Here is a 56,240-nt window from a genome sequence, read left to right on the forward strand (position 1 = left end):
ATTTACGCTCCACGCTTCCTCCCCACACTCGGTCGCCCTCATGCAGTTGCGCTTCACTTCATTCGCTGTGACCAGCTTATGGCGGGACTTGCACCCGCAGGAGTGCGCCCATGCTGGGCGCACAAATGCAAAAGGCCGAAGCATCCGCTTCGGCCTTTCTTGTTGCTGCGCCAGCACCGCTATGAAGGGGCCGGCGTCGCGAACGGGGCTGCTTAGTTCGGCGTGCCCTTGTCGTTCGTGCCAGCAGCCGAAGCAGCCGACGACACGCCAGCATGCTTGCCGTGCGTCTTCAGTTGCTTGTGGGCATGCTTCGGCTTCGCGGCGCTAGCTGCTGCCGGCGCTGCGTCGGATGCCTGTGCGAAAGCTTGAACGGACACCAGCGCGAGCGAGGCGGTGACGAGCGAGGCGATGATCTTCTTCATGTGTGTTATCCCCAAACCTGACGACTTTAAGTCAAATGTTGAATTGGAACCGCATGATGGCGAAGCCGGCAGGACCGTTGAACCTGGCGGCTCCCCGCGGCGAGTATCACGCAGCGTAGGCGGTTTGTCATCTCATAAAGTTCGATATGTATTTTCCGGGAGACAGCTTTCTTACCCGTAGCTTTCGACATGTCGACGCTTCGCCGACAGCGCGCACGGGTATCATGTCGGCTGCCATTCATGTGGGTTGTTTCGTCTGACAGTTGCGCATCCGGCGCCGGCAAGCGTTCTCCGTTTGTCCACGAAACGACCCATCTCGCCAGGAATTTCCGCTTGAAAACCGCCACTCGCCAACACTTGCGCGCGAATCTTCTGATGCTCGTCGCCGCGATGATCTGGGGCAGCGCATTCGTCGCGCAACGTCTGAGCCTCGACTCGATCGGACCGTTTCTCTTCACTGGACTGCGCTTTCTGCTGGGCGCATTCGTTGTCCTGGTCGTGTGGTCGATCGTGCGACGGCGTCAGCCGACCGCCGCGCCGCTTTCGCCTGCTGCTTCGCCGACGCTCTGGCGCGACGGCGCGCTGCTCGGCCTGCTGGTCGCCGTGTCGATTTCCTGTCAGCAGATCGGCCTGCAGTACACGAAGGTCGCGAATGCCGGCTTCATCAGTTCGCTGTATGTCGTGATCGTGCCGTTGATGGGCGTGGTGCTGCGACATCAGACGGGCATCGGTGTATGGCTCGGCGCTCTGCTGGCCGCGCTCGGCATGTACTTTCTGAGCGTCGACGAGCATTTTTCGATTCTGTACGGCGACTGGCTGCAGCTCGCGGGATCGCTCGTCATTTCCGCGCAGGTCGTGCTCGTGAGCCGCTTCGCGCGCCGTCATGATCCGCTGGCGCTTGCGCTCGTGCAGTTCGTCGTGTGCGGCGTCGTGAGTCTTGCGATCGGATTGGCTGTCGATCCGTTGCGCATCGGCGACATCGTCCGTGCCGCGCCGACCATCCTCTACGGCGGCGCGCTATCGGTCGGCGTTGCGTACACGATCCAGGTCGTCGCGCAAAAGGACGCTGCGCCTGCACATGCCGCCGTGATTTTCAGCATGGAAGGTGTGTTCGCAGCACTAGCAGGCTGGCTCGTGCTCGGCGAAACGCTCGCGCCGCGCGCGCTGCTTGGATGCGCGCTGATGCTGGCGGGATTGATCGTGTGTCAGGTGATGCCGATGTGGACGGCACGGCGCGATGTCTCGTCGGATTCGGCGGAACCTGCCTGAGGGCAAGCCCCGCGTCGCTCGAATCCAACCTCGCGGACGATTTAAGCCGCCACCAGGCTGCGCCAGCTTTCAACAGGCCGGCGCCTGGACGATGTCGGCGGGAAAACGCACCAGCGGCCGTCGTCGTGTCGAAAGAAGAACAGCGAACGCATACCATCCGGCGATGACGTTTCGACGCGCACGTAGCGCGTGTTGTCCCACTTCGTGCGGCCGAACTGCGTCACATGCACAGGCGAGTCGACGGGCGCGAGCCACTTCTCGACCAGAAAACGCAGCGACTGTTCCGTGGCGTTTCTCATGATGTTCTCCACGTCGTCTTGCCGCGAGGGTTGTCGCGCGACGTGTCCGGCTTCTCCTGCTCCGCTTCTGCTGCCTCTTCCGCAGCGAGCTCGATCGCCCGTTGCGTTGCAGCCGCCCGCAGCACCCTGCAATCTGCCGCGTGCCGCATGTCCGACAGCAGCCGGACCAGTTGTCGCGCGTTTCTGCGTTTCATAAGCACCCCCGCACCGCACAAAAGACTTGAGAAAGCACTTTAACTTTATGCCTTGATGTCTCGTCTCTCTAGTTGTTTTGACGAAATAGCAACAGTCAAATTCGAATTGGATGACTGAGTATTTCATCGGTTTTCATCGTGCTCCCTGCAACGCGCGTGTTCTGTGCGCTGGCGACCTCAACACAGCAAGTGCGCAGGCCGCGCGGCGCTTCAAATGGCATTGAAAATGCTATCGTCCGTTGTGCGGCGCTTTGGCTGGAAATTCAGTTCACCGAAGGGGCGCGTTGCGTCAACGTTTTCTGTATTACAGCAAGCACCGCGCCTGCCGCCAGCACGCATGCGGAATAGATCAGCCCGCGCTCAAGGCCAACGCCATCGGACACCCAGCCGATCACCGTCGGCCCGACGATCTGTCCGAACGCAAACACGATCGTGAACGCGCTGATGCCGCGGCCCCAGTGCGCGGCGGGCAGATTGTGGCGCACGAAAGCCGTCGTCGATGCAACGGCCGACAGGAACGTTGCACCGAACAACACGCCCGACGCAAACGCAACGACGGGATGCGTGACGATGGCAGGCATCAGCGTCGCGAGCGCGAGCAACGCATTGAGCAGCGCGAGCGCCTGGCCGCCGCGCATGCGGTCGAGCAGCCGCGACCAGATGCGCGCCGACACGATCGTCGCAACGCCCAACAGCAGATAAAAACCGGTGACGGTCCCTTCGCTCATGCCGTCATTACGAAGCAACGCGACGATGAACGTCATGTAGCCGATATAGCCGACACCGAACAGTCCGTAACCGGCGAGCGCAAACGCATAACGCGTCATCGGCGGCGCATGCCCGGCCACCGATGCGGCGCTCGCCGCGTCGGTGCGCAGCACATGCTGGCTGTCGATACGCCGCGCCGCGCGTCCCGCGATCAACGACAACACGACGCACGCCGCCGCAAGCGCGAACCACGCAAGCTGCCATCCGTGCGCGCGATGCACCGACGAGAATGAAGCGAGCGCCAGCGGCACCAGAAGCGCCGACGCGACGATGCCCCATCCCGTGCCGCCGTAGTAGAGGCCGAGGACCAGCCCCGCGTCGCGCGGATGCGCTGTCGCGAGGCGCGCCGCCAGCACGCCGCCGCTCACAAAGATGAACGCACTCGCGATGCCCGTGGCGACGCGCTGCGCGAACAGCGCGTTCGTATCGGACAGCATGCCCGTGGTCGCCATCAGCAGCGCCGTCGCCATGCATCCGGCCACAAACAGCGCGCCCGCCGACCAACGGCGCGACATGCGCGGAAACGCGAGTGCACCGAGCAAATAACCGAGCGCGTTCGCTGTGTTCATCGCCCCCGACTGCGCGAAGCTCCAGCCGAGATCGGCTTTCATCGGCGGCAACAGCAGTGCGTAGGAAAAGCGCGCGAGCCCCAGCGCAATCGCGCTGCCCATCGACAGGCACACGGCCAGCCACAGCGCCCGGCCGCGCCGCGGCGAACCGGCAGTGGCGGCGTCGTGAACGGCGCGCGGCGGCGCCGCATCGTGTGTGTATCGCGGGTCTCGATCCGCGAGATTGTTCAGGCTGCTGGACCAGGAAATCACGCTTCGGTCGAAACCAGTCGTCATGTCGTTGTTTGTATCGATCGATTGGGCTATCACTGTACATCGCGGACACGCGTTTAGCGTGCCGGAACCGCGCGCGGTCTGCGCGAGACGCTTGCCGCTCGCTTCGCATGCCTGCTAGCTTAATGACACAAGCACGGCACCATCGCCGCATCATCAAGACGGAGACCTCGCTCGTGTCGAACCCGCTTCTCGTGCTGCGTCAACAGTTTCGCCAGATCGCGCGCAAGCGGGGCGCGGCCGTGTCTCGAGCGGTCGGCAATCGCCCGTTCCTGACGGGCATCGCGGGCACGCTGATCGCCACGGCGATGGCGGGCCTGACGCTCGCCACGCTGTACTCGGGGCGCACCGATGCGCTGAACCACGCGCGCGAAACCTCCGCGAATCTGGTTGCGCTGATTTCGAGCGATCTCGCACGCAATGTCGAGATTTACGATCTGTCGCTGCAGGAAATCGTCCACCGCTCGCAGGAGCCGACCGTCTGGCACTTGCCCGACGAGCTACGTCGCACCGTGCTGTTCGACCGCGCGACGTTGGCGGCCTATCTGGGCGGCGCTTATGTGATCGACGAGCACGGCATGCTGAAGGCCACGCAGGAAGGGCCCGTCAACCTGGCAACGAAGCTCGACGACCGCGATTACTTCGTCGCCCATCAACGCAACGCCAATGCGGGCCTGTTCGTCTCTCATCCGTTCCGTTCGCGGCTGCGCGACAACGAGCTGTCATTCGCACTGTCACGCCGCATCGACGCGCGCGACGGCTCGTTCGCGGGCGTTGCGATGCTCGCCGTGCGCATCGCGTATCTGCAAAGGCTGCTCGACAAGGTCAACACGGGCCGCAGCGGCACGGCGTTCATTCTGCTCGCCGACGGCACGATTCTCGCGCGCAAGCCTTACGCGGGCGACATCGCCGGTATCGATGCGGATCAGTACCCGGAGTACAGGATGGTGCGTACGGGATCGGCGGGTTCGTATATCGGCGAATCGCCAATCGATCACGTGCGGCGCATCTTTTCATACGCACATGTGCCCGATACGCCGCTCGTCGTGATCGTCGCACCCGCCGTCGACGACGTGCTCGCGCCGTGGCGCAAGCGCAGCGCAGTGGCGGGCGGACTGACGTTCATGCTCGGCGCTGTGCTCGTGCTGGTCTGCTGGACGCTTGCGTTCACGCTGCGCGACAAGGTGCACGCGCAGTCGCGCCTCGCGGAGCTTGCGGCCACCGATCCCCTCACGAAACTCAACAACCGCCGTACGCTCGACCGGCATCTCGACGAAGAATGGCGCCGCGCGCGGCGCAACGGCGCGCCGCTGTCGGTGCTCTTCATCGACATCGACCACTTCAAGCGCTTCAACGACACCTACGGCCACGCCGCCGGCGACGACGTGCTGGCGGCCGTGGCCGACTGCATCGCGTCCGTGGCGCGGCGTTCGATCGACGTGGTCGCGCGCTACGGCGGCGAGGAATTCGCCGTCGTGATGTCCGACACGGCGTCGGGTGCCGCGGCGAATGCCGCCGAGAAAATCCGCCGCGTGATCGAGACGATGCGCATCCAGCCGTTGCCGCCCGTGACCGTGAGCGTTGGCTGCGCGACGGGAAGGCCCGCCGACGGGCGCAACGCGCCGGAACTCATCGCCGCCGCCGACGCGCAGCTTTACGCGGCGAAAGCGGCCGGCCGCAATCAGGTGAAATGGGTCGACTGGACGCAAACCCGGCCGGACGGGCTGCACGGCCATGCGGATCCCGCGAAGCGCGAGGCGTGAGCGCACCGCCGCTCCCAGGCAACCCGATCGACGCCCGGAATTGCGGGCAAATCTGCTCACTATTCATTCGATGGCCATGCGTTTTGCGGACGTAGACTTCATCATGTCTCCACGTTCTCCGTGATTCTTCACGCAGTCGGAATCATCGAGACGTTTCGCGCCACGGCTTCGACCGTGGCGCTTTTCTTGCGCAGCACGGCGAACGGACGGGACACGCGGCCGCGCACGAGAAAGCGGCCGGTCCGGAGACTCATCTGCACCGATAAGCCATGAAATCGATTCAGGATCTGCGCACTGACGACATCGCCTGCGAAGCGTTGCTCGGCGCGCTCGACGGCAGAACCCAGCTGGTTGCGATCTACGACGCAAGCGACCGGCTGATGTTCGCGAACAGCGCGTTCAAGCATGCGTTCCGGCTCAACCGCGAACGCGGCGAAATCACGTTCGCCGATCTCGTGCTGCGCGGCATTCTGGGGCAATGCGGGCCGCGCATCGAAGGCGACAATGCGTCAGCCGTGATCGCCGATGCGATCGCCGCGCGCCGAGAGCGCGCCGGACAGCGCAGTTTCGCGACGGAACTCGTCGACGGCCGCTGGTTCTGGATGACGGAGTCGCTGCTGGAAAACGACTGGATCGTGCTGACGGGCACCGAGATCTCGGCGTTGCGCTCCAGCGAGCAGGCGTGGATCGGCGCGCACGAACGCGCGGTGCAGGAAGCGCGCACTGACGTGCTGACGGGCCTCGCTAACCGGCGTCATTCGATGTCGTCGCTCGAACTGGCGATCACGGCTTCCGCGGGCACCGAGACGCCGCTCACGGTCGCGCTCGTCGACCTCGATCATTTCAAGCAGATCAACGATTCGCACGGACACGCCGCGGGCGACGCCGTGCTGCGCGATTTCGGCGAAGTGTGCCGTCATGCGACGCGTCAGACGGACATCGCGGGCCGCATCGGCGGCGAGGAATTTCTGGTCGTGTTTCCGTCGACTTCGGTCGAACATGGCGTGTCGGCGGTCGAGCGGATGCGCCGCCAGGTGCTGAGCCGGCGCGTGCAGGTCGCCGACGACCGCGCGATCCGCTATTCGTTTTCGGCGGGCGTCTGCAAGGTGGAAATGAGCGACGACCTGAACACGACGCTCGCGCGCGCCGACAGCGCGCTGTATTCGGCGAAGCGCGAAGGACGCAACCGTACGGTCACGTGGTCGGCACCGTTGCAGTGAGTCCTGCCTGAGTCTGCGTCTGCACGGCGCAACCCGCTAGCAACGCCCCAAACGCGCGATCACCTCGCGCGGAAATTCTCCGGTGTGACAACCATCACCGACGACGACGCGCTCACAGCCGCCGCTCGCGCACGTACGCGCGCCCCTTCAGTACACCATCGGCTCGCCGTACCGAGACCCGCCTGCAACGCGATTTCCCCGATCAGAAAAACCCGCACCGTCGAGAGCGTCGCACGTCCTTGATGTGTTTTTGATGTTTCGACGGCAACGCAGCGCCCGAGTTTGCGGATAAGCTGGTTCGCAAATAGGGAGGCAGACGAGATGAACCCGAGAACTCAGCAACCGGTTCAAGGCGCGTATGCGTGGTATCGCGAAGCGGACTGTTCCGTCGACGACTTCGCGACGCTGATCGAAACGTCGCGCGATATGTGTGCTCGTCCGCACTTCGCCGCGAGCGTCGTGCACGCCATTCCCGTGTACGACTGCGACGCGCTGCGGCCCATCGTGTCCGATACGGCGCGCCGTCCCGAGCTGCTCGCCGAATGGGCCAGTGTGCTGCTCGATGGCGCGGGCGTGTTCGTGCTGCAACGCGCGTACGAAGACACGTCCGCCATCGACGACGCGACCGCGATCTTCGAGTCGATCATCCGCAACGAACGCAAGGCGGGCGGCGGCGCCGATCACTTCGCGAAAGCGGGCGCGAACGACCGCATCTGGAACGCGCAGGAAAAACTGTGTCTCGCCGCGCCCGATGTCTTTGTCCGATACTTTGCGAATCCCGTCCTGATGGCCGCAGCCGAGGCATGGCTCGGACCCGGCTATCAAATGACGTCGCAGGTGAATGTCGTGCGGCCGGGCGGCGAGGCGCAGCAGGCGCACCGCGATTTCCATCTCGGCTTTCTTACCGTCGACGAAGCGCAGCGCTTCCCAGCCCATACACACACGATGTCGGCCATGCTGACGCTGCAAGGCGCCGTCGCGCACACCGATATGTCCGTCGAGAGCGGCCCGACCAAGCTGCTGCCGTTCTCGCAGCGCTATCCGCAGGGTTATGTCGCGTGGCGTCGTGACGACTTCCGCGCATATTTCGAGGCGCACTATGCGCAGTTGCCGCTGCAAAAAGGCGACGCGCTGTTCTTTAACCCCGCGCTCTTTCACGCGGCCGGCTCGAATCGTACGCAAGACGTGCAGCGACTGGCGAACCTGCTGCAGGTGTCGTCCGCGTATGGCCGCGCGATGGAATCGCTAGACCGCACGAGGATGTGCAACGCCGTTTACCCCGTGCTGCGCACGTTGCATGCTCAGCACAAGCTCGATGCCGAGCAACTGGCGGCCGTTCTTGCATCGTGCGCTGAAGGCTATGCATTCCCGACGAATCTAGACCGCAATCCGCCCGTCGGTGGACTCGCCCCCGCAAGCCAGCAACAGATCTTCGCGACAGCGCTCAGCGAAGACTGGCCGGATGAGCAGTTCGCCGCCGCGCTGCGCGACCTCGAATTCCGCAACGCGACGCACTGAATCCCCAAACAAGGAGATGTCATGGTGACAGGCACAATCGGCCGGCGTATCCGGCTGGGTTTGATCGGCGGCGGACCGGGCTCGATCATCGGCGAAACACATCGCATCGCGGCACGCCTCGACGGTCAGTACGACATCGTCGCGGCGGCGCTGTCGTCCAATCCTGAACGCGCGCGGCAAGCGGCGCTCGAACTCGGTATCGACGGCGAGCGGGCGTATGCGTCATGGCAACAGATGCTCGACACGGAAGCGGCCCGCCCCGATCGCATCGATGCCGTTGCAGTGATGACGCCCAACGACTCGCATCACCCGATCTGCATGCTGGCGCTAGAGCGCGGCTTTCACGTGATCTGCGACAAGCCGCTTGCGAACGATCTCGCGCAGGCACGCGAGATCGCCGCGCGGGCGAAGGCGACCAACGCCGAGTTCTGCGTGACCTATTGCTACAGCGGTTTTCCGATGGTGCGTCAGGCGCGAGACATGATTCGTGCGGGCGAACTCGGCGAAATTCGCCAGGTGCATCTGCAGTACGTGCAGAGCTATCTGGCGGACCACGAGCTGCCCGCCGGCTGGCGCACGGAAGCGGGCCGCGCCGGCGGTTCGCTCGTGCTGATGGATATCGGCACGCATGCGTTCCACCTGGGCGCCTACGTTACCGGGCTCGACGTCACGCGTCTGTGCGCGGACGTCGGCTCGGCGATTCCCGAACGCGCCATCGACGACTACGTGTCCGCGCTGCTGCACTATGAGAACGGCGCGCGCGGCTCGCTATGGGTGACGAATGCCGCGGCGGGTTCGGAGCACGGACTGAGTTTTCGCGTTCACGGCGACAAGGGTGGGCTCGAATGGCATCAGGAGGAACCGAACCGGCTGATTCATCGCCGGCAGGATGCGTTCGAGGAAATCATCACGCGCCGCCTCGGTCCGTCGACGAGCGAAGGCGCACAGCGATCGACGCGCATCGCGATCGGTCATCCCGAAGGTTATCTGGAAGCGTTCGCGAATCTTTATACGGAGTTCGCGCAGCGCGTCGCTACTCGAATCGGTGGAAGACCCGGTGATGACCGGCCGACGCTCTTTCCCGGCGTCAGCGATGGTGTGAAGGGCCTGGCGTTCGTCGCGGCATCGGTGCAAAGCATGGCGACGGGCGGCTGGCAGGATGTCGAGCGTGCTTAGGAAGAAAAAAGAGCCCTGTTCCGCGGGGGAACAGGGCTCGGTGGATGAGACATATCGAACAGGCGCGTGGATGCTTGCCGACTGCTACTCATCACGTGAAGCTGTTATTGGTGAACCTCTTTTTTGCTTCGATTGGCCCCGCGCCTACTCCTTGCTGCTAACCCCAACTGCATACTGAAACGGTGAACCGGCTGATACTGCCAGGTGCTGCTATTGCAACTGCGAATGCGGCTGCTACTGCGAGAGCGACTACCGCTACTTCGGAAACCGACTGCTACCGCGAAAAGCGACTGCACCTGCTGCAACCGACTGCTACCTCAAAAGCTGACTACGACTTCAAAAACCGACTGCTACTGCAATTGCGACTGAAAACTTCGAACGGCCACTTCGAACTGCTGGTCCCGCTACTGCGCATACTGCGACTTCGATCGCTACGACTGCTCATGCTTCCGGTACGGCTACTTCGACTGCTGGCAACCTGCGGTCATGCACGACGCAGAGGGGAACCGCGTCGATGGGCTCGTTGTTCCGTCGCTCCATGAAAAGAAGTATAGGAGCGAGGCCGCAGATTCAATCGACGGAAGCGAGGGCGATTCGCTGCCCATTTCGCGCGTTTGTTTGCGCGGGTGTGAACAGCATGCGCCGCTTCATGCTCAACTCGGGTAGCGCCCGCTCGGCGCATGCGAACGATAGTGGGTGCCGAATAGCACGTCGGGATCGGCACGATCCTCGACGGGCGTCTCGCTCAGTTCGCGAAACGTCGCGACGAGGCTTTGCCACGACGCGGACCAGCGCGTCTCTCTAAGACGGCTTCCTGTGCTGTCGGTAATGCGCAGAACGCCGGTGTCGGGGAAAAAGGTCAGCGTGACCGCGATTCCATCGATGACACATGTCGCGGTACACGGTTTTGTAGCCAGCACGATCGCCTCCGGTATGTATGTCGGGTGGTCCGCTCCTTTGAGCGGGCGCGCCAGTAAAGAGCAATGTGTATGCCCATGTGCGGCACGCCGGCCGCGCGCCCTGCGGCGCGCGGCCCTGCGAGCAAGCGGGTCCGCGAGATCGCATCCCGCGAACGAATCCGTACGCAGCGAATGTTGGCTCACGGCAGACACATCGCGTCCGCGTCCGACGCAACATCCGACAGCGCGTCTTGCCGCCCGGTCCTGTTCATCTGGCAGGCAGATTCATCGCCTGCCCTGCCCATGCGCGGCACATCCGTTTTGCCCACTGCTTTTCAATTGATGAATATGTATACGTAGTAGCAGTTAACAAGCACCTTCGCCAACTGTGGACAAGCGTCAAATCCGCTTTGCGCTCAACGGATTGTCAAATGGATACCCTTGCGCATAAACATGGGAGAGTTCGCCGCAAGCCTGAATAACTTTGTCCACATTCGGCACCACTGCGGGTTTACCCAGAATCTGCCCACAGCAATCGCCTCCGTGATATCCCCATGTTGTCCATAGCATCGTGTGGACATCTGGATGACGGGTGGACCGCCGCTCGCGCCGCGCGGCGTTTGATTTGACCTCTGACGCACGGGGCCTATAACGGAAAGGGCGTGCAACACGGGAGGGAACCTGGACATGAAGGAAGACGAATTCAGCGCCTTCGAACATCGGGGCTGGGAACGCGTCGCGCAGCCTTATCACGCATATTTCGGCGCACTGACCATCCAGTCGCATGCTGCGCTGCTCGATGCGCTGGGCGTGCGGCGCGGCGTGCGTTTCCTCGATGTCGCGTCGGGTCCGGGCTACCTTGCAGCAGCGGCGGCCCAGCGCAGCGCGGATGTCGTCGGGGTGGACTTCGCCGATTCAATGGTCGATCAGGCACGACGCATCTATCCGTCGCTGACCTTTCGCATCGGCAGTGCGGAAGACCTCCCCTTCGCCGACGACGGTTTCGATGCCGTCGGCATCAGCTTCGGCATGCTGCACTTCTCGCACCCGGAGAAGGCGCTCGAGGAAGCCTTTCGCGTGCTTCAGCCTGGCGGCAAAGTCGGCTTCACGGTCTGGGCAGCACCCGAGAAGGCCGTCGGCTTCTCGATCGTTCTGAAGGCCATCGAGGCACACGGCCGCATGGACGTGCAACTGCCGCCCGGACCGCCGTTCTTCCGGTTCAGCGACTGGGCGGAATGCGAGCGCGTATTGCTGGCGGCCGGCTTTCGCGAGCCGCGCGTTCAGGAAGTCGAGCAGACGCTGCATGCGCCATCGCCCGATGCACTGTTCGAAATGCTGATGCGCGGCGGCGTGCGGGTTTCGGCGATTCTGAACGCGCAAACACCGCAGGCGCTGGCCGCGATCGCCAAAGCGGTACACGACGGCGCCGCGCGTTATCGGAGTGGTGACGGCAGCGGCGAAGTCAGCATACCGATGCCATGCGTGCTGGCCAGCGCGACGAAGCCCTGAGCGAGCGCGAGAGAGGGTTCGGGGAACGAGAGATTGGGAACCGGCGCGTTCCGGATAAGCCCGCGAGCGCGGCGCCGTATCCAGAACGCGTGTGAAGCGACTACGACATCATCGAACGAATGACGATGATGATGAAACGCGAAGCGAACAGCCTCACTCCACCGTCACCGACTTCGCGAGATTGCGCGGCTTGTCGACGTCCGTGCCACGAGCGCAAGCCGTGTGATACGCGAGCATCTGCAGCGGCACGACGTGCAGGATCGGCGACAGCATGCCGTAGTGTTCCGGCATGCGGATCACGTGCAGCCCTTCGTCGTTGACGATCTTCGTGTCGGCATCGGCGAACACGTACAGCTGGCCGCCGCGCGCGCGCACTTCCTGGATGTTCGACTTGAGCTTTTCGAGCAGCGCGTCGTTCGGTGCAACGGTCACGACGGGCATCGCTTCCGTCACCAGTGCGAGCGGCCCGTGCTTCAGTTCACCCGCCGGATAAGCCTCGGCGTGGATGTACGAAATCTCCTTCAGCTTCAGCGCGCCTTCCAGTGCGATCGGATAGTGCAGGCCACGGCCGAGGAACAGCGCGTTCTCCTTGCGCGAGAACTCTTCCGACCACGCGATGATCTGCGGCTCCAGCGCCAGCACGCTATTGAGCGCGGCAGGCAGGTGGCGCAACTGGCGAATGTAGTCCGCTTCATGCGCCGCGCTGACGTGACCGCGCATCTTGCCGAGCGTCGCGGCGAGCACGAACAGCGCGACCAACTGCGTCGTGAACGCCTTGGTCGACGCAACGCCGATTTCGCGGCCCGCGTGCGTGAGGAACGACAACTCGGTGAGGCGCACCATCGCGCTCGTGCCGACGTTGCAGACCGACAGCGTGTGCTTGTGGCCCAGCGACTGCGCGTGCTTGAGCGCCGCGAGCGTATCGGCCGTTTCGCCCGATTGCGAGATCACGACGACGAGCGACTTCGGATTCGGCACCGAATCGCGATAACGGTATTCGCTCGCGATTTCGACCTGCGTCGGAATCTTCGCGACCGATTCGAGCCAGTACTTCGCCGTCAGGCCCGAGTAGTAGCTCGTGCCGCACGCGAGAATCAGCAGGTTGTCGATTTCGGAAAACGCTTTGGCGGCGTTTTCGCCGAACAGCGAAGCATCGAACGCATCGGCTTGCGGGATCGTGTCGCTGATCGCGCGCGGCTGCTCGAAGATTTCCTTCTGCATGAAGTGGCGATACGGCCCGAGTTCGACCGCGCCGCCGTAGGCCGCGACCTGACGAACCTCGCGATCGGCCGGCTTGCCGTCGCGATCGAACACGCGGACCTTCTCGAGCGTCAGTTCGCAGACGTCGCCTTCTTCAAGGAAGATGAAACGGTCGGTGCTGCCCGCCAGCGCGAGCGCATCCGACGCGAGGAAGTTCTCGCCCTCGCCGAGACCGACGACCAGCGGCGAGCCCTGACGCGCGCCGACCACCGTATTCGGCTGGTTCTTGTGCAGCACGGCGATCGCATATGCGCCATGCAGTTGCGCCGTTGCTTCGCGCACAGCCGCGAACAGATCGCCGCGATACAGGCTGTGAACCAGATGCGCGATCACTTCCGTATCGGTCTGCGAGACAAACTCGTAGCCCTTGCCGCGCAGCATCTCGCGCAGCGACTCGTAGTTCTCGATGATGCCGTTATGCACGAGCGCCAGCTCGTTGCGCGAGAAGATCGGGTGCGCGTTGTCCGTGACGGGTGCGCCATGCGTGGCCCAGCGCGTGTGCGCGATGCCCGTTGCGCCTTCGAGACGCGTGTCGCGCACCTGGTCGTCGAGATCGGCGACGCGCGCAACGCTGCGCGCCCGCTTCGGCTCGCCATTCGCCAGCACGGCGACGCCGCATGAGTCATAGCCGCGATATTCGAGGCGACGCAGTCCTTCGATCAAAACGGAAACGATGTTTCGCTGCGCAACAGCGCCGACAATGCCGCACATATTCAATGGTCCTTTGCAGAGTGAGGGATCAAGGCGCGCGCCTCGCGCGCGCGTTTCCCTTAGCTTTTCTTTTTCGTCGGGCGCACGTAGCCCGTCTTGCCTATCTGGGTCTTTTCGTTGAGCACCAACAGGCCTTCTTCGACATCCTTCCAGACCGTCGTGCCCGCCGCGATCGTCACGCCGCGTCCAACGCGCACGGGCGCCACCAGTTGCGTATCCGAGCCGACGAACACATCGTCTTCGATGATCGTGCGGAATTTGTTCGCGCCGTCGTAGTTGCAGGTGATCGTGCCTGCGCCGATGTTCACGCGCGCGCCGACATCCGAATCGCCGATGTACGACAGGTGATTCGCCTTCGAACCATGACCGAGCACCGCGTTCTTCACTTCGACGAAGTTGCCGATATGCGTTTCGTCCGACAGCGTCGCGCCCGGACGCAGGCGCGCATACGGACCGAGCACGGCTTGCGCGCCGACTTGCGCGCCTTCGATATGCGTGTAGGCGTCGATGCGCGTGCCCGCGCCGATCGTCGCATTGCGGATCACGCAGTTCGGTCCGATCGACACGTTATCGGCCAGCGTCACCTTGCCTTCGAACACGCAGTTCACGTCGATCGACACATCGCGGCCGCATTCGAGCGTACCGCGCACGTCGATGCGCGCCGGGTCGGCAATCGTCACACCCGCGACGAGCAGATCGTCCGCGACGTTGCGCTGATGGATGCGTTCGAGTTCGGCCAGTTGCTGCTTGCTGTTGACGCCGAGCGTTTCCCATTCTTCATCGGGTTGCGCGGTGACGGCTTCGATGCCCGCTTCGATCGCCAGTTCGACGACGTCGGTCAGATAAAACTCACCCTGCGCGTTGTCGTTCTTCAGCGACGACAGCCAGCCGTCAAGACGCTTCGTCGGCATCACGACGATGCCCGTGTTGATCTCGGCGATCTTCTGCTGCTCGGCCGTCGCGTCCTTCTGTTCGACGATGCGCTCGACCTTGCCTTGCGCGTCGCGCACGATGCGGCCGTAGCCGGTCGGGTCGTCCAGCGTCACGGTCAGCACGCCGTAGCCGTCATGGCCCGCGGCGTCCGTCAGACGCTTGAGCGTGCTCGCCTTCGTGAGCGGCACGTCGCCATACAGCACGAGCGTCGGTGCAGAGGCGTCGAGCAGCGGCAGCGCCTGCTGCACCGCGTGACCCGTGCCGAGCTGCTGTTCCTGCAACGCGAACTGCACATCGGGCGCGGCAACAGCCGTGCGCACCTGGTCCGCGCCATGACCGACCACGACGACGAGTCGCGTCGGGTTCAGCGTGCGGGCAGTGTCGATGACGTGAGCGAGAAGCGGCCGACCGGCCAGGGGATGAAGCACCTTTGGCAATGCCGAGCGCATGCGCTTGCCGGTGCCTGCCGCCAGAATCACGATGTTCATGACGTGGGCGTATTTGACGAGTTTGGAGTGGGCGATTCTAGCACGCTGAATGTGACTGCAACGTGGCCCACTTTCTCGACACCGCCCCGCAAATGCCTGTTTTCAAAGGCTTTGCGGGGAGTGCGATGTGTCAAATATCGTCAAACTGAACGAAGGAAATCGTTTGCGATGCCCGCTGCGTCTGGTCCGATGCGGAATCGGTGGAACACGGTTCTTCGTCGAAAGCAATGTCGCCTTGCGGGTCCGCTTCGCCCGTTGCGCGCAGGCTCGCGAACGGAAAAAGTTTGTGATCCATCAGATGTGACGGGACGACATTCGACAATGCGTTGAACATGTTCTCGACGCGGCCCGGGAAGCGCTTGTCCCACTCGCGAATGAGCGCTTTCATTTCCGCGCGTTTCAGGTTCGGCTGGCTGCCGCACAGGTTGCACGGGATGATCGGAAATTGACGCAGCTCCGCGTATTTCTCGAGATCCGTCTCCTTCACATACGCAAGAGGACGGATCACGACGTTCTTGCCGTCGTCGGATTGCAGCTTGGGCGGCATACCCTTCAGCTTGCCGCCGTAGAACAGGTTCAGCAGCAGCGTCTGCAGGATGTCGTCGCGATGATGGCCGAGCGCGATCTTGGTCGCACCGAGTTCGCCCGCCACGCGGTAGAGAATGCCGCGGCGCAGGCGCGAGCACAGCGAGCACGTCGTCTTGCCCTCGGGCACGAGGCGCTTGACGATGCTGTACGTGTCCTGATTCTCGATATGAAACGGAATGTCGAGCTTGCTCAGGTACTCGGGCAGCACGTGTTCCGGAAAGCCAGGCTGCTTCTGGTCGAGATTCACGGCGACGATGTCGAAGTGGATCGGCGCGCGCTCGCGCAGGCGCATCAGGACATCCAGCATCGCGTAGCTGTCCTTGCCGCCCGACAGGCACACCATCACCTTGTCGCCTTCCTCGATCATGTTGAAGTCGCCGATCGCCTGGCCGACCTGGCGCGCGAGGCGCTTGAACAGCTTGTTGTTCTCGTACTGCTCTTTCTGCTCGCGGCGCGTGTGGGCGCGCTTGCGCTCGGCCTCGGCGGCGGGTGTTTCGTCGGTAACGGGCGCGTTCGCTTCGAGGCCCGTCAGGGTTTCGGGAGCGTTCATCGCTCAGTCCTCTTTGATCTGAAAGACTTCGACGCCCACGGCGTCGCAGTCGGGATAGACATCGGGCTTTTCCGTCGACAGACGCACGCCGCGCACTTGCGGATGCGCGAGCAGCGCTTTCGCGAGGTCGTCGCAGAGCGTTTCCTGCAGATGAATATGCCCCTGGCTGACGCGCGCGGCGATCGTCGAGCGCATGAAGTCGTAGTCGACGACTTCGCGCAGCTTGTCTTCGACGGGCGTCGACTGCACGAGCGGCACGAACAGTTCGACATTGATCACCACGCGCTGCTCGCCGCGCTTTTCGAAATCGTGCACGCCGATGTTGATGTGCACCTCGTAGTTGCGCAGGAAGAGCCGGCGGCAATCAGCAAGCCGGGGATGAAGCAAGGCGGACATGTTCGTTCCAGTACAAAAGTTGCTGCACAAGTTTCAATTGGGCGCGTTTCGGACGCGCCGATGGGGCGCGCCGTCTAGCGGTCGGCGCCCGTCAAAAACATCACATCGCGCGGTAGCGGCACGAGATGCTGGCCGCCGTCGACGACCAGTGTCGTGCCCGTCACGCCCCGCGCATCCGCGAGATACAGCGCCGCCGCGACGAGATCCTCGACGCGCGACGCACGGCCGAGCGGCGTCACCTTGTGCGCGTCCGCGAAGCTGGCCGGCGTCTGATCGCCGGATTGCAGCGTGAGGCCGGGCGCAAGACCGACGACCCGCACCTTCGGCGCCAGCGCCTGCGCGAGCGCGACGGTCGCCGTGCCGAGCGCGGCCTTCGACAGCGTGTACGACAGGTAATCCGGATTCATGTTGTACAGCTTCTGGTCGAGCACGTTGATCACGCACGTGCGCAGCGATTCGTCGTGCCGCGCGTGGTCCGGCGTGACTTCGTGCAACATCCGCGCGAGCACCAGCGGCGCGCCGAGGTTGATCGACGTCAGGTGCAGCAGCTTCGCGTAGCCGACGTCGAGCGCGGTGTCCTCGTCGAACAGCGACGCGTTGTTCACGATGCAGGAAGGACGCCCGAGCGCCGCCGTGCAATCGGGCACAAGCCGCTCGACTTCCGCCTCGACGGACAGATCCGCCTTCAGCGCGACCGCCCGCCGTCCCAGCGCGGCGATTTCCGCGACTACGCCGTCGGCCTGTTCCTTCGACGAACCGTAATGCACCGCCACGTCCCAGCCCGCCGCAGCGAACCCGACGGCCAGCCCCCTGCCGATCCGGTGCGCGGCGCCCGTGACGAGCACGGTGCGGACGGGCCGGTCAGGCTGGGCGCGGGCGGCGGAAGTATCGTTCGAGACGGTCATTTACAATGCGGGGATGAATCCGAAAGCTCACCAACCCGATAGTTTACCTGCTCCCGGCCCGACCGCGCTCGCGCAGTCGGAAGCGCTGGTTTCGCGGATTCGCGAGGAGATCGATGCAATCGGCGGATGGATGCCGTTCGATCGCTACATGGAGCGTGCGTTGTACGCGCCGGGACTGGGCTACTACAGCGGCGGCGCCGTCAAGTTCGGACGTCGCGCCGAGGACGGCAGCGACTTCGTGACGGCGCCCGAACTGTCGCCGCTGTTCGCCGAAACGCTCGCGCGTCCCATCGCGCAGGCACTCGAAGCAAGCGGCACGCGTCACGTGATGGAATTCGGCGCGGGCACGGGCAAACTGGCGTCCGGCTTGCTCAATGCGCTGCTCGAACTCGGCGCGCCGTTCGACACCTACTCGATCGTCGATCTGTCCGGCGAATTGCGCGAGCGTCAGAGCGACACCATCGAGGCGCTCGCTCCGGCGCTTGCCGCCCGCGTGCGCTGGCTCGACGCGTTGCCGGAGCAGTTCGAAGGCGTCGTGGTCGGCAACGAAGTGCTCGATGCGATGCCCGTGCGGCTGTTCGCGCGCAACGGCGGAACGTGGCACGAGCGCGGCGTCGCGGTGGCAGACGGCGTGCTGCGGTTCGAGGACCGCCCTTTGCAGTCCACACACGATGCCGCTTTCCTGCGCGATCTGGACATCGAAGGCGACGAGGACTACGTGACGGAAACGCACGAAGCCGCGCTCGCCTTCACGCGCACCGTCTGCACGATGCTGACCAGCGGCGCGGTGTTCCTCATCGACTACGGATTTCCGCGTCACGAGTACTATCACGCGCAACGTGCGCAAGGCACGCTGATGTGCCATTACCGGCACCGCGCGCACGGCGATCCGTTTCTCTATCCGGGCTTGCAGGACATCACCGCGCACGTCGAATTCACGGGCATCGCCGAAGCGGGCGTCGATGCGGGCGCCGACCTGCTCGGCTATACGTCGCAGGCGCGCTTTCTGATGAACGCGGGCATCACGGAAGCACTGAGCGCCATCGACCCGTCCGACATTCCCAACTTCCTGCCCGCCGCCAACGCGGTCCAGAAGCTGCTGTCGGAGGCAGAGATGGGCGAGCTGTTCAAGGTGATCGCGTTTTCGCGCGGCATCGACGGCACGCTCGACGCATTCGCGCGCGGCGACCGCTCGCATACGCTCTGACGCGCTGAACCGAGGCTCACACGATGATCCGCTGGCTGCTGACTACTTTCATCGCGGTGGCCGTGCTGTCGTCGTGCTGGCCGTGGCTGCGCAAGCTGGGCATCGGCAGGTTGCCGGGCGATGTCACATTGCGGCTGTTCGGGAAGGAATATCCGTTTCCCTTCATGTCGACGCTGGTGCTGTCGATGCTGCTGTCGCTGATCGCCCGGCTGCTTTAACTACGCTTCCTCGGAAGGCGCTTCGTTCAGCGCCTTCGCCACCGCCCGCACGCGCTCGCGGTGCACGGCGTCCTTGATCTTCGCCGGATTGTTTTCGTACGACTTCGCGACCGCGCCGGCATCGACCGCACGCGCCGCGACGAGCGCCTGACGCAGGCGCTCGGCCTGCGGATACGCCTTCGCCTCGAAGCCCAGCCGCCCGCGCGCGTCGGCCTCGCAGGCCTGCAACGCCTCGGCGAAACGCGCCGGCTTGCGCAGCGCGTCGCTGCGCTCGAACAGCCGCACAAGACCCGCCGCTTTCGTCTCCATCACGCGATGAATATTGCCGTGCTCGCGCGCCACCAGCAGCGCGAGATCGCGGGATTCGTTCGGCACGCGCAGACGCTCGCACAACGGCTTGAGCAGATCCACGCTGCGCCCTTCGTGGCCGATATGACGCGGCAACACATCTCCGGGCGTGGTCGCCTTGCCGAGATCGTGCGTGAGCGCCGCGAAGCGAACGGCCAGCGCATAGTTCTGCGCGGCCGCGTGATCGACCACCATCATCACGTGCACGCCCGTATCCACTTCCGGGTGATAGTCGGCGCGTTGCGGCACGCCGTACAGCGCATCGATCTCGGGCAGAATGCGCGCAAGCGCGCCGCAGTCGCGCAGCACTTCGAACATCCGCGACGGCTTCTTCTCCATCAAGCCGCGCGACAGCTCCTGCCACACGCGCTCGGGCACGAGTGCATCCACTTCGCCCGCATCGACCATCTTGCGCATTAGCGCCAGCGTGTCGGGCGCGACGCTGAAATCCGTGAAGCGCGCCGAGAAGCGCGCGACGCGAAGGATGCGCACCGGGTCTTCGAGAAACGCGTCGCTGACATGCCGGAACACGCGGTGCTTCAGATCTTCCTGACCGTTGAACGGATCGATCACCGGGCCGATCAGATTGCCGTCCGGCGTGACTTCGCGAGCCATGGCGTTGATGGTGAGATCGCGCCGAGCGAGGTCTTCTTCCAGCGTCACATCGGGTGCGTAGAAAAACTGGAAGCCGTGATAACCCGCCGACGTCTTGCGCTCGGTGCGCGCGAGCGCGTATTCCTCATGCGTGTCGGGATGCAGGAAAACCGGGAAGTCCTTGCCGACGGGACGAAAGCCCTGCGCGATCATCTGCTCGGGCGTCGCGCCGACCACGACATAATCGCGATCCTGCACGGCCATGCCGAGCAGTTCGTCGCGGATCGCACCGCCTACTGCGTAGATATTCATGCGCAAACGTCGTACTTGGCGATGTCATGGCCTTCGCGCAAGGCATCGCTGATCCATGCGGCAACGGCCGGCTGTTCGGTCACGCGACGCGCGTAAGCGGCCGCCGCTTCCGACAGCTTCGGCTGCCACGTATTGAAGCGCATCACGACGGGCGCGTACATCGCATCGGCAATCGTGAAGTCGCCGAACAGGAACGGACCGCCGTAGGTGTCGAGGCACTCGCTCCAGATCGCGTCGATGCGCGCGATGTCGGCGAGTGCGCCGGGCGTCGCGCCCTTCCCCGGGAACGACGCGCGAATGTTCATCCACATGTTCGAGCGCAGATCGCCGAAACCCGAATGCATTTCGGCGCTGACGCTCCGTGCACGGCCACGCGCGACGGGGTCGCGCGGCCACAACGCGTGCTGCGGATAGCGTTCGGCCAGCGTCTCGCAGATCGCGAGGGAATCCCACACGGTGACGCCGTCGTCCGTCGACAGCGACGGCACCTTGCCCGAAGGCGAATGCGCGAGGATCGACGCTTTGCTCTCTGCTTCGAACAGCGGAATCATGACTTCTTCGAACGCAATGCCGAAGTGCTTGAGCACGAGCCACGGCCGCATCGACCACGACGAATAGTTCTTGTCACCGATAACGAGTTTCATGCTTCGCGATAGAGTGGGTTGAACGGAACAGTTTAACGGCCCGCGCTCGCGCGGAATGCGTTGAAGCGCGAACGGAACGACGAGCCCGTCAGATACACGGGCGCGATGGTTTCGATGCTGGCGGGCTCGATATCGAGTTCGGGCGCGAGCGGCGCGCTCAGCACGGCATCGATTTTCATCGAGTCGAGATTGTCGCGCGACAGCACCGGTTCGCCGGGCGCGAGTTCGAACGACAGCGCCTGGAGACGCGCGAGCGAGTCGGGCAAGCGCATGATGCGCGCATGCTTGCCGATCACCTCGCCGCAATATTCGACGAGCGATTCGAGCGTATAGACGGAAGGACCGCCCAGTTCGTACGTGCGCCCCGTCGATGCGTCGAGATCCAGCACGTTCACGATCGCCTTCGCGACATCGCCGACAAAGATCGGCTGAAAGCGCGCGTCGGCTTTCGCGAGCGGAATGACGGGAAACATGCGCTGCAGAAACGCGAACTTGTTGAGGAACTGGTCCTCGGGACCGAACACGACGGAAGGTCGAAAGATCGTCGACGCCAGCATCGACGATGCGTGAACCGCCCGCTCGCCGTCGCCCTTCGAACGCAGATACATGCTCGGCCCGCGCGGATCGGCGCCGATCGCGCTGACGTGGATCAGCCGGTGCACGCCCTTGCCTTCGCAGGCGGAGACGATTTTCGTCGGCAATTCGACGTGCGCTTTCGCGAATTCTGGTCCATACGGATCGCCGCGACGCCCGTGCAGCACGCCGACCAGATTGACGACGGCATCCGCGCCCTCGACGAAACGCGCGAGCTGGATAGGATCGAACACATCGGTTTCGACGACGTCGATGGGAAGCAGCGTGAGGTGCCGCGCGTTATAGCGGCGGCGGGTGGCGATGCGCACCGTCTTGCCGATTTCGACGAGCGCATTGACGAGATGACTGCCGATAAAACCGGAACCGCCGATGACCGCGATGGTTTGATGTCGCATTTTTCGACTCCCTGATGGAAGCCGCGGCAACGGCTGAGGTTCGAATGCCGCCGCTTGCGTGAGGTGTCACGCGGCGGCGGCATGGCGCATCGTTACTGCAACGGCTGGATATAACCCAGACGCGCCTTCAGCGATTGCGGACGGCCTTCGAACAACGCCGCATAGTAGACCGTGTTGGACAGCACGTTCTTCACGTAGTCGCGCGTTTCCTGGAACGGAATCGCTTCCGCGAAAATCGCGCCTTCGACACCGCGCGGCAACGACGCGCGCCAGTTGCGCGGACGGCCCGGACCTGCGTTGTAACCCGCCGTGGCGAGCACGGCGGACCCGTCGAACTCATTGTAGATCATCGACAGATAGTTCGTGCCGAGCAGGATATTGGTGTTGATGTCGTTCATCTGCGCGCGCGAGATCGTGCCGAGACCGATCTTCTTCGCGACCAGTTGCGCCGTGCCCGGCATCAGCTGCATCAGGCCGCTCGCGCCGACTTCGGAGCGCGCATTCATGATGAAGCGGGACTCCTGACGGATCAGACCATAGGCCCATTCGACATCGAGCCCGTTCGACTGCGCGTCGCGCTCGACGATATCGCGGAACGGCGACAGGAAGCGCAGCGAGAAGTCGTGCTCGGTCTTCGTGCGATCGGCCGTGTTCACCGCGCGGTCATACAGTTCGATACGGCGCGCGTATTCGGCGACGGCGATCAGCTGACGGTCGGTCATGTTGCGCAGCGGCCAGTTCCATTCGCGGTTGCCTTCCAGCCGCAGATTCAGCTGATAGAACTTCTGTGCAAGCGCGAAGCCTGGCGTATTGCCCGCCTGTTGGACTTCGGCGTCCGTTACCGTGGTCTTCGGCGGCACGACCGTCTTCTGGCCGAGTTCTTCGCCGGCCAGCTGGCCGTAGAAGTTGTACTGCTGTGCGATCGACTCGAATTCCTGATTGGCCGTCGTGACGTCGCCCGCGGCCTTGATCGCGCGCGCGTGCCAGTAGGTCCACGCAGGCTGGCTGCGCAGCGACGGCGGCATCTGCTCGGTCGACCAGCGCACCATCGTCCAGTCGCCGGCGAGCAGCGCGACGCGCGTGCGCCATTCGTAAGCGGGCGTGGACAGCGGCGCATTCGCCGACAGGCGATACCAGTCGACGGCGCCCGGCATCTGCTTCGCAGCGGCCTGATAGGCAATCGTGCCCCAGCCGATCGCGCGTTCGGGCGACGTCAGCGAAGGCGCGACCGAGCCGAAGGTGGCGGCTGCCATGGCGGGATCGTTGCGGGCCATGCGCGTGATCGCGAGCAGCGCGAGCTGATGCGATTGCGGATCGGCACCGACGCCGCGCGCGAGCAGCAGCGGCGGCGTGTTCGCGGCCTGGTCGAACAGCGTCGGATCGGGACGGTTGTTGCCGAGCGCGTCGACGAGCTTCGTGCCCGTGCTGGTCTGATTCTGTTCATACGCGAGACGGATCTGCTGCCACACGTCGTCGGTGGTGAACTGCTGGTTGATCGCCAGCGAGGTGATCAGGTCGACGCAGCCGTCGCCGTAATAACGCGGCTCGACGAGCAGCGCGCGCGCTGCCTCGGTGACGTTCTCGCCCTTGGCCGCGCGAGATTCGAGCGCGTAGCACTTCACCTGGGTGTCGTCGTTCAGCACGAAGCGCGCGTATTGCTGGTCGAAGTTGCGCCAGTCGTGCCGCGCGCCGAGCACGACGAGGTAGTCGTTGCGCATGCGGTCGGCGATGGCCTGGCCGTCGTAGCGTTGCAGGAACGACAGCACGGGTGCGTCGGCTGCGTCGATGCGCGGGTGGCCCGAACCGTCGAACAGCTGCGGCTTCAACTGGAAATATTCCAGATACGCGGGCGCCGGGTAATCCGGGATCATGGCCGCGAGTTGCGCGGCGCGGCCTGCGTCGTTGTTGCGCGCTGCCTCGCGCAACTGCACGAAAATCTGGTCGTCGTTGGTGAGTTGGGAAAGCTGGATCGGCTTGACGGCGGAGGCCGTGCTGCACGCGACGAGTGCCGCCGCGGCGAGCGCCAGACTGGCCGCGCGATATACTCGGAAGAGGCGTTTGGACATCGTTATTTCTAGAGCGTTTCTGGAGCGCGAATTGAACTCAAGCATAGCATGCAACCCCGCGGCGAAATCGAAAAAGGAGCTGCGCGCAACACTGCTGGAAGCGCGGCTGCATGCGGCTCGCGAGGCAGCGAACAACGACGCGCTGAGCCGTCGAGTGCTTGATGTGTTAACGGTCCATGCGCCCGCAAGTGTAGGGTTGTATTGGCCGTTGTCGGGTGAATTCGACATCCGCGATGCGATTGCCGTCTGGCTTTCGGGCGATGGTTCGCGGCGCGCTGCCTTGCCCGTCATCACGGGGCGCGACAAGCCGCTCGAATTTCATGTGTGGACGCCGGATATGCCGATGCAGGTCGGGGCTCATCGGATTCATGAGCCGACATCCGGCGAGGTCATCGTGCCTGATTTGCTTTTTGTGCCGTGTGTCGGGTTTGATGCCGATCGGTATCGGCTTGGATACGGTGGCGGGTACTACGACCGTACGCTCGCTGCGTTTCGTAATGCCGGTGGCACGGTGCCCGTGACCGTGGGTGTTGCGTATGAAGCGTGTCGTACAGATTCTCTTGCGCGTGAGGCGCATGATATTCCGCTCGATGTTGTCATTACTGATACTCGGGCGTATCGCGCGCCGGCTGGTTCGGAGTAGGCGGGTTGGGTTTCTTCGCTGGCATCCGCGATTTGGTGTTGGTCGTTCATGCGTTGCCCCTGTGCGGGGCGGCACTTACTTTCTTTGCCGCCGCAAAGAAAGTAAGCAAAGAAAGCGGGCTCACACCGCCAATCCTTGTTTTTGCCTGCGGGCCCCCACCAGTTCTTACGCTCCACGCGGCAACGTGCTTGTTCGCGCCCGTTGCCAGCGTGCTAACTCACGCATCACCCGCTTCACACTCCCGCGTCATTGATCGCGTTACCAGAAGTCGACCGCCACCCAGGTGGCAAACTGTGTGCAGGCCGTCGCGATGGAAGTGCACCACTCCGGACTGAAAACCGGGATCGGTGTCGTAGGATCGCCAACGCATGCGATGCGACAACCTACACACAGTTTGCCACCTGGGCGGCGCGGACGATTCGCTGACGCTGGCTGCCTGCGGGTGATTGGAGTGGGTGATGCGCCGGTTCAGTGCGTTGGCAACGGGCACGAAACAACGTGTTGCTGCAAGAAGGACGGGGACGATGGGGCTCCTGGGCAATTACACGGGCTGGCGGTGTTAGCGGCTTTCTTTTGCCTACTTTTCTTTGCCGCGGCAAAGAAAAGTAGGTGCCGCCCCGCACAGGGGCAACGCATGAAGTACGAAGGCATCGCGCGGATGCCAGCGAGCGAAAAAACGGCGACGCCGCGCCGCAGGCAAGAACCCACTACAAAGAAGCAGCCGCCCGCGCAGCGGTGTCATACATCCCAGAAGCATTCCGCATCAACTGCGCCGCCTCCCCGATCTGCTCATTGGTGAGCCCGCTCTCCTTCAACGTCGCGATCAGACAATTCTCCCTCACCTCGCGATACTTCATGCACAGGTCGCGCCCCGCCTGCGTCGCGGAAAAGAACACCTCCTTGCCGGTCTTTTCGCTTTTTACATACCCTCTAGCTACGAGCTTCTTGAGCGCGTACGTCGCAACGTGCGTGTCCTCGATGTTCAGCACGAAACAAATGTCGGCAATCTTCTTGCGCCGCTCACGATGACTCACATGGTGCAGCAGCGACACCTCGATCGCCGTCATGTCCTTGTCACCAGCCGCCGCCATGCAACGGACCATCCAGCGGTTGAATGCGTTGCTCGCCATGATCAATCCATATTCCAGTTCAGACAATTCCGCACTGAACTCAGAAACAAGATGCTCCGATGAGACGATTTTGGTCGGATGGCGCGCCATGATGATTTTTCTTGGGGAAGCGTGATGGTTGAGCGAAGTGTACGACTTCCATCAGACGCGGGCGAGCCTGGGGACATCGCTTATTGATAAATTGTCGATATTTTATTGAGAATGTACGCTAACCTATCGCGAGAGATCGGCAGGCATTTTCGGATGTATGCGGCTTCTCGCCCCCACCCAGGAACGTGACATCAACCCGCGATGACTGAAGCTCGCATCTTCCCCCTCGGCGACACCGCCCTCGTCTGCGAGGCGCCGCCGCCTGCCACGCTCGATTGCCAGCGCCGCGTGTGGTCGGCCGCGCAGGCCGCGCGCGACTGGCCGCACGTGCTCGAAGTCGTGCCGGGCATGAACAACCTGACCGTGATCTTCGACCCGCTCGAAGCCGATCCCGACGACCTGTCGGCAAGGCTCAAGGCAGCGTGGGACGGCGCCAGCGCCGCGCCCGCCGAAGGCCGCGAAGTCGAGATTCCCGTGCAGTACGGCGGCCAGTACGGCCCGGACCTCAAGGCGGTCGCCGATCACACCGGCCTCACCGTGAACGAAGTCGTCGAGCGCCATGCGGGCGGCCACTACGTCGTGTTCTTTCTCGGCTTCCAGCCCGGCTTCGCCTACATGGGCGGGCTCGAAGAAGCGCTGCACACGCCGCGCCGCAGCGAGCCGCGGCTCGAAGTGCCCGCCGGCTCGGTCGGCATCGGCGGCGCACAGACGGGCATCTATCCGGCGACGTCGCCGGGCGGCTGGCAACTGATCGGCCGCACGGCGCAGAAGCTCTTCGATCCGTCGCGCAATCCGCCCACTCTCCTGCAACCGGGCGATCGCGTCCGCTTCACCATCGCGGGGCTGCACGCATGATCGACGTGATACGCGCGGGTCTTCTGACCACGATCCAGGATCTCGGCCGGCACGGTCACCGGCATCTCGGCGTCGCGATGGGCGGCGCGCTCGACCGGCTGTCGCTCGAAGTCGGCAACCGGCTGGTCGGCAACCGGCCCGATGCCGCCGGGCTCGAAATCACCTTCGGCCCGACCGTGCTGCGCTTTCCGCGCGCGACGCGCGTCGCGATTACGGGCACAGACTTCGGCGCGACACTCGACGGCAAGCCCGTCTATTCGTACTGGAGCCTGCCCGTGAAGGCCGGCCAGGAGCTGACCCTGAACGCAGCCAAACGCGGCATGCGCGGCTACGTGTGCATCGCGGGCGGCATCGACGTGCTGCCGATGCTCGGCTCTCGCAGCACCGATCTGCAAGCGGGCTTCGGCGGACTCGGCGGCCGCGCGCTGCGCGACGGCGACCGGCTGCCGATCGGCGCGCCGCGTACGGGCGCGGGGTCCGGCTTTTCGCCCGATGCGCCCGAGTTCGGCGTGAAAGCGCCTGCGTGGTGCAAGTTCGTGCTCGTCGACGAACCCGTGCGGCGCGGCCGGCATCCGTCGGGCGTCGCGTGGGCGCCGCCCATTCGCGTGCTGACCGGCCCCGAGTACGACACGTTCACGCCCGACGCACACGAAACCTTCTGGAACGACGAATGGCTCGTCACACCGAACAGCAACCGCATGGGCTACCGGCTGTCAGGCACGGAACTGAAGCGCACGCAAAAGACGGATCTGCTCTCGCACGCGGTGATGCCCGGCACGATCCAGGTGCCGCCGAACGGCCAGCCGATCATCCTGATGAGCGACGCGCAGACCACGGGCGGCTATCCGAAGATCGGCGCGGTGATTCACGCGGATCTGTGGAAGCTCGCGCAGGTGCGCCTGAACGGCGCCGTGCGCTTCATTCCGACCACGCCGTACGAGGCGCGTCAGGCGCTGATCGAAGAACGCAAGTACCTGCGGCAGATCGACGCCGCAATCGGCATGCATGAAGAACGCTGCGCGCGCGATGCCGCGTCCGCAGCGGTGTAAGACCAACGAGGACATCATGGAAATCGACTTGAACGCCGATCTCGGCGAAGGATGCGGCTCCGACGAGGCGCTGCTCGATCTCGTCAGCTCGGCGAATATCGCGTGCGGCTGGCATGCAGGCGGACCGAACGCGATGCGCGAATGCGTGCGCTGGGCCGTGGAGAAAGGCGTGTCGATCGGCGCGCATCCGAGCTTCAACGACCCGGAAAACTTCGGCCGCAAGGAAATGGATTTGCCTGCGGGCGAGATCTACGCCGGCGTGCTGTATCAGCTCGGCGCGCTGTCGGCGATCGCCCAGGCGGAAGGCGGCCGCATCGCGCACGTCAAGCCGCACGGCGCGCTCTACAACCAGGCCGCGCGCGACCCGAACATCGCCGACGCGATCGTCTCCGCCGTGCATGACTTCGATCCGTCAGTAGCCGTGTTCGCGCTCGCGAACAGCGGACTCGTCACGGCGGCGCGCAACGTGGGGCTCGTCGCGATCGAGGAAGTGTTCGCCGATCGTGGCTATCGCGCCGACGGCTCGCTCGTGCCGCGCAAAGAGCCGGGCGCGCTGCTCGACGACGAAGACGAGGTGCTCGCCCGCACGCTCACGATGGTGCGCGAGCAGCGCGTGCAAGCCGTGAGCGGCGAATGGGTGCCGCTCAACGCGCAGACCATTTGCCTGCACGGCGACGGCCCGCATGCGCTCGCGTTCGCGCGCCGCATCCGCAACGCGCTCGAAGCAGCGGGGATCGGCGTACACGCGGCCAACGCAGCGCGCGCCTGATTCGCGCAGCCGGTCAAGCAGCAGTCGACGCCCCGCTTTTGCGGGGCGTTTGCCAAAAGCAACACAGATAGTTGCCAACGGCTTTTTGACGCATCAGAAGTTCGGCAGTACGCCATGCAGCATCGCAGTACCCGCAGCAACGACAGGGCAGTGCGCGAGGCGGCCACAGAAGCCGCACGCAACGAGGGCAACCGGGCCGACACGCATCGCCCGGCTTCATAAAGTTCGCCGCCACGAGCGGTGTCCCAATGCAGGACCACCTCTGGAGATCTAGATGCAGTCAACCGTCAACCTATGGCCGCTCATTGGAGTCGCGGTCATCATCATCGGGTTCGTATTGCGCTTCAACCCGATGCTGATCGTGGCCGCCGCAGCCGTCATCACCGCGCTCGCCGCACACTTTCCGCCGGACAAAATCCTCGCCGCGATCGGCAGCGGCTTCATCAAGACGCGCAACATTCCCCTCATCATCCTGCTGCCGCTCGCGGTGATCGGCTTGCTCGAACGGCACGGGCTGCGCGAGCGTGCGCAGGCGTGGATCGGGAACATCAAGGCCGCGACGGCCGGGCGTCTGCTGATCGTCTATCTGCTCGTGCGCGAGTTGACCGCGGCCGTCGGCCTGACGGGTCTCGGCGGCCATCCGCAGATGGTGCGTCCGCTGATCGCGCCGATGGCGGAAGGCGCCACGCAGACGCGCTTCGGCAAGCTCACCGATAGCGTGCGCTACAAGCTGCGCGCGTTCTCTGCGGCAACCGACAACGTCGGCCTGTTCTTCGGCGAGGACATCTTCGTCGCGTTCGGCGCGATCGTGTTGATGGTCACGTTCCTGAAGGAAGCGGGCATCACCGTCGAGCCGATGCACGTCGCCGTGTGGGGCATCCCGACCGCCATCTGCGCGTTCCTGATTCACGGCTTCCGGCTCTACCTGCTCGATCGCAAGCTCGAACGCGAACTGGGCGGCAATTCCGCGCAACAGACGGCCGCGAACATCAATAACAACACGACGGGCAAGCCCGCGACGACGGGAGACGAAGCATGACGCTCACCATCAACTATCTGTTCTGGCTGGTCGGCATCGTGCTGCTGGTGATCGGCGGCATGATCGTCATCGATAAAGACCATCCGCGCCGCTTCACGGCGGGCGGCTTCTGGATCATCTACGCGCTGGTCTTTCTGATCGGCGACAAGCTGCCCCTCGAACTCGTCGGCGCGCTCGTCATCCTGATGGCGCTGATCGCCGGCTTCGGCGGCGTGACGGCGGCGAAGCCGAAGGTGCTGTCCGAAGCGGCGCGCAAGGCGAGCGCCGACCGCCTGCGCAACAAGCTCTTCGTCCCCGCGCTGACGATTCCCGTCGTCACCGTGATCGTCACGCTGACGGCCAGCCATCTGGTGTTCGGCGGCACGGCGCTGATCGAGCAGAAGAACGTCACGCTGATCGGCTTCGGCATCGGCTGCGTGATCGCGCTGGCGTTCGCGTGCGTGATGACTCGCGACACCGTCGGCCAGTCGATGAAGGAAGCGCGGCGTCTCGTCGACGCGCTGTCGTGGGCCGCCGTGCTGCCGCAGATGCTGGGCATGCTCGGCCTCGTGTTCTCGGACGCGGGCGTCGGCAAGGCCGTCGCCCACGTGACGACGGCATACATCAGCCTCGATTACCGGCTGATCGCCGTGGCCGTCTACTGCATCGGCATGGCGCTCTTCACGATGGTGATGGGCAACGGCTTCGCGGCGTTCCCGGTGATGACGGGCGGCGTCGGCGTGCCGATCCTCGTCAACGTCTTTCACGGCAACCCGGCCGTGATGGTCGCGATCGGCATGTTCTCCGGCTACTGCGGCACGCTGATGACGCCGATGGCCGCGAACTTCAACATGGTGCCCGCTGCACTGCTCGAACTGCCCGACAAGAACGCGGTGATCAAGGTGCAGATTCCGACGGCACTCACGCTGCTCGTCGTCAATATCTTCCTGCTCAACTTCCTGATGTTCCTGTAGCACGGGGCGCGCCGATCCAGCGTGCGGGCGTTTCGCGACAGCCTGTTTTCAAGACTCGCGATCCGTCCGTACGCCGCGTTTGAAAAGGCGCGCCGCCCTTTTTAGGATGCATCTGATAGTTTGGCCGAAGCCCCGGACCTAACCTGTGGATGTCCCGTCGTCCACAGTCCGGCGCAGCAACGAATATGCGCCGGCTCTTTCGAGAGTCTGGAGAGCATCATCATGCAAGCGCAGTCCGCCATCCCCGCTGTCCCTGCCGTTCCCTCGCCTTCCCCCGCCGTTCACATCGTTCCCGTCACGCTCGCGTTCGCGCTCGAAGCGCATCGCGCGTGGCGCCTGCACGAAGCCGAATCGCTGTACCGCGAAGCACTCGCCATCTGCCCCGGCCATCCGCACGCGCTGCATGGCTACGGCGTGCTGTTGCATCAGCGCGGCCAACATGCCGAAGCGCTCGACTACATCGACCTGTCGCTCGAACTCGAACCGGACAATGCGGAGTGCTGGAACGATCGTGGTTTCGTTGCCGACGCTCTCGGCGACAAGGCGCTGGCGTTGCGTTGCTACCGCGTGTCGCTGGCCCTCGATCCGCGTTCGCCCGATGCGCACAACAACATCGCGGTTGCGCTCGAAGCGCAAGGCAAGCTCGACGAAGCGGTGCATCACTATCGCGAGGCGCTGAAGATCGACCCGACGCTCGCCGACGTGCATCTGAATCTCGGCTCGGCACTCGACCGCCTGATGAAGTTCGACGATGCCGACGAGCACTATCGCGCGCTGCTGTCGCTGAATGCGCGCACGGTCAATGTCCGTCTGAAGATGAACGGCGCGCCGGTCCGTCAATAAGGCTCGACCACGAACCCTCGCTGCCGCAACAACTGCAGCACGCCCTTCTGCCCGCCCAGATGCAACGCGCCGATCGCGACGAACACGGGCTTGTTCGGCGCCGCGATCGCCAGCATCCGGTTGACGAAGCGCCGGTTGCGATCAAAGACGATCTTGTTGTCGACCTGCGCGGAAACGCGCTGGTCACGTGCGAGTTTTTCCGACTTCGCCGTGTCCCACGCGGCAATCGCATCGGCGTCGCCGACGCGCCATAAGCGGTGCAAGGTCCGCACATCGGCGACGTTTTCAGCGGGCGTCTGCACGAGATCCTGCGCGAGCATTTCGCGCTGCTGTGCGAGCGTGAGGCCCGTGAACGCACGCATCTGTTCGGAGAGCCGCTCCAGTCCGACCACCTTGCCCTTCTGCCGCAGATACACGTTCTGCAATTGCGCTTCCGTGCCGTACTCGGTTTGCAGGCCGGCGGAGAGGGAATCGTAGGTTTCGACCAGCAACGCGGCGAGCCACGGCCGCATCTTGCGGATTTCGTCGAGCGCGGCGGGATTGCTGCGCAGACGCGTCTCCAGCTTGTGCCACAAAGGCTCCGGCAGCAGCTTCGGCAGACATTGATATGAACAGACGCCGTACTTCGACACGTCGTCCTGTGAGACGAGCAGATCGTCGGGCGACAGTTCGAGCGCGAGCGTCGGCGATGCGGCCAACGCACCGAGAATCGGCGCACGAAACGGATGATCCGGCGGATAGTCGTTCGGATCGCCGACATGCAGCGTGCCGAGCAGATAGATGGTGGTTTTGCCGCGTGTCGCGACATAGAACGGCATACGCGCCGGTTGCGTGCGCACCGGACCGCTCGCCGTCGTGCCGCTGGCGTAGGAAGGCGGCGGATTGAAACCGGGTAGCGTCGCGCGCGGCTGCGACGAATCGCGCGGCACGGGCACGGCCGGACGCCCGACCTGATTGGCCTGCGCAGCTTGCACCGGCGTGTTCGCTGCGGCGCCCGCGGCGTGCGCGGGCGCGATCACATCGAAGAGATGCAACGGGCATTGCGCCGCCGCGACCAGTGCCGCGCCCATCAGGACGCGCGCAATCCGCCGACAGCATGACGCAATGCGTGCGCCGCCCGCATGCATCGCATGCAGACGACGCGCGTGACGGCGCGCGGGATCACGCGCCGTCACCCCATCATGCATTCGTGTCTTCTCCCACCTCCTCGGCGCGATGACACGAGACCTGACGACCATCCACTTCACGTAGCTTCGGCTCTTCCTTGCGGCAACGGTCGATAGCATACGGGCAACGCTGATGGAACGTACAGCCCGACGGCGGATTCAGCGGCGACGGCATTTCGCCTTGCAGCTTGATCTGGATGCGGCGATCGGCTTCGAAGATCGACGGCGTCGCCGACATCAGCGCCCGCGTGTACGGGTGGCGCGGCTTGCTGTAGATGCGCTTCTTGTCGCCGAGTTCGGCAATGCTGCCGAAGTACATCACCATCACGTCGTCCGCCACGTGCTCGACCACCGACAGGTTGTGCGAGATGAACACGTAGCTCGTCTTGAACTCGTCCTGCAGGTCCATGAACAGGTTCAGGATCTGCGCCTGGATCGACACGTCCAGTGCGGAGACGGGCTCGTCGGCGACGACGATCTGCGGATCGAGAATCATCGCGCGCGCAATCGCCACACGCTGACGCTGACCGCCCGAGAACATATGCGGATAACGCTTCGCATGCTCGGGTCGCAGGCCGACGACGCGCATCATGTGCGCGATCCGTTCGACGCGTTCGCTCGCGCTCAGTTGCGTGTTGATCGCGAGCGGCTCGCCCAGCGTCTGCTCGACGGTCTTGCGCGGATTCAGCGACGCAAACGGGTTCTGGAACACCATCTGCACGCGGCGGCGCAGTTGCGCGATCTTCTCGTGGCTCGCGCCCGCCACGTCTTCGCCGTCGATCAGAAGACGGCCCGACGAGGGCGATTCGATCATCGTCAGCTGACGCGCGAGCGTCGATTTGCCGCAGCCGGACTCGCCGACCACGGCGAGCGTCTTGCCGCGCTCCAGCTGAAACGACACGCCGTTCAGCGCCTTCACGGTGCCGTGGCCGAACATGCCGCGCTTCACGTCATAGTGACGCGCGAGGTTGTCGGCGACCAGCACGTAGTCATTCGCGGAGCGCCGCGTTTCGGGTACTGCATTCATCGTGCGCCTCCGTGTTGAATGGCATCGCGAACCAGGTTCAGCGGCTTGATGCAGCGAACCTGGGCTGCGGCGTCGTGATCGGCCAGCGGCGAGAGCGCGGGCCGCGCCTTGTTGCAGTCGTCGACGACGTACTTGCAGCGCGGCGCGAACAGACAGCCTTTCGGACGGTCGTCGCGCCCCGGAACCATGCCCGGCAGCGCGGACAGCCGCACCGCGCCGACGTTGTGCTCGGGAATCGCCGCCAGCAGCGCTTCCGTGTACGGATGATGCGGCGCGGTGAAGATGTCGGGCACGCGGTTCGTTTCGATGACCTCGCCCGCGTACATCACGGCCACGCGCTGCGCGACTTCCGACACGACGGCCAGATCGTGCGAGATCAGTACGAGCGCCATGCCGCGCTCCTTCTGCAACTGAACCAGCAGTTGCATGATCTGCGCCTGAATGGTCACGTCGAGCGCGGTGGTCGGCTCGTCGGCGATCAGCAGCTTCGGGTTGCACGCGACAGCCATCGCGATCATCACGCGCTGGTTCATGCCGCCCGACATCTGATGCGGGAACGTGTCGATGCGGTTCTTCGCGTCAGGAATGCCGACCTGATCGAGCAGTTCGAGCGCGCGTTTGTTCAGCGTGTCGCCGCGCAGTCCTTCGTGCAGTTTCAGCACTTCCTTGATCTGATAGCCGACGGTGTAGCTCGGGTTCAGACTCGTCAGCGCGTCCTGAAACACCATCGCGACGTCTTTGCCGATGATCTTGCGGCGCGCTTTTGACGACGCGTTCAGCAGATCCTTACCGTCGAACGTGACTTCGTCGGCCGTGACCTTGCCGGGTGCGTCGATCAGGCCCATCAGCGCCATCATCGTCACGCTCTTGCCCGAGCCCGATTCGCCGACGACGCCGACCACTTCGCCCGGCGCCACGTTCAGATTGATTCGATCCACGGCGGGCAGGCCGCCGAAGTTCACCGCAAGATTGCGGATGGTCAATAGGTTACCGTTGCTCATGTCAGGCCAGCCGTTTGAGTTTCGGGTCGAGTGCGTCGCGCAGCCCGTCGCCGAGCAGGTTGATCGAGAGCACCGAGATCAGGATGGCGAGACCGGGCATGGTGACGATCCACCATGCGCTGTCGATGTAGTCGCGTGCCGACGCGAGCATCGCGCCCCACTCCGCCGACGGCGGTTGCACGCCGAGGCCGAGGAAGCCGAGTGCGGCAGCATCGAGAATCGCCGACGAAAAGCCGAGCGTGGCCTGCACGATCAGCGGCGCCGTGCAGTTCGGCAGCACTTGCGAGAACATCAGGCGCGCCGTGCCGGCACCCGCGACGCGCGAGGCCATCACATATTCCTTGTGCAGCTCGCCGAGCGCCGACGCGCGCGTCAGACGCACATAACCCGGCAGCGCGACGATCGCGATCGCGAGCATGGTATTCACCAGACCCGGACCGATGATCGCAACGACAGCCACCGCGAGCAGCAGCGACGGCAGCGCGAGCAGCACGTCCATGATGCGCATGATCGGCGTGTCGGCCCACTTCTCGAAGAAGGCGGCGATGAGGCCGAGCACGATGCCGGGAATCAGCGCGAGGATCACCGACACGAAGCCGATCCAGAACGACAGACGCGCGCCGTACATCAGGCGCGAGAGGATGTCGCGGCCCGCTTCGTCGGTGCCGAGGACGAATTTCCAGTTGCCGCCGTCGAGCCAGGCGGGCGGGATCTTCACGGAATCGCGGTATTGCTCGATCGGGCTGTGCGGCGCGATCAGCGGCGCGAAGATCGCGACGACGATCAGCACCAGCACGATGAGGCCCGCGGCGACCGCACCGCGATTGCGCGAGAAGTTGGACCAGAATTCACGGGCGGCAAGTGCGCGGCCGCTTGGCGGCGTCACTGCCTGGGGAACGGTATTTTGGATGTCAGCCATCATGCCTCCCGCCGGGCCGCCTCAAGGGAGGCATGCGCCCCCTTGGGGGGAAGCGAACAAATGTGAGCGTGGGGGTACATATTCCATTTACCTCGTATGGCGAATGCGTGGGTTGAGCACGCCGTACAGCAAGTCGACGACGAGGTTCACGACGATCACGAGCGTCGCGATCATCAGGATACCGCCCTGCACGACGGGATAGTCGCGCCGGCCGATCGCATCGATCAGCCATTTGCCGATGCCCGGCCATGAGAACAGGGTCTCCGTCAGCACCGCGCCCGCAAGCAGCGTGCCGACCTGCAGACCGATCACGGTCACGACGGGGATCAGCGCATTGCGCAGCGCATGCACGACGATTACGCGTCCCGGCGACAGGCCCTTCGCGCGCGCCGTGCGGATGTAGTCCTCGCGCAGCACTTCGAGCATCGACGAACGCGTCATCCGCGCGACCACCGCGAGCGGAATCGTGCCGAGCACGATCGACGGCAGGATCAGATGCGACAGCGCCGAGCGGAACGAGCCTTCGTCCGTGCCGGGCAGCAGCGAGTCGATCAGCAGGAAGCCGGTCACGTGCGGAATGTCGTATTCGACGGCGATGCGGCCCGACACGGGCGTCCAGCCGAGCTTCGACGAGAAGAACATGATGAGGATCAAACCCCACCAGAAGATCGGCATCGAGTAGCCGGTCAGCGCCGTGCCCATCACGCCGTGATCGACGACGGAGCCGCGCCGCAGCGCAGCGAACACGCCCGCCGGCAGCCCGACGATCAACGCGAACAGCATCGCGCAGATCGACAGTTCGACGGTGGCGGGGAAACGGGCCAGGAATTCGTCCATCACACTGGTGTTGGTGATGATCGACGTGCCGAGGTTCCCCTGCAGCGCATGGCCGACGTAATGGAGGTACTGGATGGGCAGCGGTTCGTCGAGTCCGAGCCGATGCATCGCGGCTGCGTGCATGGCGGGGTCGACGCCGCGCTCGCCCATCATCACTTCGATGGGGTCGCCCGGAATCAGGTGAATAAGCGCGAACGCGAGGATCGTGATACCGATGAAAGTCGGTATGACCATCCCGATGCGGCGCAAAACGAATCGGAACATGGTTCGTCCCTATGGTCTTGGTGAGAAAAAACGCAACCGGCGACGAGGGCTCGTGACCCCGGTCGCCGGACCATTTCGACCAGTCTTCTAACCGAACGAAAAGCGTACTGCGTCTGGGACGCAGCGGGCAACAAAACCCGCCGCATCGTGAGATTTACTTCATGCTCACGCCGTCGAAGCGCGCGTAGCCCAGCGGCTCGATACGCATATCGACGACCTTCTTGCTCACCGGCTGATACACCGTCGAGTGAGCAATCGGCGAGAACGGCAGCTGCTGCGCGAAGATCTGCTGCGCCTGCACGTAGGCCTTCGTGCGATCTGCCTGGCCCGTCGTTTCGCGGCCCTTCTTCACCAGATCGTCGAACGGCTTGTAGCACCACTTCGAGAAGTTGTTGCCGTTCACCGCGTCGCAGCCGAGCAGCGTGCCGAGCCAGTTGTCCGGGTCGCCGTTGTCGCCCGTCCAGCCGATCAGCATCGTGTCGTCTTCACCCGCGTGCGCGCGCTTGATGTACTCACCCCATTCGTACGTGACGATCTTCGCCTTCACGCCGATCTTGGCCCAGTCGGCCTGGATCATTTCGGCCATCAGCTTGCCGTTCGGGTTGTACGCGCGCTGCACGGGCATCGCCCACAGCGTGATGTCGAAACCGTTCGGGAACCCAGCCTTGGCAAGCAGCGCCTTGGCCTTCTCCGGATCGTACGACGGCATCTTCAGGTTCTTGTCATACGACCATTGCGTCGGCGGCATCGGGTTCGTCGCGGCCTGGCCTGCACCTTGATAAACGGAGTCGATGATCGCCTTCTTGTTGATCGCCATGTCGAGCGCCTGACGCACTTCGAGCTTGTCGACCGGCTTGTGCTGGACGTTGTACGACAGGTAGCCCAGGTTGAAGCCCGGCTGCGACGGCATGTCGATGCTCGAATCGGCCTTCAGCGGCGCGATGTCGGCGGGACGCGGATAGCTCATCACCTGGCATTCGCCGGCCTTGAGCTTCTGTACGCGCACGCCGGCATCCGGCGTGATCGAGAAGATCAGCTTCGAAATCTTGACGGTGTTCGGCTTCCAGTAATCCGGATTGCCGTCGAAACGGATCGTCGCGTCCTTCGTGTAGCTGCGGAAGATGAACGGGCCCGTGCCGACCGGCTTCTGGTTGATGTCGGCAGCCTTGCCGTCCTTCATCAGCGAGTCTGCGTATTCAGCCGACAGGACCGACGCGTATTCCATTGCCAGGTTCTGGATGAACGGCGCGTTGACTTCCTTCAGCGTGAACTTGACCGTGTACGGGTCGACCTTTTCGACCTTGTCGATCAGCTTGTCGAGGCCCATGTCGGTGAAGTACGGGAACTGCACCGGATACGCCTTGCGGAACGGCTGGTTCGGATCCAGCATGCGCTGGAACGTGAACACGACGTCGTCCGCGTTGAATTCGCGAGTCGGCTTGAACCAGGCGGTCGTGTGGAATTTGACGCCGTGGCGCAGATGGAACGTGTACGTCTTGCCGTCCGGCGAGACATCCCACTTCTCTGCGAGGCCCGGCTCGACCTTCGTGCCGCCGCGTTCGAATTCGACGAGGCGGTTATAAACCGTGAACGTGTTGGCCGTGAAATCCACGCCCGTGGTGTACTGCGCCGGATCAAAGCCCGCGGGGCTGCCTTCCGAGCAGTAAACGAGGGTCTTGTTCGGGATATCGGCGGCGTTTGCCAGTTGGGTCCCCGCCATCGATGCCGCTGCCGTCGCGACTAGCATCGTGAGCCGTGCCGCGCGCAACAGTTTGTTTTGCTTCATGTTTCCTCCAGGATCGGCGCCGGCAAAAACCAGCGTAGCGCGATATTACTGAGCTTTGCCAGGGGCCGCAATTGGAGGAAATTAACTTTGTTAAGTAGACGAACCCGCTGTAAAGGACGCTGCCGCGCCCGACGCGGCAGCTGTCCCGAATTTCAGCGAGTTTGGAACCAGAAGCGGCCAGTTGGCTACTTCAGGCCGACGTTCCAGAACTGGGTCGGGCCAAACGGGTCGATCTTGAACCCCGTGATGGCCTTGGACAGCGGCTGGTATACCGTCGAATGTGCAATCGGCGTGAAAGGTACTTGCTGCTTGAAGATCTGCTGCGCCTCGGTGTAGTCCTTGGTGCGCACGGACATATCGGTGGTACTGCGCGCCTGCTTGATAAGGTCGTCGAAAGGTTTGTAGCACCATTTGGAAAAATTGCTGCCGTTCACCGCGTCGCAGCCGAGCAACACGCCGAGCCAGTTGTCCGGGTCGCCGTAGTCGCCTGTCCAGCCGATCAGCATCGCCTCGTGCTCGCCGCTGTGCGCGCGACGGATGTACTCGCCCCACTCGTAGGTGACGATCTTCGTGTTCACGCCGATCTTCGCCCAGTCTGCCTGCAGCATTTCGGCCATCAGGCGCGCGTTCGGGTTGTAAGGCCGCGAAACGGGCATCGCCCACAGTGTCAGGTCGAAGCCGTCCGGGTAGCCGGCCTCCTTGAGCAGCGCCTTCGCCTTGTCGACGTCATAGGGTGCGTCTTTCAGGCTCTTGTCATAGCCCCATTGCGTGGGCGGCATCGGGTTGGTCGCCGCCTGGCCCGCGCCCTGATACACCGAGTCGATGATCGCCTTCTTGTTCACGGACATATCGAGCGCGCGGCGCACGAGCACGTTGTCGAGCGGCTTCTTGCTGGTGTTGTACGCGATGAAACCCAGATTGAAGCCCACCTGATGCGGCAGCGCGAGCGACGTGTCCGACTGGATCTGCGGAATGTCGGCGGGCTTCGGATAGCTCATTACCTGGCATTCGTTGCGTTTGAGCTTCTGCAGACGCACGGACGGATCGACGGTAATCGCGAAGATCAGCTTGCTCACCTTCACGATGCCGGGCTTCCAGTAGTCCGGGTTGCCGTCGAAGCGGATCGTCGCGTCCTTCGTATAGCTGCGGAAAATGAACGGCCCGGTGCCGACGGGAAACTGATTGATATCGGCAGCCTTGCCCGCCTTCAGCAACTGGTCGCCATATTCGGCTGACAGGATCGATGCGAACGGCATCGCGATCTGCTGCAGGAACGGCGCGTCCACTTCCTTCAGCGTGAAGCGCACGGTGTACGGATCAAGCGCCTCGACCTTGCTGATGTTCTTCGCCAGCCCGAGATCGTTGAAGTACGGGAACGGCACGTTGTACGCCTTGCGGAACGGGTGCTCCGGATCGAGCATGCGCGTATAGGTGAATACGACATCGTCCGCGTTGAAGTCGCGCGTCGGCTTGAAGAACGACGTCGTGTGGAACTTCACGCCGTGGCGCAGATGAAACGTGTATTGCAGGCCGTCGCTCGATACTTCCCACTTCTCGGCGAGGCCCGGCTCGATGTCGGTACTGCCGTGACCGAATTCGACCAGCCGGTTATAGACGGTGTACGAGCCTGCGCTGAACTCAACGCTGGTCGTGTACTGCGCGGTGTCGAATCCTGCGGGACTGCCTTCGGAACAGAAGATGATCGTCTTGTCGGGCAGCGACGCCGCGGCGCTCAGGTTGGGCGCGATGCACGCCGCCACGATGGCGACGGCGGACAGGACGGGCAAACAGGACTTGCGGACTGCAGACAGCGTCGATGACATTGGCATGTTGTTCTCCGCGAGGCAGCTGGGTCGAGTGCCTTTGGATCATAGTCAGCCAATATTCAGATTCAATATGGGTTTTCACCCCGCTTGCGTGACAGCGCAATGACATGCAAGGCGGCGAGTGCGTCTGCAACGACCGCCGTGCAGACAACGAAGCGCACAATAAAAAAGCGGCGCACGCTTGCGCGTACACCGCTTTTCGCTGCCGCAACTGGAACGTCAGACGCCCAGCCGCTCGCAGATCGCTTTCGATGCGGCCGCACCGTTGAGCGTATAGAAATGCAGGCCCGGTACTTTTGCATCGACAAGACGGCGGCACAGGTTCGTCACCACGTCGAGACCGAACGCACGGATCGACTCGCGGTCGTCGCCGAAGCTTTCGAGCCGGCGCGCGACCCAGCGCGGCACTTCCGCGCCGCACATTTCGGAGAAGCGCATCAGTTGCGAGAAGTTCGTGATCGGCATGATGCCCGGCACGATGGGCACATCGACGCCCAGCTTGTGCGCATCCTCGACGAAGCGGAAATAGGCATCCGCATTGAAGAAGTACTGCGTGATCGCCGAATTGGCGCCCGCCTTCACCTTGCGCGCGAAGTTCTCGAGATCGTGCTTCGGCGAACGCGATTGCGGATGGTACTCGGGATACGCCGCGACTTCGATGCAAAACCAGTCGCCGAATTCAGCGCGAATGAAGCTCACCAGTTCCGACGCATAGCGCAACTCGCCGACCTCGCCCATGCCCGACGGCAGATCGCCGCGCAGCGCGACGATATGACGGATGCCATGCGAGCGGTACTCGTTGAGAATCGCTCGCAGGCTTTCCTTCGACGAGCCGATGCACGACAGGTGCGGCGCGGCTTCGAGGCCGTCCTTCGCCATGTCGAGCACGGTGTCGAGCGTGCCTTGCTGGGTCGAACCGCCGGCGCCGAACGTGACGGACACGAACTTGGGCTTGAGCGGCAGAAGCTGCGCGCGCGTCGCACGCAGCTTATCGAGCCCTTCCTGCGTCTTCGGCGGGAAGAATTCGAATGAGAGTTCGATGGGGTTCATGATCCTGTGGGCAACCCGTCAGCCGATGCTGCGGTTGCCGAAGATGAGCGCGGACAACAGCCACGAAACGATGCTGTACAGGATCGAGCCGAAGAACGCCGACCAGAAACCCGACACTTCGAAGCCCTTCAGCAGCGATGCGCACAGCCAGAAGCACAGCGCGTTCACCACCAGAATGAAGAGCCCGAGCGTGAGTATCGTGACGGGCAACGTCAGCAGGATCAGCACCGGCCGCAGGACGGCATTGATGAGCCCGAGCACGAGCGCGACGATCAGCGCAGTGCCGAAACTGCGGATGTGGATCGACGGCACGAGGTACGTGATGATCAGCAGCGCAAGCGCGTTGATCAACCAGGTCAGCAATATGGTCATGGACAGCTCCTGATCGCCTGTAAGCGTGAAGTCCGGATTGAACTCGAAGGGCACGCATGAAGCATCACCCGATGCAATGCTTCACATCGGCTGCGTGCTTCATCCGATGCGGGCGTACGCCGTGGCATGCGCCCGCATCCTCGATGCCGCCTGATTGCGGATTAGTAACGGTAGTGGTTCGGCTTGAACGGACCGTTCTTGTCGACGCCGATGTAGCCCGCCTGTTCCGAAGTCAGTTCCGTCAGGTTCGCGCCGATACGCGCGAGGTGCAGGCGCGCGACCTTCTCGTCGAGCTGCTTCGGCAGAACATAAACCTTGTTCTCGTACTTGCTGCCTTCGACGAACAGTTCGATCTGCGCGAGCGTCTGGTTCGTGAACGAGTTCGACATCACGAACGACGGGTGGCCCGTCGCGCAGCCCAGGTTCACGAGGCGGCCTTCAGCCAGCAGGATCACGCGCTTGCCGTCCGGGAAGATGATGTGGTCGACTTGCGGCTTGATGTTTTCCCACGTGTACTGGCGCGTCGAAGCAACGTCGATTTCCGAATCGAAGTGACCGATGTTGCAGACGATCGCGTTGTGGCGCATCGCCTTCATGTGATCGTGGCCGATCACATGGTAGTTGCCCGTTGCCGTCACGAAGATGTCGGCCTTGTCGGCGGCGTATTCCATCGTCACGACGCGGTAGCCTTCCATCGCGGCTTGCAGCGCGCAGATCGGATCGATTTCCGTGACCCACACGGTCGCGCCCAGACCGCGCAGCGATTGCGCGCAGCCCTTGCCCACATCGCCGTAACCTGCAACCACTGCGATCTTGCCGGCGATCATCACGTCCGTCGCGCGCTTGATGCCGTCGACCAGCGATTCGCGGCAGCCGTACAGGTTGTCGAACTTCGACTTCGTGACCGAGTCGTTCACGTTGATCGCGGGGAACGGCAGACGGCCTTCCTTCTCCATCTGATACAGGCGATGCACGCCCGTCGTCGTTTCTTCCGTGACGCCCTTGATATGCGCGAGACGCGTCGAGTACCACACCGGGTCTGCGTCGAGATGCTTCGCAATCGACTTGTACAGCGCGACTTCTTCTTCGTTGGTCGGCTTCGAGATGACCGAGCGATCCTTCTCGGCCTTCGAACCGAGGATCAGCAGCAGCGTTGCGTCGCCGCCGTCATCGAGGATCATGTTCGCGAATTCGCCGTTCGGCCATTCGAAGATGCGGTGCGAGAACTCCCAGTACTCGTCGAGCGATTCGCCCTTGAATGCGAACACGGGCGTGCCGCCCTGCGCGATTGCGGCAGCGGCGTGGTCCTGCGTCGAGAAGATGTTGCACGATGCCCAGCGGACGTCGGCGCCAAGCGCCGTCAGCGTCTCGATCAGCACGCCCGTTTGAATCGTCATGTGCAGGGAGCCGGCGATGCGCGCGCCCTTCAGCGGTTGCTGGCTCTTGTATTCTTCGCGCGTTTGCATGAGACCGGGCATTTCGGTCTCGGCGATGGTGAGTTCCTTGCGCCCCCAGTCGGCCAGCGACATGTCGGCAACAATGTAATCTTGGGAATCGATAACTGCGGCGTTCATCACGCCCTCCTTTCTAAAAAAGACTAGAAATGTGACGTGAGCGCCGTTCGATGCGGTTGGTTTGTTAGCGCGGCGCGCGTCCAATCCTTCCGATTGAAAGCCTTCGAGCCTGGCGGGCCGAACCCGTCGCAACGCTCCTCGAAGACGAACGGCGATTGTAGCAAAACGAGATGGCGAACGGGTACGGCGATTCCGCGCTATGCCGATTGATTCGGCGCGATTCAGGTGGCCGGTTGCGCGCTCAAATGCGGCGCGAGTTCGGCGTCGCGCAATTCCCTGACGGCGTCATAGGCCTGACGCACGAAGCGCCACGACGCTTCGCGCGTGGAGTCGACGAGTTCCGCCGACGCGTCGAGCATGCCCATCGCAATGCGGAAGTACCGCTCGGCATGGATGTTCGGGTGATAGTGCATGCGCACGCGCTTGCAGTCGTCGAGCCGCGGATTGCCGAAGATATTCAGCAGCGCGAGCGAAAACGCGCCGTCTTCGCCGCCGTGGCGCCGGAACACGTCATCGAGCGGAAAGCCTCCGAATGCCGCGTAGAGCGACCGCCTGATCACGAGGCTGCTCGGTACCGTGTTGCTCAGCGTCGCCGCGTGGTCCTTGAATTGCGGATGGGATGTGATGTCGGCGGGAAAACCGCAATACTCGACGTCGAAGCGGATCGACGGCTGACGCGGACGCTCGCGCAGAAACAGGGCGGCCGCAGCGAGCGCGCCAGGCAGATATTCGTCGTCTGCGTCGATAAAGGCGAGCAGCGGATGCCGCGCATGCATCGCGCCCCAGTTCCGCGCGCGCGACGCGCCGCCGTTATATGGCATGTGCAGCAGTTCGATGTGCGGATAGCGCTGCGCGAATTGCGCGGCGATGTCGCGTGAAGCGTCCTGCGAACCGTCGTCGACCACGACGATCTGCGCCGCCTCCGGTTGTGCGACGCAGCTTTCCAGCGTGCGGGCCAGCGTGTGTTCAGCGTTGTAGCAGGGAATGATGACGGAGATGGGATGCATCGCCTGAACCGCCCTCGGAGTGAATAACGCCGGCGATCATAAGGCGGACGCGCCGCCATTCATCCCAAAATAGTCGCAGTCGAGCGCGGGGTCAAAGCGCGACGCATCAAAGCGCGCTGCGTCAAAGCGGCAGCATGCTCAACAGGGGCGCGAGCAGCACCATCACGACGCCGGCGATCATCATTGTCAGACTCGCGACCACGCCCTCTTCGCTGCCCAGTTCGCGTGCCTTCGCCGTACCGACGCCATGCGCCGCGGCGCCGAACAGCGCACCACGGGCAAGCCGCGTACGCAGCGGCACGAGCGCCAGCACGAGTTCGCCGAACAGCATGCCGCACACGCCCGTCGCGATCACGAACAGCGCGGTCAGATCCTTCGGCGCGTGGATCTTGTCGGACACGGCGAGCGCGAACGGCGTCGACACCGAGCGTGTCATCAGGCTGCGCTGCAGTTCCGGCGACAGATGCAACAGCTTCGACAGCGCGAGCGAACCGCCCACCGCGACGACGATGCCGACCGTCACGCCGACGGTGAGCGAGATCCAGTGCCGCTTGAGCAGCTCACGGTATTCGTAGATGGGCACCGCGAACGCGACCGTGGCGGGACCGAGCAGCCACATCAGCCAGCGCGTGTCCTGAAAGTAGACGGCATACGGAATCCGCGCGACGACGACGATCGCGGCCAGCACCGCGGGCACGGCCAGCAGCGGCGTCAGCCACGGCGAGCGGAAGCGCGCGTACAGCGCCTTTGACGCGAAATAGAGCGCCACCGTCAGCACGAAGCAGCCAGCGGCGATGAGCCGGGAAGCGTCGTCGGCGAAAAGGGACGAGTAGAAGGCGCTCATGAACGGAACGGTCCGAAAGTGGATTTACAGAAAGTTGCGGCTGGCAGCACGGCGCTCGACGGGCGCACGCTGAACCATCACGCGGCGCAGCGCGAGGCGGCGTTCGAGCCGCGCGGCCTGTTCGACGGCAAATGCGACGGCTACCATCACCATCAGCGTGCCCGCGACCACGACGAGCGCGAGGCGCCAGCCGTCTTCGCGGAACAGGCCGCCGTACTGGACGGCCGCGACGGCAGCGGGAATGAAGAACAGCAGCATGTCCGACAGCAGCCAGTCGGCGCCCGCCTTCACCCAGCGCGGCGCAACGCCGCCGCAGAACAGCAGCGCGAGCAGCGCTACCAGGCCCACGACGCCGCCCGGCACGGGCAGACCGAACCGGCGGACGATGAAATCGGCGGCGAACCAGACCCCGGCGATGGCCGCGCTCTGCACGGCAATCCGGCCGATCTTCGCGACGGGCGACGTCGCATCGAGGCGGATGGAGGCGGCGAGACGGGCGATCAGGGGCGAGATCATGGCAAACCCTAGGTGACTTTTAGATGAGATTCAGTATAGGGTGCAGTGCACCATAAATATAATGACTTAGAATTATTCGCTTCATTCCAAATTGGAATTTCAAGGGTTACGAACATGGAACTGCGTGCGCTTCGCTATTTCGTCGAGGTAGTACGGCAGCAGAGCTTCACCGTTGCGGCCGAGCAGATGTTCGTCACGCAGCCGACCATCAGCAAAATGGTGAAGTCGCTGGAAGATGAAATCGGCTCGCCGCTCCTGCTGCGCGACGGTCGACAGATGGTGCTGACAGACGCCGGCCGCATCGTCTATCAGCGCGGGCAGGAAGTGCTCGCCGCCTACGGGCAGTTGCAGGCGGAACTGAACGATCTCGACAAGCTGGGGCGCGGCGAACTGACAATCGGCATTCCGCCGATGGGCGGCTCGCTCTTCACACCCGCAATCGCCGCATTCCGGCAGCGTTATCCGAAAGTGGAGCTGAAGCTGTTCGAGCAGGGCTCGAAGGCGATCGAGGCCGCGCTGGTTGCGGGCGAACTGGAACTCGGCGGCGTCCTTCAGCCCGTCGACGAGCTGATCGACGTGCTGCCGATGACCCGCCAGGTGCTCTGGCTCGTCGCGCGTCACGGCTCGCGCTGGGATGCGCTGCAGGAAGTGCCGCTCGCCGATCTTGCGCAGGAACCGTTCGTGTTCTACGGCGAGAGTCTCGCGCTGAACGACGTCGTGCTGACGGCGTGCCGCACGGCGGGTTTCGCGCCGACTATCGTCGGGCGCAGCGGACACTGGGATTTCATGGCGGCGCTGGTGCTGGCGGGTGTCGGCATTGCGCTGTTGCCCGCGCCGTATTGCCGGCGGCTCGGCGCCGAGCAGTTCACGTGCCGGCCCGTCGTCGCGCCGGAAATTCCGTGGGAAATGGCGATCGGCTGGCGGCGCAACGGCTATCTGTCGCATGCGGCGCGCGCGTGGCTCGAAGTCGCGCGCGAGACGCTACCGGGACTGAGCACCGACAACTTCACGCACCCACCTACTTTCGATCTTCCCGCGGCGTCGCCTGGTCGCGCGACGCCGCCGCTGAAATGAAAAATGCCGCCCGGTCTGGCACCGGGCGGCATCGTGTTCAGCGTTCGTTCGCCGACTGACGAGGCTTACTGCTGAGGCTGCGCTTGCGCGTCGCTGAATTCGATCCGCCGATTCGCGAAACGCCCGCCCTCCGTCGCGTTGCTCGCCACGGCGCGCACGTTGCCGTAGCCGTGCGCGACGAGCGCATCGGCGGGCACGCCCGCTTTCACGAGGAACGCACGCACGGCAGCGGCGCGCTCTTTCGACAGTTCCAGATTCGCGGACTCGCTGCCGACGTTATCCGAATAGCCAGCCACTTCGAGCTTCGGCGCGTGACCACTCTTCGTGCACGCCTGGAGCAATTTTGCGGACTGACCCAGATCGGCGAATGCCGACTGCGGCACGTGCGCGTCACTCGACGCGAAATTGATCACCTGCAAGTTCAGCGTCTTCACGAGATCCGACGTCGCACACGATGCACCCGGTGCGAGCAGCGAGTTCGCAGCGCTCATGAACGATTGCGCAGCGTTCGCGACCGCTTGAGCCGGATCGAACGCGCTCACCTGATATGGCGCGCCGAGCGACGACTTCAGACGGTCGAGCCAGCCCGATTTCGTATCGGCGGCCGCGCCGCTCAGTTCGACCCTGGTGCCGTCGATTTTCATCTCGGCACCCGGCGTCGCCAGCAGCGGCATCAGCGCGTCGAGATGCGTGAGCCAGTCGGCGGCCTTGCGGCTGTCGTCGACGGTGATGTCGGCATTGAAGTTGCCCGCACCGAATTTCTTAGTCAGCGCGTTCAACAGTTCCGATTTCTCGGCCACGTTCTGGACGGTCGCGGTGATCGTCGGCTTGCCGCTCTTGTCGACGGAAACGACCAGTTGCGAGTCCTTCGCCGGTGCCGGCGCTGCGTCCGCCTCCACTTTGCCCGAGGCGCTGGCGGCATCGTCGTGCGCCGTCTGCGAGGTTGGCTGGGCAGCCGCTTGCGTCGCCGCCGATACATCCGCAACGACAGGCTCGGCCGTTGCCGCGCTGCGGCCCAGGAAACCCGCCGCCGGCGGACAGTAGGCGAGCGCGATCCACGTCAGCATCGCGGCCAACGCGCCGATCAGCGCGGACAACGCCGCTACGCCGAGCCACTGCTTCCCCTTCAGTCCGACATGGCGCACTTCGCGCACTTCGCGCGCGGGCTGCACGGCCGCCGGCGCGTTCGCGGACAGCGTCGGCTCGACCGGGCCGCGCACGGGTGCGGGCGCCGCCGCCGGATGCTCGAAATGCGACGACACCGCGCGCACCTGCGAACCGATCGCCTGCGTGAAGGCCGTTGCGCCGCCGAGACCTAGCACCATCGTCAGTCCGTCGTTCAGAAACGGCGCGATATGCGGCAACTGCTGGCCGAGCAGCGTCGGCAACTGACCGACATTGCCCTGATGATCGAGAACGTGACGCTTGAGCACGCCCATCAGGATGCCGCCCGCGATGCCCGACACAGCATGCGTCGCGTGCGCGGGCACGCCCGTCTGCATCGACACGGTGTCGCTCAACCCATCGATACGCCGCTCGAACAGATGTTCGAGCAGATGACGTCCCGTCGACGAAAGCTGCGTGACGCCCGTCGTGCTCGCGAAAATGCGCGGCAACTGTTCGGCGATGTCCGGGTTGACTTCCTGCCCAAGGACGCTCGCGAACAATGCACGCGCGCCATCGAGCGTCGCGCACTTGTTCAGCAGACCGGCGACGAGCGCCGGCGTGGTCACGTCCATCACTTTTGCCGTTGCTTCCGGCGGCAATCCGAGGCAGTTCGACAGTTGTCGAACCACCGCTTCCGGCAACGCTGCCCGGACCAACTGAATCACATTGACACTCATCGATTCGTTTCCCTGAATTTCGAACGCGCGCCCATGCGCCCTTCGTTGGGGCGCGATTATAGGAGCGTGAAAATCTCAGAATTGAAGCGATGAACGATTTTTGATCTTTATAGGAATACTCTTATCGCACGGGTTGTTCCACGCCACGACGGAGCGCGGACGCGAGTTCGCCGGCGAGCACGGAACCGGCAGCAGTCCGGCGCGTCGCGGCGATGAAATCGGCGGCACGCTCGCCGATCATCACGGTCGGCGCATTCGTGTTGCCGCCGATCAGCGTCGGCATCACGGACGCGTCGACCACCCGCAAGCCGGCCACGCCGCGCACGCGCAGTTGCGTATCGACGACGGAGCGCTCGTCGCCACCCATCCGGCATGTCGAAACGGGGTGATAGATCGTGTCGGCGTGCGCGGCGATGGTCGCGCGCAATTCGGCGTCCGTCTGGCCGTGCCGTGTGTGGAGTTCGCGGCCGCCGCACAGTGCAAGCGACGGCGCATCCAGAATGCGACGCGACAGATGCACGCCTTCGACGAGCAGGTCGAGATCGCGCGGATCGCTGAGAAAGGCCGGATCGATGACGGGCGCCTCGCGTGCATCGCGGCTCGCGAGCGTGACGGAACCGCGGCTATGCGGACGCAGCACGCAGACATGCAGCGAATAGCCGTGCCCCCAGTGCATCCGGCGGTTGTGATCGTCGACGAGCGCGGTGCAGAAGTGCAGTTGCAGATCGGGACGGTCGAGCGTCGGCCGGCTTTTCAGAAAGCCGCCCGCTTCCGCGACGTTGCTCGTCAGCATCCCGCGTCCATTGCGCAGATACGAGTAAAAGCCCGGCACCATCTTCGCGAAGCCGCGCAGCGAGAAGCCCGTGAGTTGCGTCGACGGCACGCGCTTGTTGATCGTGAAATCGACGTGATCGGTGAGATTGCGGCCGACTTCCGGCGCGTCGTGCAGCACGGGAATGCCGAACGCGCGCAGATGGTCGGCGGGACCGATGCCCGAACACATCAGCAGTTGCGGAGAATTGAATGCGCCCGCCGCGAGCACGACTTCGGCGCGCGCCTCGATGACTTCCTTCACGCCTGCGCGCACCACTTCGATTCCCGTCGCGCGTTTGCCGTCGAACAGCATGCGCAGCACGGCGGCATCGGCGATGGTGCGCAGATTCGCACGCGAGCGGCCGTAGAGATACGCGCGCGCGACGCTCCAGCGTTGGCCGTCGCGCTGCGTTACCTGATAGAAGCCGACGCCTTCCTGCTGCGGGCCGTTGAAATCGTCGTTGCGCGGAAAGCCCGCCTCGACGGCGGCCTGCACGAAGCGATGCGAGAACGGATTCTGAAAACGCAGTTCCGACACGCTGAGCGGGCCGTCGCCGCCATGCAGCGCATCGGCGCCGCGCTCATTGCGTTCGGCGCGGCGAAAGTACGGCAGCACGTCGTCGAACGACCAGCCCTCGCAGCCACGACGCGCCCAGTCGTCGTAATCGAGCGGATGGCCGCGCGTGTACACCATCGCGTTGATCGCACTCGATCCGCCGAAGCCGCGCCCGCGCGGCTGATAACCGCGTCGCCCGTTCAGGCAGGGCTGCGGCGTCGTCGTATAGCCGTAGTTGGTCTTGAGGCGGAACGGCACGACGGCTGCAACCCCGAGCGGTATGTTGACGAAGAGATTGCGTTCGGTATGCGGACCCGCTTCGACGAGCGCGATGGTCGCATCGGGACATTGCTCGGCAAGACGCCCGGCCAGCGAACAGCCGCCCGACCCTGCGCCGACGATGACGTAGTCGTATTGCATTCGCTCCTCCTGTTCGCGTCGCGCGTTGCCGGCGACACCTGTCTCGTGCACACTTGTCTACATGCGCTGTCTGCGCATTGTAGGGAGCCCGGGGCGTTCTCACGGCGTCGGCGTCAGAGCGATCCCTCTAAACGGACGCCGGGCCGCCCCCCTATGATGAAAGCTTCCGTCTGCACTATTTTTCGTCTGCGGACGTCGTTCAAACACGGTCTTTTGCGCGCTGCCCCGATTCATTCTGCCGGCGCGCTCCAATCAAACAGCGGCCCCGACATTGGACGGCGCGCGTGCATCGAACGGAGACTTCAGATGGAACGGTTCGGCCCCGGCATCACGCATGAAGTGACCAATCAGGTTCCACCGCTCGCGAACTACAACCTGTTTGCAAGCGATGCCGCGCTGGCCGCCGCCGTCGAGCGCGAAGGCGCGGCGTGGCATCGCGAGGCGCTTGCGCGCGACGGCGCCGTGCTGACGACACCCGACGTCCTCGCACTCGCCGATCTCGCGAACCGCCACACCCCCGAACTCGCGGCGTTCAGCCCGCGCGGCGAGCGCATCGACGCGCTCGAATTTCATCCCGCGTGGCATACGCTGCTCGGTTTGTTGCGCCGCGAAGGACTGCACGCGCTACCTTTCTCCGATCCGCAGCCGGGTGCGATGGTCGCGCGTTGCGCGGGCTATTTTCTGCACGCGCAGCTCGAATCGGGCTCGCTGTGTCCGCTCACGATGACCTTCGCCAGCATTCCCGTGCTGCAGCGCGAACCCGAACTCTTCGCGACGCTGCGCGACAAGCTGTATTCGCGCGAGCACGATCCGCGCGACCTGCCGCTGACGCAGAAGACCTCGATGATGATCGGCATGGGCATGACGGAGAAGCAAGGCGGCTCGGACGTGCGCAGCAACCGCACTCAGGCCTTCGCAGCAAGTGGCAGCGGACGCGGCGCGGGCTATCGCCTCGTCGGACACAAATGGTTTTTCTCAGCGCCGCAATGCGACGCGCACCTGGTTCTCGCACGTACCGACGATCACGAAGGCCTGTCCTGCTTCTTCGTGCCGCGCTTCGCGCCGGACGGCAGCAAGAACGCGGTGCGCATCCAGCGTCTGAAGGACAAGCTCGGCAACCGCTCGAACGCGAGCAGCGAAGTCGAGCTTTTCGATGCCTGGGGCGTGATGATCGGCGACGAAGGACGCGGCGTGCCGACCATCATCGAAATGGCGAATTACACGCGGCTCGACTGCGTGATCGGCAGCGCGGCGTTGATGCGGGCGGCGCTCGTGCAGGCGATCCACCATGCACGCCATCGCAGCGCGTTCGGTAAACATCTCGCCGATCAGCCCTTGATGCGCAACGTGCTCGCCGACCTGGCGCTCGAATCGGAAGCGGCGACCGTGCTGTTCATGCGGCTCGCGCGCGCCTTCGAAGACACGACCAACGCACCCGAAGAACGCGCGTGGCGGCGCCTCGTCACGCCCGCGGCGAAGTACTGGATCTGCAAGCGCACGCTCGAATTCACGGGCGAAGCGATGGAAGTCTGGGGCGGCAACGGCTACGTCGAAGAAGGACCGATGGCGCGCTTCTACCGCGAAGCGCCCGTGAATTCGATCTGGGAAGGCTCGGGCAACGTGATGTGTCTCGACGTGCTGCGCGCGATGGAGCGCGAGCCCGACGCCGCGCAGGCTCTGCTCGCCGCGTGGCGCGCTGAGGCGCAAACCCATCCCGCGCTGGGCGCCGCGCTCGACCGGTTGATGAAAGCGCTCGCGTTGCCGCCCGAAGCGCGCGAAGCATCGGCGCGCCGCATCGCTCAGCAGATCGTGCTGATCGCGCAGGCGGTGCTGCTCGTGCAGCACGCGCCCTCATTCGTCGCCGATGCATTCATCGCGACGCGGCTTGCCGAAGGCTGCGGCGAAAGCGGCCGCGTGTACGGCACGCTGCCCGCCGCGTACGATCACGCGGCGATCGTGGATCGCGCATTCGCGGCATGACCGTCGAGCAAGCAGTACACCGACAAGAACAGGGAGACACAACCAGATGAAAAACGACCTGCCGGAGATCGCGGCACTGGAAGCACTGTTGCGCCAGCAACGCGCCGCGTATCTGCGCGCGCCGTATCCGTCCTGGGAACAACGCGCCGCGCATCTGAAAGCGCTGCGCGAAGTGCTGCTCGACAACCGCGACGCGCTCGCGGATGCCATGCACGCCGACTTCGGCAATCGTGCGAAAGAAGAAATCCTGCTGGCCGAGTTTCTGCTCGTGAAAGAGGAAATCGACGGCGCGCTGCGCCACGGCAAGCGCTGGATGAAAGCGCAGCGGCGCGCCGCGAACAAATGGCTGCTGCCCGCACGCGCGAAGGTCGTGCCGCAGCCACTCGGCGTCGTCGGCATCATCGTGCCGTGGAACTATCCCGTGCTGCTCGCGGCCGGACCGCTGATCAGCGCGCTCACGGCCGGCAATCGCGCGATCATCAAGATGTCGGAACTGACGCCCCGCACGTCGATGCTGTTCGAACAGTTGCTATCCCAGGCCTTCTCGCGCGATCACGTCGCGGTCGTCAATGGCGATGCCACGCTCGCGGCCGCATTCAGCGCGCAGCCGTTCGATCATCTGCTGTTCACCGGTTCGACGAAGGTCGGCCATGATGTGATGCGCGCCGCCGCCGAGCATCTGACGCCCGTCACGCTCGAACTCGGCGGCAAGTCGCCCGCGATCGTCGGGCCGCAAGCACGCTTCGACTATGCCGTCGACAGTATCGTCGCGGGCAAGACGCTCAACGCCGGACAGACCTGCATCGCACCCGACTACGTGCTCGTGCCGCGCGGCAAGGAACAGGCATTCATCGAGCGGGCGCGCCAGCGTATGGCGCGCCTCTATCCGGATTTCGCGCGCAACGCCGATTACACGTCGATCATTTCGCCGCGCCATTTCGCGCGCCTGCAGCGCCTCGCGGACGAAGCCCGCGAACAGGGCGCGCAATTGCACGCGCTCGCGGATGCCGCGCCCGATGCCGCCGCGCGCCGCTTTCCGCTAGTCGCGGTAACGCAGGCGCCCGACACGGCAACGCTGATGCAGGAAGAAATCTTCGGCCCCTTGCTGCCCATCGTCCCCTACGATTCGCTCGACGACGCGATCGCCTACGTCAACGCGCGCCCGCGCCCGCTGTCGCTCTACCTGTACGACGACGACAAAGCCACGATCGGGCGCGTCACGCACGAGACGATCGCGGGCGGCATGTCAGTCAACGAAACGTTGATGCATCTGGCGTGCGAAAGCCTGCCGTTCGGCGGCGTCGGCGCGAGCGGCATGGGGGCGTATCACGGGTATGAAGGCTTCGTCACGTTCTCGAAGATGAAGCCGGTGCTGACGCAGGCGCGCTTCAACGCGCGCGGCCTGATCGCGCCGCCCTACGGCCGGCGCGTGCGGGCGCTGCTCAGTCTGATGATGCGGGTCTGACGCCGGGCGTCAAAGCCCGCCGGGCGCTTGCGGAGACACGACCACGTCGGTGGAAGCCGAATCGTCGGCCGCACCGCTTTCCAGCCGATGCAGCCACGCGAGCAGTTCCGCGACGGCCTGATACAGCCGGGGCGGAATACGGGAGTCGAGATCGACCTGCATCAGCAGCGACACCATTTCGGGCGATTCGTGCACGTACAGGCCCGCTTCCTTCGCGCGCTGCACGATCATGTCGGCGACCAGCCCGTAGCCCTTCGCGATGACGCGCGGCGCCTCGTCGTGCCCGTGCGAATCGTAGACCAGCGCAGCCGCGCTCCTTCGATGCATGCGGCTCATTGCATATCCCAGTCGAAATCGTCGCTGCCGGCGTCGTGCGGTGCAGGCTTGTCCGCAGTCGAACGCGCATAGGCCGAAGCGGCCGCCGCAGCCGCGCCCGGCGGCAGACTGCCGCCGATCTCACGAATCGACAAACCGCTCAGCTCGATGCCCGCCTGCGCCAGACGTTGCCGGAAAGTCTCGCCCTGTGTGGCAAGCCGTGCCGCGCCGCCCGGACTCGCCTGCACGCGGGCGACGAGCCGCGTGCCCGTCAGCGTGAGATCGGCGTCGACCGTGCCGAGCGACGGCAGCGACAGCGTGAGGCGCGTGCGCCAAGGGTATTCGTCGTCTGCGGAAGCGGCGCCATTGCCGCTGCGCCGCCATTCGTCGCCTTCCTGCTCGATCGTCCAGTCGAGACGCGCGCCCGGCCAGGCTTCGCCTGTCCAGCGGAATTGCCCCGTCGCGAGCAGATCGAGCTGCTGGCGCACGAGCGGAATCGTCGCGGGATGCAACGCGGCCTGCATCGACTGCTGTTGCGGCGCATTGGGATCGTCGATGCCTGCCGCATGGGCCGCAACCGCCTGCTGTGCGCCGTGCGTGGAATCGGCAGGCGATTCGATGAGGTCGTGCGTCGCGAGATCGAAAGTCGTGAAGCGCGCCGACTGGGTGTGCGGTCCTTCCGGCTCGCCGCGCGCGGCGGCGACAGCAGCAGCGAAGGCCGCCGCGCCCGTGTTGCCCGAAGGACGCCCTTGGGTCCAGGCATTCGGATCGTCGGCGTCGTGACCTGTGTCGGGCTGCGACTGCGAGGCGGCATCGGCCAGATGATTCTGCGCCTCGCCCGCGAGCGACTCGACGGGCCGCTGCCCCGACAGCCATTGCGCCAGATGCGATTCGTAGAACAGCCCGCTTTCGTCGACGGTGCGCCTGAGGGCAGCCGCCAGCTCGGCAACGGGCAAAGGCGCAGCGACGATGTTCGACGCCGCGCTCGAACCCTGCGCGGCATGGGTGGCGTTCGCGGCGCCCGCGTTCTGCGCCGCAGTCGTATTGCCGGAAGCCGCCGGCTGCGACGCGCTCGCGCCCGTATCGGCGAGCGGCAGCGGCGCGATATCGATCGCGGGTGCGGCGGGCCAAACGGGAATCTGTCCGACCAGCGCGGGCGTCGCCTCGCCGCCGGAACGCGTGATCGCGTCGAGCGTCAGCGCGACGGCGGACAGCGCCGTCTGCGCGGACGCCGGCAATGGCGCGGGCGTCGCCGGGAGGGGCGAAACGGTCGGTGTCTTGACGTTGAGGGAGGCGTCCGCCTGCGTGGCGGTTGCGCCGGCGCGCGCGCCGACGGGAAGAAGGCTGTCGATGCGGCTAGCCAGCAGTGCAGCTACAGCCGTGTCGATTCCGTTCATGCCCGCTTCCTCTCGCGCATTGACGCTGCGTGGCCGCTAGCGGCTCATATGAAACTGTGTGAAGCGCTCAGCGCGCCTGGTAAAGTTCTTTCAGCACGATGGCCGGGCGGCTCGGCGCGAACAGCGCCTGCAGCTTGGCCATGCGCGGGTTCGCGAGATCGCGGACCGTCGCGTCGTTCGCGAGGATCTGGCGGATCAGGTCGAATTTGCGGGCGCGCTCGTCATCGGACAGGCGCACGCCGTCTTCCGCGTGTTTCAGCGCGTCGACGAGATGCCGGTACTCGTCCTGCAATAGAACGAGATCGTTCCAAAGCGCGTCTCGCGCTGCCATCACCATCCGTACTGAAATCGCTGCGATCGCCTCGTAGCGGGCGAAATAGTCTGCGTTCGAACTCATCTCATGCTTTCCGCGGACGACTGCATCGCCATCCGCGCAATCTCCGGCGCGATACCAATCCAGGCCTCCTCGAGCGTGGCCAGCAACCCGTCGACTTCGACGAGCATCGCCTCGCTCTGCTTGAGATTCGCCTCGAGCAGTCGCCGCGTCATATAGCTATAGAGCGCATCGAGACGCCCCGCGATTTCGCCGCCGGCTTCGAGGTTGAGCGCCTGCTGCAACCCGTCGCCGATGATCTGGATGGCCTTGCCGATCGACTCGCCACGGGCCGCAATGTCGCCTTGCTGCAGATGCATACGCGCCTGCGCAATTGCCTTTCGCGCCCCCTGGT

53 protein-coding genes and 1 riboswitch (1 of these 54 running past the window's edge) are annotated in these 56,240 nt (G+C 64.2%); of the genes, 18 read left to right on the plus strand and 35 right to left on the minus strand.

The features are described from left to right. Positions 1–212: 212 nt before the first annotated feature. Positions 213–422 carry a hypothetical protein gene (locus tag G3N95_RS36465; protein WP_205974933.1) on the minus strand — a complete coding sequence of 70 codons (210 nt, stop codon included), beginning with the start codon at positions 420–422 and terminating at the stop codon, positions 213–215. 333 nt (positions 423–755) lie between these two features. Here G3N95_RS36465 and G3N95_RS36470 point away from each other — a divergent pair, with 333 nt between their 5' ends. Continuing rightward, complete coding sequence (locus G3N95_RS36470) at positions 756–1,691, plus strand: DMT family transporter (protein WP_205974934.1); 936 nt, start codon at positions 756–758, stop codon at positions 1,689–1,691. Between the two features lie 41 nt (positions 1,692–1,732). Here G3N95_RS36470 and G3N95_RS36475 read toward each other — a convergent pair whose 3' ends face one another. The 3 genes from G3N95_RS36475 to G3N95_RS36485 form a co-directional block, all read right to left on the minus strand. Continuing rightward, the gene (locus tag G3N95_RS36475) at positions 1,733–1,990 is read right to left on the minus strand and encodes a hypothetical protein (RefSeq protein WP_205974935.1); all 258 of its coding nucleotides are present in this window, start codon (positions 1,988–1,990) and stop codon (positions 1,733–1,735) included. Next, positions 1,987–2,184, minus strand: a complete 198-nt coding sequence (locus G3N95_RS36480; protein WP_205974936.1) for a hypothetical protein — start codon at positions 2,182–2,184, stop codon at positions 1,987–1,989. The genes G3N95_RS36475 and G3N95_RS36480 overlap by 4 nt, the downstream gene beginning before the upstream one ends. A gap of 263 nt (positions 2,185–2,447) precedes the next feature. Beyond that, positions 2,448–3,623 (minus strand): YbfB/YjiJ family MFS transporter, encoded by a 1,176-nt coding sequence (locus G3N95_RS36485; RefSeq protein WP_205974980.1) that lies wholly within the window; start codon positions 3,621–3,623, stop codon positions 2,448–2,450. A 296-nt stretch (positions 3,624–3,919) separates the two neighbouring features. On the opposite strand from G3N95_RS36485, the gene G3N95_RS36490 reads away from it, so the two are divergent. Beyond that, entirely contained in the window at positions 3,920–5,557 is a 1,638-nt protein-coding gene (locus G3N95_RS36490; RefSeq protein WP_241019159.1) for a diguanylate cyclase, read from the plus strand. Positions 5,558–5,685: 128 nt separating this feature from the next. On the opposite strand, the gene G3N95_RS40965 is transcribed toward G3N95_RS36490, so the two are convergent. Further along, complete coding sequence (locus G3N95_RS40965) at positions 5,686–5,811, minus strand: hypothetical protein (RefSeq protein WP_277398062.1); 126 nt, start codon at positions 5,809–5,811, stop codon at positions 5,686–5,688. A 15-nt stretch (positions 5,812–5,826) separates the two neighbouring features. Between G3N95_RS40965 and G3N95_RS36495 the strand changes: the two genes are divergently transcribed. The 3 genes from G3N95_RS36495 to G3N95_RS36505 all read left to right on the plus strand — a co-directional run bounded on the left by G3N95_RS36495 (position 5,827) and on the right by G3N95_RS36505 (position 9,471). Next, positions 5,827–6,777: a GGDEF domain-containing protein gene (locus G3N95_RS36495; RefSeq protein ID WP_205974937.1), complete on the plus strand. Its 951-nt coding sequence runs from the start codon at positions 5,827–5,829 to the stop codon at positions 6,775–6,777. A 321-nt stretch (positions 6,778–7,098) separates the two neighbouring features. Next, a complete protein-coding gene (locus G3N95_RS36500) occupies positions 7,099–8,295 on the plus strand; it encodes a phytanoyl-CoA dioxygenase family protein (protein ID WP_205974938.1) in 1,197 nt (398 codons plus the stop codon). Between the two features lie 21 nt (positions 8,296–8,316). Further along, a complete protein-coding gene (locus tag G3N95_RS36505; protein ID WP_205974939.1) occupies positions 8,317–9,471 on the plus strand; it encodes a Gfo/Idh/MocA family oxidoreductase in 1,155 nt (384 codons plus the stop codon). Positions 9,472–10,124: 653 nt separating this feature from the next. On the opposite strand, the gene G3N95_RS36510 is transcribed toward G3N95_RS36505, so the two are convergent. Then, positions 10,125–10,391: a hypothetical protein gene (locus G3N95_RS36510; protein ID WP_205974940.1), complete on the minus strand. Its 267-nt coding sequence runs from the start codon at positions 10,389–10,391 to the stop codon at positions 10,125–10,127. A gap of 666 nt (positions 10,392–11,057) precedes the next feature. Here G3N95_RS36510 and G3N95_RS36515 point away from each other — a divergent pair. After that, positions 11,058–11,879, plus strand: coding sequence for a class I SAM-dependent methyltransferase (locus G3N95_RS36515; protein ID WP_205974941.1), 822 nt, complete (start codon positions 11,058–11,060; stop codon positions 11,877–11,879). A gap of 153 nt (positions 11,880–12,032) precedes the next feature. Here the strand turns inward: G3N95_RS36515 and glmS are convergent, their stop codons facing one another. From glmS to G3N95_RS36540, 5 genes are all read right to left on the minus strand, one after another. Beyond that, positions 12,033–13,850, minus strand: a complete 1,818-nt coding sequence (gene glmS, locus G3N95_RS36520; protein WP_205974942.1) for a glutamine--fructose-6-phosphate transaminase (isomerizing) — start codon at positions 13,848–13,850, stop codon at positions 12,033–12,035. 59 nt (positions 13,851–13,909) lie between these two features. Next, the gene (glmU, locus tag G3N95_RS36525; RefSeq protein WP_205974943.1) at positions 13,910–15,271 is read right to left on the minus strand and encodes a bifunctional UDP-N-acetylglucosamine diphosphorylase/glucosamine-1-phosphate N-acetyltransferase GlmU; all 1,362 of its coding nucleotides are present in this window, start codon (positions 15,269–15,271) and stop codon (positions 13,910–13,912) included. Between the two features lie 130 nt (positions 15,272–15,401). After that, positions 15,402–16,409: a tRNA 2-thiocytidine(32) synthetase TtcA gene (gene ttcA, locus G3N95_RS36530; RefSeq protein ID WP_205974944.1), complete on the minus strand. Its 1,008-nt coding sequence runs from the start codon at positions 16,407–16,409 to the stop codon at positions 15,402–15,404. A 3-nt stretch (positions 16,410–16,412) separates the two neighbouring features. After that, positions 16,413–16,805, minus strand: a complete 393-nt coding sequence (locus G3N95_RS36535; protein WP_205974945.1) for a dihydroneopterin aldolase — start codon at positions 16,803–16,805, stop codon at positions 16,413–16,415. Positions 16,806–16,879: 74 nt separating this feature from the next. Continuing rightward, positions 16,880–17,710: an SDR family oxidoreductase gene (locus G3N95_RS36540; protein ID WP_205974946.1), complete on the minus strand. Its 831-nt coding sequence runs from the start codon at positions 17,708–17,710 to the stop codon at positions 16,880–16,882. A 13-nt stretch (positions 17,711–17,723) separates the two neighbouring features. On the opposite strand from G3N95_RS36540, the gene G3N95_RS36545 reads away from it, so the two are divergent. Next, positions 17,724–18,917, plus strand: coding sequence for a class I SAM-dependent methyltransferase (locus G3N95_RS36545; protein WP_205974947.1), 1,194 nt, complete (start codon positions 17,724–17,726; stop codon positions 18,915–18,917). Between the two features lie 23 nt (positions 18,918–18,940). Continuing rightward, positions 18,941–19,135 carry a DUF2905 domain-containing protein gene (locus G3N95_RS36550; RefSeq protein WP_012402247.1) on the plus strand — a complete coding sequence of 65 codons (195 nt, stop codon included), beginning with the start codon at positions 18,941–18,943 and terminating at the stop codon, positions 19,133–19,135. Here G3N95_RS36550 and G3N95_RS36555 read toward each other — a convergent pair whose 3' ends face one another. The 4 genes from G3N95_RS36555 to G3N95_RS36570 form a co-directional block, all read right to left on the minus strand. Next, complete coding sequence (locus tag G3N95_RS36555) at positions 19,136–20,389, minus strand: multifunctional CCA addition/repair protein (protein WP_205974948.1); 1,254 nt, start codon at positions 20,387–20,389, stop codon at positions 19,136–19,138. Then, a complete protein-coding gene (locus G3N95_RS36560; RefSeq protein ID WP_205974949.1) occupies positions 20,386–21,033 on the minus strand; it encodes a glutathione S-transferase family protein in 648 nt (215 codons plus the stop codon). The genes G3N95_RS36555 and G3N95_RS36560 overlap by 4 nt, the downstream gene beginning before the upstream one ends. A 32-nt stretch (positions 21,034–21,065) precedes the next feature. Next, positions 21,066–22,022, minus strand: coding sequence for a complex I NDUFA9 subunit family protein (locus tag G3N95_RS36565; RefSeq protein WP_205974950.1), 957 nt, complete (start codon positions 22,020–22,022; stop codon positions 21,066–21,068). 92 nt (positions 22,023–22,114) lie between these two features. Beyond that, positions 22,115–24,088, minus strand: coding sequence for a lytic transglycosylase domain-containing protein (locus tag G3N95_RS36570; RefSeq protein ID WP_205974951.1), 1,974 nt, complete (start codon positions 24,086–24,088; stop codon positions 22,115–22,117). Positions 24,089–24,119: 31 nt separating this feature from the next. On the opposite strand from G3N95_RS36570, the gene G3N95_RS36575 reads away from it, so the two are divergent. Next, positions 24,120–24,731, plus strand: a complete 612-nt coding sequence (locus G3N95_RS36575) for a 5-formyltetrahydrofolate cyclo-ligase (protein WP_205974982.1) — start codon at positions 24,120–24,122, stop codon at positions 24,729–24,731. A gap of 707 nt (positions 24,732–25,438) precedes the next feature. On the opposite strand, the gene G3N95_RS36580 is transcribed toward G3N95_RS36575, so the two are convergent. After that, on the minus strand, positions 25,439–25,951 hold the full coding sequence (locus tag G3N95_RS36580; protein WP_012402253.1) for a winged helix DNA-binding protein: 513 nt from the start codon (positions 25,949–25,951) through the stop codon (positions 25,439–25,441). Between the two features lie 201 nt (positions 25,952–26,152). Here G3N95_RS36580 and pxpB point away from each other — a divergent pair, with 201 nt between their 5' ends. From pxpB to G3N95_RS36610, 6 genes are all read left to right on the plus strand, one after another. Beyond that, positions 26,153–26,806, plus strand: coding sequence for a 5-oxoprolinase subunit PxpB (gene pxpB / locus G3N95_RS36585; protein ID WP_205974952.1), 654 nt, complete (start codon positions 26,153–26,155; stop codon positions 26,804–26,806). Beyond that, positions 26,803–27,855 (plus strand): biotin-dependent carboxyltransferase family protein, encoded by a 1,053-nt coding sequence (locus G3N95_RS36590; RefSeq protein WP_205974953.1) that lies wholly within the window; start codon positions 26,803–26,805, stop codon positions 27,853–27,855. Before pxpB ends, G3N95_RS36590 begins: the two co-directional genes overlap by 4 nt. Before the next feature lie 16 nt (positions 27,856–27,871). After that, on the plus strand, positions 27,872–28,624 hold the full coding sequence (pxpA, locus tag G3N95_RS36595; RefSeq protein WP_205974954.1) for a 5-oxoprolinase subunit PxpA: 753 nt from the start codon (positions 27,872–27,874) through the stop codon (positions 28,622–28,624). A gap of 274 nt (positions 28,625–28,898) precedes the next feature. Next, positions 28,899–29,663 carry a DUF969 domain-containing protein gene (locus G3N95_RS36600; protein WP_205974955.1) on the plus strand — a complete coding sequence of 255 codons (765 nt, stop codon included), beginning with the start codon at positions 28,899–28,901 and terminating at the stop codon, positions 29,661–29,663. Continuing rightward, positions 29,660–30,616 (plus strand): DUF979 domain-containing protein, encoded by a 957-nt coding sequence (locus G3N95_RS36605; protein WP_205974956.1) that lies wholly within the window; start codon positions 29,660–29,662, stop codon positions 30,614–30,616. Before G3N95_RS36600 ends, G3N95_RS36605 begins: the two co-directional genes overlap by 4 nt. A gap of 222 nt (positions 30,617–30,838) precedes the next feature. Then, positions 30,839–31,459: a tetratricopeptide repeat protein gene (locus G3N95_RS36610; protein WP_205974957.1), complete on the plus strand. Its 621-nt coding sequence runs from the start codon at positions 30,839–30,841 to the stop codon at positions 31,457–31,459. On the opposite strand, the gene G3N95_RS36615 is transcribed toward G3N95_RS36610, so the two are convergent. The 13 genes from G3N95_RS36615 to G3N95_RS36675 form a co-directional block, all read right to left on the minus strand. Next, complete coding sequence (locus tag G3N95_RS36615) at positions 31,453–32,646, minus strand: TraB/GumN family protein (RefSeq protein ID WP_205974958.1); 1,194 nt, start codon at positions 32,644–32,646, stop codon at positions 31,453–31,455. The two genes, G3N95_RS36610 and G3N95_RS36615, sit on opposite strands and share 7 nt — an antisense overlap. Further along, entirely contained in the window at positions 32,639–33,652 is a 1,014-nt protein-coding gene (locus tag G3N95_RS36620) for a peptide ABC transporter ATP-binding protein (protein WP_205974959.1), read from the minus strand. The genes G3N95_RS36615 and G3N95_RS36620 overlap by 8 nt, the downstream gene beginning before the upstream one ends. Next, on the minus strand, positions 33,649–34,653 hold the full coding sequence (locus G3N95_RS36625; RefSeq protein WP_205974960.1) for an ABC transporter ATP-binding protein: 1,005 nt from the start codon (positions 34,651–34,653) through the stop codon (positions 33,649–33,651). The genes G3N95_RS36620 and G3N95_RS36625 overlap by 4 nt, the downstream gene beginning before the upstream one ends. A 1-nt stretch (position 34,654) precedes the next feature. After that, positions 34,655–35,572, minus strand: a complete 918-nt coding sequence (locus tag G3N95_RS36630) for an ABC transporter permease subunit (protein ID WP_205974961.1) — start codon at positions 35,570–35,572, stop codon at positions 34,655–34,657. Between the two features lie 87 nt (positions 35,573–35,659). Then, a complete protein-coding gene (locus G3N95_RS36635) occupies positions 35,660–36,673 on the minus strand; it encodes an ABC transporter permease subunit (protein WP_028367403.1) in 1,014 nt (337 codons plus the stop codon). Positions 36,674–36,827: 154 nt separating this feature from the next. Next, a complete protein-coding gene (locus tag G3N95_RS36640; RefSeq protein ID WP_205974962.1) occupies positions 36,828–38,459 on the minus strand; it encodes an ABC transporter substrate-binding protein in 1,632 nt (543 codons plus the stop codon). Between the two features lie 185 nt (positions 38,460–38,644). After that, positions 38,645–40,288 (minus strand): ABC transporter substrate-binding protein, encoded by a 1,644-nt coding sequence (locus G3N95_RS36645; protein WP_205974963.1) that lies wholly within the window; start codon positions 40,286–40,288, stop codon positions 38,645–38,647. A gap of 216 nt (positions 40,289–40,504) precedes the next feature. Then, positions 40,505–41,335: a methylenetetrahydrofolate reductase [NAD(P)H] gene (metF, locus tag G3N95_RS36650; protein ID WP_205974964.1), complete on the minus strand. Its 831-nt coding sequence runs from the start codon at positions 41,333–41,335 to the stop codon at positions 40,505–40,507. An 18-nt stretch (positions 41,336–41,353) separates the two neighbouring features. Further along, positions 41,354–41,707: a phage holin family protein gene (locus G3N95_RS36655; protein ID WP_205974965.1), complete on the minus strand. Its 354-nt coding sequence runs from the start codon at positions 41,705–41,707 to the stop codon at positions 41,354–41,356. Positions 41,708–41,868: 161 nt separating this feature from the next. Further along, a complete protein-coding gene (gene ahcY, locus G3N95_RS36660) occupies positions 41,869–43,281 on the minus strand; it encodes an adenosylhomocysteinase (protein WP_205974966.1) in 1,413 nt (470 codons plus the stop codon). Between the two features lie 31 nt (positions 43,282–43,312). Next, positions 43,313–43,427: riboswitch (S-adenosyl-L-homocysteine riboswitch) on the minus strand. 75 nt (positions 43,428–43,502) lie between these two features. After that, the gene (locus G3N95_RS36665; RefSeq protein WP_205974967.1) at positions 43,503–44,288 is read right to left on the minus strand and encodes a glycosyltransferase family 2 protein; all 786 of its coding nucleotides are present in this window, start codon (positions 44,286–44,288) and stop codon (positions 43,503–43,505) included. A gap of 121 nt (positions 44,289–44,409) precedes the next feature. Beyond that, complete coding sequence (locus tag G3N95_RS36670; RefSeq protein WP_205974968.1) at positions 44,410–45,132, minus strand: LrgB family protein; 723 nt, start codon at positions 45,130–45,132, stop codon at positions 44,410–44,412. Positions 45,133–45,156: 24 nt separating this feature from the next. Beyond that, the gene (locus G3N95_RS36675; RefSeq protein ID WP_205974969.1) at positions 45,157–45,648 is read right to left on the minus strand and encodes a CidA/LrgA family protein; all 492 of its coding nucleotides are present in this window, start codon (positions 45,646–45,648) and stop codon (positions 45,157–45,159) included. Between the two features lie 114 nt (positions 45,649–45,762). Here G3N95_RS36675 and G3N95_RS36680 point away from each other — a divergent pair, with 114 nt between their 5' ends. After that, positions 45,763–46,722: a LysR family transcriptional regulator gene (locus G3N95_RS36680; RefSeq protein ID WP_205974970.1), complete on the plus strand. Its 960-nt coding sequence runs from the start codon at positions 45,763–45,765 to the stop codon at positions 46,720–46,722. A gap of 65 nt (positions 46,723–46,787) precedes the next feature. On the opposite strand, the gene G3N95_RS36685 is transcribed toward G3N95_RS36680, so the two are convergent. Together G3N95_RS36685 and G3N95_RS36690 are read right to left on the minus strand one after the other, a co-directional pair. Further along, on the minus strand, positions 46,788–48,566 hold the full coding sequence (locus G3N95_RS36685) for an OmpA family protein (protein WP_205974971.1): 1,779 nt from the start codon (positions 48,564–48,566) through the stop codon (positions 46,788–46,790). A gap of 121 nt (positions 48,567–48,687) precedes the next feature. Then, on the minus strand, positions 48,688–50,355 hold the full coding sequence (locus tag G3N95_RS36690) for a GMC family oxidoreductase N-terminal domain-containing protein (RefSeq protein WP_205974972.1): 1,668 nt from the start codon (positions 50,353–50,355) through the stop codon (positions 48,688–48,690). A gap of 306 nt (positions 50,356–50,661) precedes the next feature. Here G3N95_RS36690 and G3N95_RS36695 point away from each other — a divergent pair, with 306 nt between their 5' ends. Beyond that, the gene (locus G3N95_RS36695) at positions 50,662–52,335 is read left to right on the plus strand and encodes an isovaleryl-CoA dehydrogenase (RefSeq protein WP_205974973.1); all 1,674 of its coding nucleotides are present in this window, start codon (positions 50,662–50,664) and stop codon (positions 52,333–52,335) included. Positions 52,336–52,381: 46 nt separating this feature from the next. After that, the gene (locus G3N95_RS36700) at positions 52,382–53,800 is read left to right on the plus strand and encodes a coniferyl aldehyde dehydrogenase (protein ID WP_205974974.1); all 1,419 of its coding nucleotides are present in this window, start codon (positions 52,382–52,384) and stop codon (positions 53,798–53,800) included. Positions 53,801–53,809: 9 nt separating this feature from the next. Here G3N95_RS36700 and G3N95_RS36705 read toward each other — a convergent pair whose 3' ends face one another. The 4 genes from G3N95_RS36705 to fliS form a co-directional block, all read right to left on the minus strand. Next, a complete protein-coding gene (locus G3N95_RS36705; protein WP_205974975.1) occupies positions 53,810–54,136 on the minus strand; it encodes an EscU/YscU/HrcU family type III secretion system export apparatus switch protein in 327 nt (108 codons plus the stop codon). Next, positions 54,133–55,512, minus strand: a complete 1,380-nt coding sequence (locus G3N95_RS36710; protein WP_205974976.1) for a flagellar hook-length control protein FliK — start codon at positions 55,510–55,512, stop codon at positions 54,133–54,135. Before G3N95_RS36710 ends, G3N95_RS36705 begins: the two co-directional genes overlap by 4 nt. Positions 55,513–55,579: 67 nt before the next feature. Beyond that, positions 55,580–55,909: a flagellar protein FliT gene (locus G3N95_RS36715; RefSeq protein ID WP_012402278.1), complete on the minus strand. Its 330-nt coding sequence runs from the start codon at positions 55,907–55,909 to the stop codon at positions 55,580–55,582. Next, a protein-coding gene (fliS, locus tag G3N95_RS36720; RefSeq protein ID WP_205974983.1) for a flagellar export chaperone FliS crosses the window boundary here: on the minus strand, positions 55,906–56,240 show its 3' portion. It continues 100 nt past the right edge of the window; only the last 335 of its 435 coding nucleotides appear in the window; its start codon lies off the right edge, out of view; the stop codon is at positions 55,906–55,908. The genes G3N95_RS36715 and fliS overlap by 4 nt, the downstream gene beginning before the upstream one ends.

The sequence above is a fragment of the Paraburkholderia sp. Tr-20389 genome (assembly GCF_017104565.1).
Classification (GTDB): domain Bacteria; phylum Pseudomonadota; class Gammaproteobacteria; order Burkholderiales; family Burkholderiaceae; genus Paraburkholderia.

Excerpts from the sequence above, each read along its gene's own strand:
- G3N95_RS36465 (WP_205974933.1), bottom strand. The coding sequence starts at position 422 with ATGAAGAAGATCATCGCCTCGCTCGTCACCGCCTCGCTCGCGCTGGTG.
- G3N95_RS36475 (WP_205974935.1), bottom strand. The coding sequence starts at position 1,990 with ATGAGAAACGCCACGGAACAGTCGCTGCGTTTTCTGGTCGAGAAGTGG.
- G3N95_RS36480 (WP_205974936.1), bottom strand. The coding sequence starts at position 2,184 with ATGAAACGCAGAAACGCGCGACAACTGGTCCGGCTGCTGTCGGACATG.
- G3N95_RS36485 (WP_205974980.1), bottom strand. The coding sequence starts at position 3,623 with ATGGGCAGCGCGATTGCGCTGGGGCTCGCGCGCTTTTCCTACGCACTG.
- G3N95_RS36490 (WP_241019159.1), top strand. The coding sequence starts at position 3,920 with ATGACACAAGCACGGCACCATCGCCGCATCATCAAGACGGAGACCTCG.
- G3N95_RS40965 (WP_277398062.1), bottom strand. The coding sequence starts at position 5,811 with ATGAGTCTCCGGACCGGCCGCTTTCTCGTGCGCGGCCGCGTGTCCCGT.
- G3N95_RS36495 (WP_205974937.1), top strand. The coding sequence starts at position 5,827 with ATGAAATCGATTCAGGATCTGCGCACTGACGACATCGCCTGCGAAGCG.
- G3N95_RS36500 (WP_205974938.1), top strand. The coding sequence starts at position 7,099 with ATGAACCCGAGAACTCAGCAACCGGTTCAAGGCGCGTATGCGTGGTAT.
- G3N95_RS36505 (WP_205974939.1), top strand. The coding sequence starts at position 8,317 with ATGGTGACAGGCACAATCGGCCGGCGTATCCGGCTGGGTTTGATCGGC.
- G3N95_RS36515 (WP_205974941.1), top strand. The coding sequence starts at position 11,058 with ATGAAGGAAGACGAATTCAGCGCCTTCGAACATCGGGGCTGGGAACGC.
- glmS (WP_205974942.1), bottom strand. The coding sequence starts at position 13,850 with ATGTGCGGCATTGTCGGCGCTGTTGCGCAGCGAAACATCGTTTCCGTT.
- glmU (WP_205974943.1), bottom strand. The coding sequence starts at position 15,271 with ATGAACATCGTGATTCTGGCGGCAGGCACCGGCAAGCGCATGCGCTCG.
- ttcA (WP_205974944.1), bottom strand. The coding sequence starts at position 16,409 with ATGAACGCTCCCGAAACCCTGACGGGCCTCGAAGCGAACGCGCCCGTT.
- G3N95_RS36535 (WP_205974945.1), bottom strand. The coding sequence starts at position 16,805 with ATGTCCGCCTTGCTTCATCCCCGGCTTGCTGATTGCCGCCGGCTCTTC.
- G3N95_RS36540 (WP_205974946.1), bottom strand. The coding sequence starts at position 17,710 with ATGACCGTCTCGAACGATACTTCCGCCGCCCGCGCCCAGCCTGACCGG.
- G3N95_RS36545 (WP_205974947.1), top strand. The coding sequence starts at position 17,724 with ATGAATCCGAAAGCTCACCAACCCGATAGTTTACCTGCTCCCGGCCCG.
- G3N95_RS36550 (WP_012402247.1), top strand. The coding sequence starts at position 18,941 with ATGATCCGCTGGCTGCTGACTACTTTCATCGCGGTGGCCGTGCTGTCG.
- G3N95_RS36555 (WP_205974948.1), bottom strand. The coding sequence starts at position 20,389 with ATGAATATCTACGCAGTAGGCGGTGCGATCCGCGACGAACTGCTCGGC.
- G3N95_RS36560 (WP_205974949.1), bottom strand. The coding sequence starts at position 21,033 with ATGAAACTCGTTATCGGTGACAAGAACTATTCGTCGTGGTCGATGCGG.
- G3N95_RS36565 (WP_205974950.1), bottom strand. The coding sequence starts at position 22,022 with ATGCGACATCAAACCATCGCGGTCATCGGCGGTTCCGGTTTTATCGGC.
- G3N95_RS36570 (WP_205974951.1), bottom strand. The coding sequence starts at position 24,088 with ATGTCCAAACGCCTCTTCCGAGTATATCGCGCGGCCAGTCTGGCGCTC.
- G3N95_RS36580 (WP_012402253.1), bottom strand. The coding sequence starts at position 25,951 with ATGGCGCGCCATCCGACCAAAATCGTCTCATCGGAGCATCTTGTTTCT.
- pxpB (WP_205974952.1), top strand. The coding sequence starts at position 26,153 with ATGACTGAAGCTCGCATCTTCCCCCTCGGCGACACCGCCCTCGTCTGC.
- G3N95_RS36590 (WP_205974953.1), top strand. The coding sequence starts at position 26,803 with ATGATCGACGTGATACGCGCGGGTCTTCTGACCACGATCCAGGATCTC.
- pxpA (WP_205974954.1), top strand. The coding sequence starts at position 27,872 with ATGGAAATCGACTTGAACGCCGATCTCGGCGAAGGATGCGGCTCCGAC.
- G3N95_RS36600 (WP_205974955.1), top strand. The coding sequence starts at position 28,899 with ATGCAGTCAACCGTCAACCTATGGCCGCTCATTGGAGTCGCGGTCATC.
- G3N95_RS36605 (WP_205974956.1), top strand. The coding sequence starts at position 29,660 with ATGACGCTCACCATCAACTATCTGTTCTGGCTGGTCGGCATCGTGCTG.
- G3N95_RS36610 (WP_205974957.1), top strand. The coding sequence starts at position 30,839 with ATGCAAGCGCAGTCCGCCATCCCCGCTGTCCCTGCCGTTCCCTCGCCT.
- G3N95_RS36615 (WP_205974958.1), bottom strand. The coding sequence starts at position 32,646 with ATGCATGATGGGGTGACGGCGCGTGATCCCGCGCGCCGTCACGCGCGT.
- G3N95_RS36620 (WP_205974959.1), bottom strand. The coding sequence starts at position 33,652 with ATGAATGCAGTACCCGAAACGCGGCGCTCCGCGAATGACTACGTGCTG.
- G3N95_RS36625 (WP_205974960.1), bottom strand. The coding sequence starts at position 34,653 with ATGAGCAACGGTAACCTATTGACCATCCGCAATCTTGCGGTGAACTTC.
- G3N95_RS36630 (WP_205974961.1), bottom strand. The coding sequence starts at position 35,572 with ATGGCTGACATCCAAAATACCGTTCCCCAGGCAGTGACGCCGCCAAGC.
- G3N95_RS36635 (WP_028367403.1), bottom strand. The coding sequence starts at position 36,673 with ATGTTCCGATTCGTTTTGCGCCGCATCGGGATGGTCATACCGACTTTC.
- G3N95_RS36640 (WP_205974962.1), bottom strand. The coding sequence starts at position 38,459 with ATGAAGCAAAACAAACTGTTGCGCGCGGCACGGCTCACGATGCTAGTC.
- G3N95_RS36645 (WP_205974963.1), bottom strand. The coding sequence starts at position 40,288 with ATGCCAATGTCATCGACGCTGTCTGCAGTCCGCAAGTCCTGTTTGCCC.
- metF (WP_205974964.1), bottom strand. The coding sequence starts at position 41,335 with ATGAACCCCATCGAACTCTCATTCGAATTCTTCCCGCCGAAGACGCAG.
- G3N95_RS36655 (WP_205974965.1), bottom strand. The coding sequence starts at position 41,707 with ATGACCATATTGCTGACCTGGTTGATCAACGCGCTTGCGCTGCTGATC.
- ahcY (WP_205974966.1), bottom strand. The coding sequence starts at position 43,281 with ATGAACGCCGCAGTTATCGATTCCCAAGATTACATTGTTGCCGACATG.
- G3N95_RS36665 (WP_205974967.1), bottom strand. The coding sequence starts at position 44,288 with ATGCATCCCATCTCCGTCATCATTCCCTGCTACAACGCTGAACACACG.
- G3N95_RS36670 (WP_205974968.1), bottom strand. The coding sequence starts at position 45,132 with ATGAGCGCCTTCTACTCGTCCCTTTTCGCCGACGACGCTTCCCGGCTC.
- G3N95_RS36675 (WP_205974969.1), bottom strand. The coding sequence starts at position 45,648 with ATGATCTCGCCCCTGATCGCCCGTCTCGCCGCCTCCATCCGCCTCGAT.
- G3N95_RS36680 (WP_205974970.1), top strand. The coding sequence starts at position 45,763 with ATGGAACTGCGTGCGCTTCGCTATTTCGTCGAGGTAGTACGGCAGCAG.
- G3N95_RS36685 (WP_205974971.1), bottom strand. The coding sequence starts at position 48,566 with ATGAGTGTCAATGTGATTCAGTTGGTCCGGGCAGCGTTGCCGGAAGCG.
- G3N95_RS36690 (WP_205974972.1), bottom strand. The coding sequence starts at position 50,355 with ATGCAATACGACTACGTCATCGTCGGCGCAGGGTCGGGCGGCTGTTCG.
- G3N95_RS36695 (WP_205974973.1), top strand. The coding sequence starts at position 50,662 with ATGGAACGGTTCGGCCCCGGCATCACGCATGAAGTGACCAATCAGGTT.
- G3N95_RS36700 (WP_205974974.1), top strand. The coding sequence starts at position 52,382 with ATGAAAAACGACCTGCCGGAGATCGCGGCACTGGAAGCACTGTTGCGC.
- G3N95_RS36705 (WP_205974975.1), bottom strand. The coding sequence starts at position 54,136 with ATGAGCCGCATGCATCGAAGGAGCGCGGCTGCGCTGGTCTACGATTCG.
- G3N95_RS36710 (WP_205974976.1), bottom strand. The coding sequence starts at position 55,512 with ATGAACGGAATCGACACGGCTGTAGCTGCACTGCTGGCTAGCCGCATC.
- G3N95_RS36715 (WP_012402278.1), bottom strand. The coding sequence starts at position 55,909 with ATGAGTTCGAACGCAGACTATTTCGCCCGCTACGAGGCGATCGCAGCG.